The sequence below is a fragment of the Janthinobacterium sp. BHSEK genome, from assembly GCF_056174685.1.
On record NZ_JBWBYV010000044.1, the window covers coordinates 55,662 to 113,071 of the forward strand.

Annotated in this window: 47 protein-coding genes, 1 other RNA gene and 1 pseudogene (1 of these 49 only partly in view); 23 read left to right on the forward strand and 26 right to left on the reverse strand. The window is 64.4% G+C overall.

Going from position 1 to position 57,410, the window contains the following annotated elements; translation table 11 throughout:
- Positions 1 to 25 precede the first annotated feature (25 nt).
- Entirely contained in the window at positions 26 to 742 is a 717-nt protein-coding gene (locus AC0V2Y_RS15995; protein ID WP_475414742.1) for a TetR/AcrR family transcriptional regulator, read from the forward strand.
- Between the two features lie 23 nt (positions 743 to 765).
- Here AC0V2Y_RS15995 and AC0V2Y_RS16000 read toward each other — a convergent pair whose 3' ends face one another.
- The 4 genes from AC0V2Y_RS16000 to aceE form a co-directional block, all read right to left on the reverse strand.
- Entirely contained in the window at positions 766 to 1,935 is a 1,170-nt protein-coding gene (locus AC0V2Y_RS16000; protein WP_475414743.1) for a hypothetical protein, read from the reverse strand.
- A 612-nt stretch (positions 1,936 to 2,547) separates the two neighbouring features.
- Positions 2,548 to 4,326, reverse strand: a complete 1,779-nt coding sequence (gene lpdA / locus AC0V2Y_RS16005) for a dihydrolipoyl dehydrogenase (RefSeq protein WP_475414744.1) — start codon at positions 4,324 to 4,326, stop codon at positions 2,548 to 2,550.
- Between the two features lie 10 nt (positions 4,327 to 4,336).
- Positions 4,337 to 5,998, reverse strand: a complete 1,662-nt coding sequence (aceF, locus tag AC0V2Y_RS16010) for a dihydrolipoyllysine-residue acetyltransferase (protein WP_475414745.1) — start codon at positions 5,996 to 5,998, stop codon at positions 4,337 to 4,339.
- A gap of 94 nt (positions 5,999 to 6,092) precedes the next feature.
- Positions 6,093 to 8,789: a pyruvate dehydrogenase (acetyl-transferring), homodimeric type gene (gene aceE, locus AC0V2Y_RS16015; protein ID WP_099408847.1), complete on the reverse strand. Its 2,697-nt coding sequence runs from the start codon at positions 8,787 to 8,789 to the stop codon at positions 6,093 to 6,095.
- A gap of 535 nt (positions 8,790 to 9,324) precedes the next feature.
- Here aceE and folD point away from each other — a divergent pair.
- From folD to AC0V2Y_RS16040, 5 genes are all read left to right on the forward strand, one after another.
- Positions 9,325 to 10,170: a bifunctional methylenetetrahydrofolate dehydrogenase/methenyltetrahydrofolate cyclohydrolase FolD gene (gene folD, locus AC0V2Y_RS16020; RefSeq protein ID WP_070221908.1), complete on the forward strand. Its 846-nt coding sequence runs from the start codon at positions 9,325 to 9,327 to the stop codon at positions 10,168 to 10,170.
- Between the two features lie 120 nt (positions 10,171 to 10,290).
- The gene (locus AC0V2Y_RS16025; RefSeq protein WP_475414746.1) at positions 10,291 to 12,375 is read left to right on the forward strand and encodes a M3 family metallopeptidase; all 2,085 of its coding nucleotides are present in this window, start codon (positions 10,291 to 10,293) and stop codon (positions 12,373 to 12,375) included.
- Positions 12,376 to 12,383: 8 nt separating this feature from the next.
- The gene (locus AC0V2Y_RS16030; protein ID WP_475414747.1) at positions 12,384 to 12,821 is read left to right on the forward strand and encodes a DNA polymerase III subunit chi; all 438 of its coding nucleotides are present in this window, start codon (positions 12,384 to 12,386) and stop codon (positions 12,819 to 12,821) included.
- Positions 12,818 to 13,195: a hypothetical protein gene (locus AC0V2Y_RS16035; protein WP_475414748.1), complete on the forward strand. Its 378-nt coding sequence runs from the start codon at positions 12,818 to 12,820 to the stop codon at positions 13,193 to 13,195. The genes AC0V2Y_RS16030 and AC0V2Y_RS16035 overlap by 4 nt, the downstream gene beginning before the upstream one ends.
- Positions 13,196 to 13,475: 280 nt before the next feature.
- A complete protein-coding gene (locus AC0V2Y_RS16040; RefSeq protein ID WP_046686027.1) occupies positions 13,476 to 14,618 on the forward strand; it encodes a branched-chain amino acid ABC transporter substrate-binding protein in 1,143 nt (380 codons plus the stop codon).
- Here AC0V2Y_RS16040 and AC0V2Y_RS16045 read toward each other — a convergent pair.
- Positions 14,611 to 15,513 carry a LysR family transcriptional regulator gene (locus AC0V2Y_RS16045; RefSeq protein WP_475414749.1) on the reverse strand — a complete coding sequence of 301 codons (903 nt, stop codon included), beginning with the start codon at positions 15,511 to 15,513 and terminating at the stop codon, positions 14,611 to 14,613. The genes AC0V2Y_RS16040 and AC0V2Y_RS16045 overlap by 8 nt on opposite strands.
- 91 nt (positions 15,514 to 15,604) lie before the next feature.
- Here AC0V2Y_RS16045 and AC0V2Y_RS16050 point away from each other — a divergent pair, with 91 nt between their 5' ends.
- Entirely contained in the window at positions 15,605 to 16,618 is a 1,014-nt protein-coding gene (locus AC0V2Y_RS16050) for an NAD-dependent epimerase/dehydratase family protein (RefSeq protein ID WP_475414818.1), read from the forward strand.
- A gap of 21 nt (positions 16,619 to 16,639) precedes the next feature.
- Here AC0V2Y_RS16050 and AC0V2Y_RS16055 read toward each other — a convergent pair whose 3' ends face one another.
- Together AC0V2Y_RS16055 and ilvD are read right to left on the reverse strand one after the other, a co-directional pair.
- On the reverse strand, positions 16,640 to 16,951 hold the full coding sequence (locus tag AC0V2Y_RS16055) for a c-type cytochrome (protein ID WP_436478689.1): 312 nt from the start codon (positions 16,949 to 16,951) through the stop codon (positions 16,640 to 16,642).
- A gap of 220 nt (positions 16,952 to 17,171) precedes the next feature.
- Positions 17,172 to 19,043: a dihydroxy-acid dehydratase gene (gene ilvD, locus AC0V2Y_RS16060; RefSeq protein ID WP_475414750.1), complete on the reverse strand. Its 1,872-nt coding sequence runs from the start codon at positions 19,041 to 19,043 to the stop codon at positions 17,172 to 17,174.
- Positions 19,044 to 19,213: 170 nt separating this feature from the next.
- Between ilvD and AC0V2Y_RS16065 the strand changes: the two genes are divergently transcribed.
- The 3 genes from AC0V2Y_RS16065 to AC0V2Y_RS16075 all read left to right on the forward strand — a co-directional run bounded on the left by AC0V2Y_RS16065 (position 19,214) and on the right by AC0V2Y_RS16075 (position 22,682).
- Positions 19,214 to 20,125, forward strand: coding sequence for a LysR family transcriptional regulator (locus tag AC0V2Y_RS16065; RefSeq protein ID WP_475414751.1), 912 nt, complete (start codon positions 19,214 to 19,216; stop codon positions 20,123 to 20,125).
- 79 nt (positions 20,126 to 20,204) lie between these two features.
- On the forward strand, positions 20,205 to 21,035 hold the full coding sequence (gene lgt, locus AC0V2Y_RS16070) for a prolipoprotein diacylglyceryl transferase (RefSeq protein ID WP_077408057.1): 831 nt from the start codon (positions 20,205 to 20,207) through the stop codon (positions 21,033 to 21,035).
- A gap of 153 nt (positions 21,036 to 21,188) precedes the next feature.
- A complete protein-coding gene (locus AC0V2Y_RS16075; RefSeq protein WP_475414752.1) occupies positions 21,189 to 22,682 on the forward strand; it encodes a GGDEF domain-containing protein in 1,494 nt (497 codons plus the stop codon).
- Here the strand turns inward: AC0V2Y_RS16075 and AC0V2Y_RS16080 are convergent.
- The 5 genes from AC0V2Y_RS16080 to AC0V2Y_RS16100 form a co-directional block, all read right to left on the reverse strand.
- Positions 22,679 to 23,143, reverse strand: coding sequence for an EVE domain-containing protein (locus AC0V2Y_RS16080; RefSeq protein ID WP_475414753.1), 465 nt, complete (start codon positions 23,141 to 23,143; stop codon positions 22,679 to 22,681). The genes AC0V2Y_RS16075 and AC0V2Y_RS16080 overlap by 4 nt on opposite strands.
- A gap of 78 nt (positions 23,144 to 23,221) precedes the next feature.
- Positions 23,222 to 23,399: non-coding RNA, 6S RNA (gene ssrS / locus AC0V2Y_RS16085), on the reverse strand.
- 201 nt (positions 23,400 to 23,600) lie between these two features.
- Positions 23,601 to 23,912 (reverse strand): cell division protein ZapA, encoded by a 312-nt coding sequence (locus AC0V2Y_RS16090; protein WP_034747344.1) that lies wholly within the window; start codon positions 23,910 to 23,912, stop codon positions 23,601 to 23,603.
- Positions 23,912 to 24,175 (reverse strand): hypothetical protein, encoded by a 264-nt coding sequence (locus AC0V2Y_RS16095; protein ID WP_034747342.1) that lies wholly within the window; start codon positions 24,173 to 24,175, stop codon positions 23,912 to 23,914. The genes AC0V2Y_RS16090 and AC0V2Y_RS16095 overlap by 1 nt, the downstream gene beginning before the upstream one ends.
- Before the next feature lie 156 nt (positions 24,176 to 24,331).
- Positions 24,332 to 25,078 (reverse strand): hypothetical protein, encoded by a 747-nt coding sequence (locus AC0V2Y_RS16100; RefSeq protein WP_475414754.1) that lies wholly within the window; start codon positions 25,076 to 25,078, stop codon positions 24,332 to 24,334.
- 525 nt (positions 25,079 to 25,603) lie between these two features.
- Here AC0V2Y_RS16100 and groES point away from each other — a divergent pair.
- The 3 genes from groES (at position 25,604) to AC0V2Y_RS16115 (ending at position 28,286) form a co-directional block, all read left to right on the forward strand.
- Positions 25,604 to 25,894: a co-chaperone GroES gene (gene groES, locus AC0V2Y_RS16105; protein WP_010400979.1), complete on the forward strand. Its 291-nt coding sequence runs from the start codon at positions 25,604 to 25,606 to the stop codon at positions 25,892 to 25,894.
- A 50-nt stretch (positions 25,895 to 25,944) separates the two neighbouring features.
- On the forward strand, positions 25,945 to 27,594 hold the full coding sequence (gene groL / locus AC0V2Y_RS16110; protein ID WP_475414755.1) for a chaperonin GroEL: 1,650 nt from the start codon (positions 25,945 to 25,947) through the stop codon (positions 27,592 to 27,594).
- Positions 27,595 to 27,815: 221 nt separating this feature from the next.
- On the forward strand, positions 27,816 to 28,286 hold the full coding sequence (locus AC0V2Y_RS16115) for a hypothetical protein (protein WP_475414756.1): 471 nt from the start codon (positions 27,816 to 27,818) through the stop codon (positions 28,284 to 28,286).
- Here AC0V2Y_RS16115 and AC0V2Y_RS16120 read toward each other — a convergent pair whose 3' ends face one another.
- Positions 28,287 to 29,552, reverse strand: coding sequence for an MFS transporter (locus AC0V2Y_RS16120; RefSeq protein WP_475414757.1), 1,266 nt, complete (start codon positions 29,550 to 29,552; stop codon positions 28,287 to 28,289).
- A gap of 74 nt (positions 29,553 to 29,626) precedes the next feature.
- Between AC0V2Y_RS16120 and AC0V2Y_RS16125 the strand changes: the two genes are divergently transcribed.
- Positions 29,627 to 30,184, forward strand: coding sequence for an N-acetyltransferase family protein (locus AC0V2Y_RS16125; protein ID WP_475414758.1), 558 nt, complete (start codon positions 29,627 to 29,629; stop codon positions 30,182 to 30,184).
- 82 nt (positions 30,185 to 30,266) lie between these two features.
- Positions 30,267 to 31,841, forward strand: coding sequence for a POT-type proton-dependent oligopeptide transporter (locus AC0V2Y_RS16130; RefSeq protein ID WP_475418121.1), 1,575 nt, complete (start codon positions 30,267 to 30,269; stop codon positions 31,839 to 31,841).
- 111 nt (positions 31,842 to 31,952) lie between these two features.
- Here the strand turns inward: AC0V2Y_RS16130 and AC0V2Y_RS16135 are convergent, their stop codons facing one another.
- Positions 31,953 to 33,584 (reverse strand): alpha-D-glucose phosphate-specific phosphoglucomutase, encoded by a 1,632-nt coding sequence (locus AC0V2Y_RS16135; protein ID WP_475414760.1) that lies wholly within the window; start codon positions 33,582 to 33,584, stop codon positions 31,953 to 31,955.
- 169 nt (positions 33,585 to 33,753) lie between these two features.
- Between AC0V2Y_RS16135 and AC0V2Y_RS16140 the strand changes: the two genes are divergently transcribed.
- The 8 genes from AC0V2Y_RS16140 (at position 33,754) to AC0V2Y_RS16175 (ending at position 43,480) form a co-directional block, all read left to right on the forward strand.
- On the forward strand, positions 33,754 to 34,239 hold the full coding sequence (locus AC0V2Y_RS16140; protein WP_475414761.1) for a sigma-70 family RNA polymerase sigma factor: 486 nt from the start codon (positions 33,754 to 33,756) through the stop codon (positions 34,237 to 34,239).
- 8 nt (positions 34,240 to 34,247) lie between these two features.
- On the forward strand, positions 34,248 to 35,348 hold the full coding sequence (locus tag AC0V2Y_RS16145) for a FecR family protein (protein WP_475414762.1): 1,101 nt from the start codon (positions 34,248 to 34,250) through the stop codon (positions 35,346 to 35,348).
- A gap of 81 nt (positions 35,349 to 35,429) precedes the next feature.
- Positions 35,430 to 37,826, forward strand: a complete 2,397-nt coding sequence (locus tag AC0V2Y_RS16150; RefSeq protein WP_475414763.1) for a TonB-dependent siderophore receptor — start codon at positions 35,430 to 35,432, stop codon at positions 37,824 to 37,826.
- Positions 37,827 to 38,096: 270 nt separating this feature from the next.
- Positions 38,097 to 40,358 carry a TonB-dependent siderophore receptor gene (locus tag AC0V2Y_RS16155; protein ID WP_475414764.1) on the forward strand — a complete coding sequence of 754 codons (2,262 nt, stop codon included), beginning with the start codon at positions 38,097 to 38,099 and terminating at the stop codon, positions 40,356 to 40,358.
- Between the two features lie 50 nt (positions 40,359 to 40,408).
- The gene (locus tag AC0V2Y_RS16160; protein ID WP_475414765.1) at positions 40,409 to 41,155 is read left to right on the forward strand and encodes a DUF4198 domain-containing protein; all 747 of its coding nucleotides are present in this window, start codon (positions 40,409 to 40,411) and stop codon (positions 41,153 to 41,155) included.
- A 2-nt stretch (positions 41,156 to 41,157) separates the two neighbouring features.
- Positions 41,158 to 41,493: a DUF3649 domain-containing protein gene (locus AC0V2Y_RS16165; protein WP_475414766.1), complete on the forward strand. Its 336-nt coding sequence runs from the start codon at positions 41,158 to 41,160 to the stop codon at positions 41,491 to 41,493.
- On the forward strand, positions 41,490 to 43,112 hold the full coding sequence (locus AC0V2Y_RS16170; RefSeq protein WP_475414767.1) for a PepSY-associated TM helix domain-containing protein: 1,623 nt from the start codon (positions 41,490 to 41,492) through the stop codon (positions 43,110 to 43,112). Before AC0V2Y_RS16165 ends, AC0V2Y_RS16170 begins: the two co-directional genes overlap by 4 nt.
- Positions 43,112 to 43,480 (forward strand): DUF3325 domain-containing protein, encoded by a 369-nt coding sequence (locus AC0V2Y_RS16175; protein WP_475414819.1) that lies wholly within the window; start codon positions 43,112 to 43,114, stop codon positions 43,478 to 43,480. The genes AC0V2Y_RS16170 and AC0V2Y_RS16175 overlap by 1 nt, the downstream gene beginning before the upstream one ends.
- Here AC0V2Y_RS16175 and AC0V2Y_RS16180 read toward each other — a convergent pair.
- The 12 genes and pseudogenes from AC0V2Y_RS16180 to AC0V2Y_RS16235 all read right to left on the reverse strand — a co-directional run.
- On the reverse strand, positions 43,467 to 45,275 hold the full coding sequence (locus AC0V2Y_RS16180) for a putative bifunctional diguanylate cyclase/phosphodiesterase (RefSeq protein WP_475414768.1): 1,809 nt from the start codon (positions 45,273 to 45,275) through the stop codon (positions 43,467 to 43,469). The two genes, AC0V2Y_RS16175 and AC0V2Y_RS16180, sit on opposite strands and share 14 nt — an antisense overlap.
- A gap of 168 nt (positions 45,276 to 45,443) precedes the next feature.
- Positions 45,444 to 47,077 (reverse strand): annotated as a pseudogene (locus AC0V2Y_RS16185) (methyl-accepting chemotaxis protein).
- A gap of 225 nt (positions 47,078 to 47,302) precedes the next feature.
- On the reverse strand, positions 47,303 to 48,778 hold the full coding sequence (xylB, locus tag AC0V2Y_RS16190; RefSeq protein WP_475414769.1) for a xylulokinase: 1,476 nt from the start codon (positions 48,776 to 48,778) through the stop codon (positions 47,303 to 47,305).
- A gap of 32 nt (positions 48,779 to 48,810) precedes the next feature.
- Positions 48,811 to 49,689, reverse strand: coding sequence for an AraC family transcriptional regulator (locus AC0V2Y_RS16195; RefSeq protein WP_475414770.1), 879 nt, complete (start codon positions 49,687 to 49,689; stop codon positions 48,811 to 48,813).
- A gap of 36 nt (positions 49,690 to 49,725) precedes the next feature.
- On the reverse strand, positions 49,726 to 50,850 hold the full coding sequence (locus AC0V2Y_RS16200) for an ABC transporter ATP-binding protein (RefSeq protein WP_475414771.1): 1,125 nt from the start codon (positions 50,848 to 50,850) through the stop codon (positions 49,726 to 49,728).
- Positions 50,851 to 50,852: 2 nt separating this feature from the next.
- Positions 50,853 to 51,893, reverse strand: a complete 1,041-nt coding sequence (locus AC0V2Y_RS16205; RefSeq protein WP_475414772.1) for an NAD(P)-dependent alcohol dehydrogenase — start codon at positions 51,891 to 51,893, stop codon at positions 50,853 to 50,855.
- A gap of 12 nt (positions 51,894 to 51,905) precedes the next feature.
- Positions 51,906 to 52,733 (reverse strand): carbohydrate ABC transporter permease, encoded by an 828-nt coding sequence (locus tag AC0V2Y_RS16210; protein ID WP_475414773.1) that lies wholly within the window; start codon positions 52,731 to 52,733, stop codon positions 51,906 to 51,908.
- Positions 52,721 to 53,611 (reverse strand): carbohydrate ABC transporter permease, encoded by an 891-nt coding sequence (locus AC0V2Y_RS16215; protein ID WP_475414774.1) that lies wholly within the window; start codon positions 53,609 to 53,611, stop codon positions 52,721 to 52,723. The genes AC0V2Y_RS16210 and AC0V2Y_RS16215 overlap by 13 nt, the downstream gene beginning before the upstream one ends.
- Before the next feature lie 72 nt (positions 53,612 to 53,683).
- Complete coding sequence (locus AC0V2Y_RS16220; protein WP_475414820.1) at positions 53,684 to 54,928, reverse strand: ABC transporter substrate-binding protein; 1,245 nt, start codon at positions 54,926 to 54,928, stop codon at positions 53,684 to 53,686.
- Between the two features lie 172 nt (positions 54,929 to 55,100).
- Positions 55,101 to 55,631, reverse strand: coding sequence for a GNAT family N-acetyltransferase (locus AC0V2Y_RS16225; RefSeq protein WP_475414775.1), 531 nt, complete (start codon positions 55,629 to 55,631; stop codon positions 55,101 to 55,103).
- Complete coding sequence (locus tag AC0V2Y_RS16230; RefSeq protein ID WP_070289184.1) at positions 55,628 to 56,146, reverse strand: GNAT family N-acetyltransferase; 519 nt, start codon at positions 56,144 to 56,146, stop codon at positions 55,628 to 55,630. Before AC0V2Y_RS16230 ends, AC0V2Y_RS16225 begins: the two co-directional genes overlap by 4 nt.
- Positions 56,147 to 56,182: 36 nt before the next feature.
- On the reverse strand, positions 56,183 to 57,410 hold the 3' portion of the coding sequence (locus AC0V2Y_RS16235) for an amidohydrolase family protein (protein WP_475414776.1). Its footprint extends 47 nt past the window's final position; 1,228 of the gene's 1,275 nt are visible here — the last part of the coding sequence; its start codon lies off the right edge, out of view; its stop codon occupies positions 56,183 to 56,185.

Here is a 57,410-nt window from a genome sequence, read left to right on the forward strand (position 1 = left end):
TCCACCTTATAAAGAGACCCAGACCATGTCCGATCCCGGCCTCAACGATACCTTGCCTACCGATAAAGAATCCGCCGCCGCCCAGGAGCTTTCCTGCTGCGGCAAGCCGGCCGGCCGCCCGCGCGCGGCCGACATGGAAGCGCGCATGGAAAACCTGCTGCACACGGCCGGCTGCCTGTTTCTGGAAAAAGGATATGGGAAGGTCAGCCTGGAAATGATCGCCCGCGAAGCCCACGTGGCCGTGCGCACGATTTATGTGAAATTTGGCGGCAAGTCGGGCTTGTTCAATGCCGTGGTGGAATTACGCCGCGCCGCCTACTTCTCGACCATGCCGGCGCTGGAAACGGATATGCGGCCCCTGCCCGCCATTTTGAGCGAGTTCGGTCTGCTGTTCGTGCAACTGGTCACCATGCCGGCGGCGATCCGCCTGAATCGCATGGTCGTGGCCGAAGCGGCCACGCACCCGGAACTGGCGGAAACGTTTTACAAAGTGGGACCGGGACAGACGCGCGAGATGCTGACCAAGTTTTTCAGCCGTCCCGACATCGCGCCCCTGTTTCGCGCGGAACTGACGCCCTCCATGCTGGCGCTGCACCTGCTCAATTGCCTGCTGGGCGACCAGATGTCGCGCCTGCTGTTTCCGCCGCCAGCCCAACCCGATGTGGCGCAATTGCGCGCCAAGGTGGCGGTCAGTCTCGACCTGTTCCTGCACGGCACCCTGCGCCAGCCGCTGGCGGACTGACGCGGGACGGCTGGCCGCGGAAATCAGCCAGGACGGCTGCAGTCTTCCGGCAGCGCCGCTTCAGTCCGTTCATCGTTCAAGCCCAGCGCGCGCAGGAAAGGCTGGGCCGCCGACGCGCCATCAACGCCCAGTGCCGACTCGCTTCCATCGTAGCGGTCAGGACCATAACGCATCAGGTCAAACGAGGTTTCAAAGCGCTGCGCCAGGAAATACGTGCGGAAGTAATCGAAGGAAAACGCCACCTGGCCATCGGCCCGCAGCAGCAAGCCATGCGCATACAGCGGCGCCAGCCAATCGCCGGCCGCCATGTTCCAGCCCTTCACGCCGCAATAGTCGCTGGCAAAGCGCTCCAGTTCCGCCTCGTTGAGGAACACGCTCTTGGCTTCGAACATCACGAACGCCAGCTCGATCAGGAATTCACGCGCATCGGCAGCGACGCCGGCGTCCTCGCGCGGCTGCGCGCCCGCCTTGCCCAGCAAGCCATCGAAATAAGCGCGCTCGCCTGCCAGTTGCGGCAGCAAGGTGGCAAACACATACTCGGCATCCATCTGCCCCGTGTCCTGGCCATTCGGCGTGTACAGCACCGACAGGGCGAAGTTCTTGCTCACGTCGTCGAACTCGCGCAGGGATACCTTCCACTGCGTGCCGGCCCTGCCGCCATCGGCCTCGCCCGTGCCGAATTCAAGCACCGCATACGCCGCCATCTGGCCCTGTGCGCCGTACAGGCTGCCGGGATTGCTCTTGAACAGGATGCTTAGCGACTTCATCAGCGAACTGGCGTCGCCCGTATGCTGGTGGCCATGGAACACGGCGTGGATATTCTTGTAGCGCGCGCGCTGCTCGGCACTGGCGTGCTCATCGGCGGAGAAAAAGCTGAAGCCGGCATTGCCCAGCGTGGCGGCCGCGACACCCTGCTGGCGGCTGCCCGGCACCAGGTAGAAACGCGCGCCGGGCAAGCTGGCCGCCTGCAGCAAGGGCCGCAGGAAGTATTCGTAGACGTACACGGGCGTCGTGCCGGCACAGGCGTCCGGCGCCACCAGCTGCCCTGTGAAGAAAATCGCATCGATCCGCTTGCCCGCCGCCAGGATAGCGGCCACGTCCTGGTACAAGGCATGCAGCATCACGGCTTGCTCTTGCTCGTCGGCCCGGCGCAAACGGACGTCGGCAATATGAAGGGCGGTAAATTTTTTCATCGTTGCAAAACTTTCTTAGAGCCTATCCCAGTAGGGAGCGTCTTCTGCCGGCAGTTCATCAGGAGCGCGGACAAGGCATGGGGAGGACGCGAGGCGAGCCACGCGACGACTCCCCGCTTCCGAGGGGCGCCAGCAGGGGATGTATGCATCGACTGGGGCAGGCGCTTGGTACAGCGGAACTTGACCGACTCCCACGCTGGCAACATTCCTGCAAAAATCACACGTTTCTATTGAAGCGAAAGCAGAACACGGTGACAGACCTCCATTCTGCCACTTTTTCCACACGGCAATACTCACCAATTTTCACATGGGGCCGATGCGCCACGTTTTACCACGCTGCAGGTCAAGGGAAATAAAAAAACCCGCAATCGCTTGCGGGTTTCGAGTATGGACAGCTACAACATCAACGCTTGCGCGGCGGCGGCAAGTCCGTGCACACGCCCCTCGTACACTTCGGCGGCCATACCGATCGACTCGCCCAGGGTCGGGTGCGGGTGGATGGTCTTGCCGATGTCGGTGCCGTCGCCCCACCCCTTAATGGCCAGCGCGACTACGCTGCGGTTAAAAAAACCCGCAATCGCTTGCGGGTTTCGAGTATGGACAGCTACAACATCAACGCTTGCGCGGTGGCGGCAAGTCCGTGCACACGCCCTCGTACACTTCGGCAGCCATACCGATCGACTCGCCCAGGGTCGGGTGCGGGTGGATGGTCTTGCCGATGTCGGTGCCGTCGCAGCCCATTTCGATGGCCAGCGCGATTTCGCCGATCATGTCGCCCGCATGCGTGCCGACGATGGTGCCGCCGATGATGCGGTGGGTTTCCGCGTCGAACAGCAGCTTGGTGAAGCCTTCGGCGCGGCCATTGGCCACGGCGCGGCCCGAGGCGGCCCACGGGAAGTGGCCCTTCTCGACCTTGATGCCCTTGGCTTTCGCTTCGTCTTCCGTGATGCCGGCCCATGCCACTTCCGGGTCCGTGTAGGCGACCGACGGGATCACCTTGACGTCGAAGTGCGACTTCTGGCCGGCAGCCGCTTCCGCGGCCACGTGGGCTTCATGCACAGCCTTGTGCGCCAGCATCGGCTGGCCCACCAGGTCGCCGATGGCGAAGATGTTCGGCACGTTGGTGCGCATCTGGCTGTCGACGTTGATGAAGCCGCGGTCCGTCACTTGCACGCCGGCCTTGTCGGCCGCCAGCTTCTTGCCGTTCGGGCTGCGGCCCACGGCGACGAGCACCAGGTCGTAGACTTGCGGAGCCGGTGCCGTGGCGCCCGCTTCGGCCGCCTCGAACGTGACCTTGATGCCTTCCGGCAGCGCCTCGACAGCCACCGTCTTAGTCTTGGTCATGATGTTGTCGAAGCGCTTCTCGTTGAACTTCTGCCATACCTTGACGGCGTCGCGGTCCGCGCCCTGCATCAGGCCATCCATCATTTCGACCACGTCGATGCGCGCGCCGAAGGTCGAATAGACGGTCGCCATTTCCAGGCCGATGATGCCGCCGCCGATGACCAGCATGCGTTTCGGGATCTGGCGCAATTCCAGCGCGCCCGTCGAATCGACGATGCGCGGGTCTTCCGGCACGAAGGGCAGCTTCACCACGGACGAACCGGCGGCGATGATGGCTTGCTTGAACTGCACGACCTTTTTAGAACCGTCGCCTGCCGTCACTTCGATGTGATTCGCGGAGAGGAACTGGCCCACGCCCGTGACGACTTGCGTCTTGCGCGCCTTGGCCATGCCGGCCAGGCCGCCCGTCATGTTCGAGATCACGCCTTCCTTGTACTTGCGTACCTGGTCGATGTCGATGGTCGGCTTGGCAAACGTCACGCCCGTGTTGGACATGTGCGCCGTTTCGTCGATCACGGACGCCACGTGCAGCAGCGCCTTGGACGGGATGCAGCCCACGTTCAGGCACACGCCGCCCAGGGTGGCGTAGCGCTCGACGATGACGGTGCTCAGCCCCAGGTCGGCCGCGCGGAACGCTGCCGAATAGCCGCCAGGACCGCCGCCCAATACCATCATGTCGACGTCGATGTCGACCTGGCCGCTGTAATTGCCGGCCGGGATGGCGGCGGCAGGTGCAGAAGCCGCAGCGACTGCCGGAGCGGCTGCGGCAGGCGCAGGAACGGCCGCCTGTGCGGCAGCAGCCGCGCCTTCAACCGCTTCCACCACCAGCAGCGCGCTGCCTTCGGCGATCTTGTCGCCGACCTTGACCTTGACTTCCTTGACGACGCCGGCGTGGGTCGATGGAATCTCCATGCTGGCCTTGTCCGATTCGACCGTGATCAGGGACTGGTCCACCTTGATGGTGTCGCCCACCTTGACCATCAGTTCGATGACTTCGACTTCCTTGAAATCGCCGATATTCGGTACTTTTACCTCTACTGTGCTCATCAATCGCTCCTTACAGCAGAATTTTGCGCATGTCGGCCAGGACTTCGCCGAGGTACACGGAGAATCGCGCGCCCATCGCGCCATCGACCACGCGGTGGTCGTAGGACAGCGAAGTGCCCATCATCAGGCGTGGCTGGAAGGCCTTGCCATCCCATACCGGCTTGATCGAGGCTTTCGACAGACCCAGGATCGCCACTTCCGGCGCATTGACGATAGGCGTGAAGTGCGTGCCGCCGATGCCGCCCAGGGACGAGATCGTGAAGCTGGCGCCCTGCATGTCGGCCGGTTTCAGCTTGCCTTCGCGCGCCTGCAGCGACAATTCCGTCATTTCGCGGGCGATCTGCGAGACCGACTTCTGGTCCGCGCCCTTGATCACGGGTACCACCAGGCCGTTCGGCGTGTCGGCCGCGAAGCCGATGTTGTAGTACTGCTTGAGGATCAGGTTCTCGCCCTTGGCGTCGAGCGAGGCGTTAAACGCGGGGAATTTCTTCAGCGCGGCGACGGAGGCCTTGATGACGAAGGCCAGCATGGTCAGCTTGGCCGCATCCTTGTTCTTCGCATTGGCCGCGTTGGTGTCGACGCGGAACGCTTCCAGGTCCGTCACGTCCGCTTCGTCGAACTGCGTGACGTGCGGGATCATGACCCAGTTGCGGTGCAGGTTCGGGCCCGAGATTTTCTTGATGCGCGACAGCGGCAGCAATTCGGTCGTGCCGAATTTGCTGAAGTCCAGCGACGGCCATGGCAGCAGATCCAGACCCACGCCCGAACCGCCTTTGGCAGCGACTGGAGCATTTGGCGCGGCGACCGCGCCCGACATCACGCCCTTGACGAAGTTCTGCACGTCTTCCTGGGTGATGCGGCCCTTCGGACCGGAACCGCCGACCAGCGCCAGTTCCACGCCCAGTTCGCGCGCGAACTTGCGGATCGATGGCGACGCGTGCGCCAGCTTGCCGTTGACGGCAGGCGCGGCGGCTGGCGCGGCAGGAGCGGCAGCGGCGACCGGCGCCGAAGCGACGGCGGCGGCAGGTGCGGCGGCAGCTTGCGCGGCCGGTGCAGGCGCGGCGGCAGGAGCGGCAGCGCCACCGGTCGTTTCCACCACCAGCACCAGACTACCCTTGGCGACCTTGTCGCCGACCTTGACCTTCAATTCCTTGACGATACCGGCATGGCTCGATGGGATTTCCATGCTGGCCTTGTCCGATTCGACCGTCAGCAGCGACTGGTCGACCTTGATCGTGTCGCCGACCTTGACCATCAGTTCGATGACTTCGACTTCCTTGAAGTCGCCGATATCGGGCACGGTCACGTCGACCAGGGCCGGCGCGCCGGCAGGGGCGGCAGGCGCTGGCGCGGCCGCAGGAGCGGCGGCGGGGGAGGCTTCAGCGGCAGGCGCCGGGGCGGCAGCGGCGGCAGGCGCCGGGGCCGAGGCGTCGTCCGCCACTTCCAGCAGCAGGACCAGCGAACCTTCGGCGATCTTGTCGCCCACGTTGACTTTCAATTCCTTGACGACACCGGCGTGGCTCGATGGGATTTCCATGCTGGCCTTGTCCGATTCGACGGTGATGAGGGACTGGTCGACCTTGACCGTGTCGCCTGGCTTGACCATCAGTTCAATGATCTCGACTTCCTTGAAATCGCCGATATCCGGGACTTTGACTTCCACAATGCTCATAGCTTGCTCCGTTATTTTATTTGTCAGATGGACCCGCACACACGCCAGGGCGGCGCTTTCGCACCGCCCTGGCATCATCGGGTCCGCACAACGATTACTGGGTCACCGGATTCGGTTTGTTCGCGTCGATGCCGTACTTGGCGATCGCCTGCTCCACCACCGACACGTCGATCTTGCCTTCGTCAGCCAGCGATTTGAGCGCGGCCACGGTGACATAATAACGGTTCACTTCGAAGAACTCGCGCAGCTTGGCGCGGCTGTCCGAGCGGCCAAAGCCATCGGTACCGAGCACTTTGTAGGTGCGGCCCTTCGGCATGAAGGCGCGGATCTGTTCTGCAAATGCGCGCATGTAGTCGGTCGTGGCGACGATCGGGCCGTCCGTGTCCTGCATCAGCGACGTCACGTACGGCACGCGCTGCTGTTTCGACGGGTTGACCATGTTCCAGCGTTCGGCGTCCTGGCCATCGCGGGCCACCAGGGTCAGCGACGGCGCCGACCATACGTCCGCAGCCACGCCCCAGTCGTTTTCCAGCAATTCGGCGGCAAAGATCGATTCGCGCAGGATGGTGCCGCAACCGATCAACTGTACGCGCAGCTTGGCGTCAGCCTTGCCTTCCTGCAGCTTGTACATGCCTTTCAGGATGCCTTCTTCCTGGCCTGGCTTGATGCCTGGCTGGGCGTAGTTCTCGTTCATGATCGTGATGTAGTAGAACACATCTTCCTGGTTGGCGATCATGCGGCGCAGGCCGTCCTGGATGATGACGGCGACTTCATGGCTGAAGGTCGGGTCGTACGGCATGCAGGTCGGGATGGTCGCGGCGAAGATATGGCTGTGGCCATCTTCGTGCTGCAAGCCTTCGCCGTTCAGGGTCGTACGGCCAGCCGTGCCGCCCATCAGGAAGCCGCGGGCGCGCATGTCGGCCGAAGCCCATACCTGGTCGCCGATGCGCTGGAAGCCGAACATCGAGTAGAAGGTGTAGAACGGGATCATGATGCGGTCGTTGGTCGAGTACGACGTCGCCGCGGCGATCCACGAGCTCATGCCGCCCGCTTCGTTGATGCCCTCTTGCAGGATCTGGCCGGCCTTGTCTTCGCGGTAGTACATGACCTGGTCCTTGTCGACCGGCTCGTACAACTGGCCTTTCGGGTTGTAGATGCCGATCTGGCGGAACAGGCCTTCCATGCCGAAGGTACGCGACTCATCGACCAGGATAGGCACGACGCGCTGGCCCAGGTTCGGGTCTTTCAGCAGGGTCGAAATGACGCGCACGAAGGCTTGCGTGGTCGAGATTTCGCGGCCTTCCGGCGTCGCTTCCAGCACGTTCTTGAACGCGTCGAGGCCAGGCACGGGCAGGGTTTCTTCCGCCTTCTGGCGGCGCTGCGGCAGGTAGCCGCCCAGGGCCTTGCGGCGCTCGTGCAGGTAGACCATTTCCGGCGCGTCGTCGGCAGGCTTGAAGAACGGGATGTCGGCCAGCTTGTCGTCAGGGATAGGCAGCGAGAAGCGGTCGCGCATTTCGCGGATGGCTTCGTCGTCGAGTTTTTTCGTCTGGTGCGCCGTGTTGCGCGCTTCGCCGGACTTGCCCATGCCGTAGCCCTTGATGGTCTTCACCAGCAGGACGGTAGGCTGGCCCTTGTGTTCCTGGGCGATCTTGAAGGCCGCGTAGATCTTGTGCGGATCGTGGCCGCCACGGGTCAGGCGCCAGATGTCGTCGTCCGTCATGTTGGCAACCATTTCCAGCAGCTTCGGATGCTTGCCGAAGAAGTGCTTGCGCACGTAGGCGCCATCCTTGGCCTTGTAGTTCTGGTATTCGCCGTCGACGGTTTCCATCATCACGCGCTGCAGGATGCCTTCCTTGTCTTGCGCCAGCAGGGCGTCCCAGCCCGGGCCCCAGATGACCTTGACGACGTTCCAGCCCGCGCCACGGAATTCGCCTTCCAGTTCCTGGATGATCTTGGTGTTGCCACGTACCGGACCGTCCAGGCGCTGCAGGTTGCAGTTGACCACGATGACCAGGTTGTCGAGCATGTCGCGCGCGGCCAGGCCGATCGCGCCCAGGGATTCCGGCTCGTCCATCTCGCCATCGCCGCAGAAGGCCCAAATTTTACGGTTGTCGGTCTTGGCGATGCCGCGTGCGTGCAGGTATTTCAGGAAACGCGCCTGGTAGATCGCCATGTGCGGGCCCAGGCCCATCGACACGGTCGGGAACTGCCAGAAGTCAGGCATCAGCTTTGGATGCGGGTACGAGGACAGGCCCTTGCCGTCGACTTCCTTGCGGAAGTTCAGCATTTGCTCTTCCGTCAAGCGGCCTTCGAGGAAGGCGCGCGCGTAGACGCCGGGCGAGGAGTGGCCCTGGATGTACAGCAGGTCGCCGCCGTGGTCGGCCGTCGGCGCGTGCCAGAAGTGGTTGAAACCGATACCCAGCATGTTCGCCAGCGAAGCGAACGAGGACAAGTGGCCGCCCAGGTCGCCGTCGGCGCGGTTGGCCTTGACGACCATGGCCATGGCGTTCCAGCGCATCCACGAGCGCAGGCGCTCTTCGTATTCCAGGTTGCCGGGGCAGTGTGCTTCTTGCTTGGTGGGGATGGTATTGACGTAGGCGGTGGTGCTGGAGAACGGGATCTGGGCGCCACGGCGGCGGGCCAGGTCAACCATGCGCTCCATCAGGTAATGCGCGCGTTCCGGACCTTCGTTTTCCAGCACCGCTTCGAGCGCGTCCAGCCACTCCTTGGTTTCCTGCATATCCGGGTCGGTGCCGATCTGTGTCGTTACCTGGTTCAGTTGAGCTGACATCTGTTGAGTCTCCTTTGTGAACGCCCCACCCCGATTTTCCGGATCGCTGTCGGACGGTATTTCGCTGATTATTTACTATTAAGTCGGTTTAGTGTGGGGATTCTAACAGCGTATTTAGTATTTTTCAAATTACGATATAGCATTTCATATCATGAAATCGCCCTATGAAATTTATGCTGCACTGCCGCAAATTCTGTCCGGAAATTAGGGTGATCAAAGTGCCAAAAACTGCGCCAAAAGAAACGCAGGCCCTTGCGCTCCCTAGGCCACCAGCACACCAGCAAAACGCATTAACGCCCCAGTCGTCCGCACAGGCATACCGGGCCAAGCGGGCCTGAAAAATGTCGAGGGCAAGGCGCGGCGACGCAGACAGTACGCCAGTACGGCAAGGAGCTGCAACGCCGCCATCGGCATTTTCTCAGGCCCGCGCCTCCGGCCCGCTTTTTAACGTAACGGCTTGGCGCCAAAACCGCCCCTTTGCGCCGCCCGGCTTTATAATCTGTCTTTTCCCTCCTACATCTCTCAGCCCCCTACCATGCCAGCACAACTGATCGACGGAATCGCCCTCTCCCAAAAACTGCGCAGCGAGATCGCCACGCGCGCCGCCGCCCTCACGGCCAAGGGCACCCAGCCCGGCCTGGCCGTGATCCTCGTCGGCGAAGACCCGGCCAGCCAGGTGTACGTCCGCAACAAGGTCAAGGCGTGCGGCGACGTGGGTTTCCACTCGGTGCTGGAAAAATATGAAGCGGACCTGTCCGAAGCGGACTTGCTGGCACGCATCGCCAGCCTGAACGCGGATCCCGCCATCCACGGCATCCTCGTGCAGATGCCCTTGCCCAAGCACATCAACCCGCACAAGGTCATCGAAGCGATCGCCACGACGAAAGACGTGGATGGCTATTCCGTGCTGAGCGCCGGCGAACTGATGACGGGCTTGCCCGGCTTCCGTCCTTGCACGCCGTACGGCTGCATGAAACTGATCGAAAGCACGGGCGTCGACTTGCGCGGCAAGCACGCCGTCGTCATCGGCCGCAGCAACACGGTCGGCAAGCCGATGGCCCTGCTGCTCTTGCAAGCGAACGCTACCGTCACCATCTGCCATAGTGCGACCCCGGACCTGGGCCTGTACACGCGCCAGGCGGACGTGGTTGTGGCCGCCGTCGGCCGCCGCAACACCCTGACGGCCGACATGGTCAAGCCGGGCGCCATCGTCATCGACGTGGGCATGAACCGCGACGATGACGGCAAGCTGTGCGGCGATGTGGATTTTGCCGGAGTGAAAGAAATCGCCTCCCACATCACCCCAGTACCGGGTGGCGTGGGTCCGATGACGATCACGATGCTGTTGATGAATACGGTAGAGGCCGCCGAGCGCATCTAAGAGGAGCACCTGAGAAAACGTCCATGGCTGCGTTGCAGTGCCTCGCCGTACTATTCGTACTGCCTTCGGCACCGCGCCTTGCCCTGAACGTTTTTCAGGCGCTCCATATATGAAGACAGAATGGACGAACCGACGATGAATACCAATCCCCTGCTTGATTTTTCCGGCCTGCCACGCTTCGACGCGATTACGCACGAGCATGTCACGCCTGCCATCGATACCCTCCTGGAACAGGCACGCGCCACCGTGGCGCGGCTGGAAGCGCCCATGGAAGAAGTGAGCTGGGACAACTTCGTCGCGCCCCAGGACCAGATCGCCGAAACCCTGGGCCGCGCCTGGAGCATCGTCAACCATTTAAATAGCGTGATCGATACGCCGGAGCTGCGCGCCGCCTACAATGCCAACCTGCCTAAAGTGACGGAATTCTGGACCGAGCTGGGCCAGAACGAAATTCTCTTCGGCAAATACAAGCAATTGCAGGCCCGCGCCGATTTCGCCAGCCTGTCGCCGGCGCGCCGGCGCATCGTCGAGAATGCCGTGCGCGACTTCCGCCTGGGCGGCGCCGAGTTGCCAGAGGACAAAAAAGAGCGCTTTGGCGCCATCCAGGAAGAACACGCGGCCGTCGGTACGCGTTTTTCCGAAAACGTGCTCGACGCCACGAATGACTACAAGTTGCTGGTCGACAATGAAGCCGATCTCGCCGGCCTGCCCGACGACGTGAAGGCCGCCGCGCGCGCCGCCGCCGAAAAGGCGGGCAAGCAAGGCTATGAATTCTCGCTGCACTTCCCATCCTACTACCCGATCCTGCAATTTGCCGACAAGCGCGCGCTGCGCGAAACCATCTACCGCGCCAACGCCACCAAAGCCTCGGACCAGGGCGAGGTCTTCAGCAAGAAAGAGGACTGGGACAATACGCAGAACATCGTCACCTTGTTGCGGCTGCGCAACGAAGAGGCACAATTGCTCGGCTACGCCAATTTCGCCGAAGTGTCGCTGGTGTCCAAGATGGCGACCTCGCCCGCGCAAGTCATCACCTTCCTGGAAGACCTGGCCAAGCGCGCGCGCCCGTTCGCCGAGAAGGACCTGGCCGAACTGAAGCAATTCGCCCGCGAAGAACTGGGCCTGGATGAACTGCAGGCGTGGGACGTGCCGTACGCTTCGGAAAAGCTGCAGGAACGCCGCTACGCGTTCTCGGCCCAGGAAGTCAAACAATATTTCCCTGAACACAAGGTGATCGACGGCCTGTTCCGCCAGATCCAGAACCTGTTCGCGGTCGAGATCAAACTGGATACAGCGCCCGTCTGGCACCCGGACGTGCGCTTTTACCGCATCGAGCGCGACGGCCAGCTGGTCGGCCAGTTCTACCTGGACCTGTATGCGCGCGCGGGCAAGAGCGACGGTGCGTGGATGGACGATGCGCGCGGCCGCCGTGCCGATGCACAGCAAGTGCAGACGCCGATCGCCTATCTGACCTGCAATTTTACGCAGCCGGCCGTGCTCGACGGCAAGGCACAGCCTGCCCTGTTCACCCACGATGAAGTGATCACCCTGTTCCACGAGTTCGGCCACGGCCTGCACCATATGCTGACCGTCGTCGACGAACTGGGCGTGTCGGGCATCGCCGGCGTCGAATGGGATGCCGTGGAACTGCCGTCGCAATTCATGGAAAATTTCTGCTGGGAATGGGAAGTGCTCGAACACATGACGGCGCATGCCGTCACGGGCGAGCCGCTGCCCCGCGCGCTATACGACAAGATGCTGGCGGCCAAGAATTTCCAGTCCGGCTTGCAAACCCTGCGCCAGGTGGAATTTTCCCTGCTCGACATGCATCTGCACTATGACTACGATGCCGGCACGGGCCAGACCGTGCAGCAGCTGATCGACGGCGTGCGCGCCAGGTTCGCGCTGCTCATCCCGCCCCCGTTCAACCGCTTCCAGAATGCCTTCGGGCATATCTTCTCCGGCGGCTACGCGGCTGGCTACTACAGCTACAAATGGGCCGAGGTGCTGTCCGCCGACGCCTATGCGGCGTTTGAAGAAGCCCGAGCGCTGGGACCGGCCGCCACCACGGCGGCGGGCAAGCGCTACCTGCAGGAAATCCTGTCCGTCGGCGGCTCGCGCCCCGCACTGGAATCGTTCACGGCCTTCCGCGGCCGCGAACCGAGCATCGACGCCCTGCTGCGACACAGCGGCATGGCAGCGTGAAGGGCGACATGACGCGCGTCGACTTTCATACCAACGTGCCGGACAAGCTGGCCTACGCCTGCCGCCTGGCGCGCAAGGCGTATATGGCCGGCAACAAGGTCGTCGTGCTGGCGCAAGATAGCGCCCAGCTCGACGCCTTGAACAGCGCCATGTGGACCATTTCCGCCACGGATTTCCTGCCGCACGTGCTGGCCGGCGACCCGCTGGCCCCGCAAACGCCCATCATCCTGACCGATGACGCGGCGGCCGAGCTGCCGCACCACGACATCCTCGTCAACCTGTCGCAGTTGCCGCCCGCCAATTACGCTGATTTCCAGCGCGTGTTCGAGATCGTTTCCATGGATGAACAGGATGCGCAGGCGGGCCGCCAGCGCTTCCTGCACTACCGCCAGCAGGACGTGCAGCCGACGCATTTCGTGGCGGGTAACTCAGTGGACAAACCATGAGCCAGCAACCATTCGACCAGGGCATCCCCCTGCTGACGGAGGTGCTGCTGGGGCCGGAGGTGCCGCAGGTGGTTCCCGTCGCACCTGCTGCGCCTGCTTTCGAGGAAGCGCCAGCATTGCCGCCCAGCATGCCGCAACCCGACTGGGACGCCATCGAACAGCGGCTGACGCAGCGCATCCTGCATCAGGTGCAGGGCAAGATCGACCATCTGCTGGAAGAGCGCATCGCCCACGTCCTGCAGACGGCCCTGCAAAACGCCCTGATCGGCATGCGCGGCGCCCTGCGCGAAGACTTGCAGCAATCGCTGGAGCAGATCGTCGCGCATGCGGTGAGCCATGAACTGGGACATCTGCATCCACCCGCTCAGCCCTGAGCATGCTGCGCAATGTCGGGTTACGCGCTGCGCGCTAACCCGACCTACCCCGACCTGCCCGACCTACCCTATTCTTTCCTCCAACGCCATTCTTTGGTGCGCTCGCGCCTGCGAAATCGGTGCATCGCGCCTCACTTTGGTGATTGTTGCGACAAAATGTAAAAAGCCCGAAATGCGGCTTTGCGCCGCCTGTTTTTTGTTGTACCTTTCTTCACACGTACCGCCATTCGAAGCGGTTTTCACGAGACGCCGCCGTATCTTTATCCATTGGAGAATGTTTATGCTGCTCAAGACCAAAGTCCTTCCTCTCGCCCTCGCCCTCGCCTTTGCCGGCCATGCGGGCGCGCAGGAAATCATCAAGATCGGCCACGTCGCCCCGGTCTCTGGCGCCAGCTCCCACCTGGGCAAGGATAACGAGAACGCGGCCAAGATGGCGATCGAGGATTTGAATGCCAAAGGCTTCAAGATCGACGGCAAAGCCGTCAAATTCGTGCTGGTGCCCGAAGATGACGCGGCCGATCCCAAGCAGGGCACGGCCGTGGCGCAAAAGCTGGTCGACGCCAAGGTCAACGGCGTCGTCGGCCACCTGAACTCGGGCACGACGATTCCCGCCTCGCGCATCTACTTCAATGCCGGCATCCCGCAGATTTCGCCGGCCGCCACCAACCCGACCTACACCCAGCAGAAATTCAACACGGCCTTCCGGGTCGTGGCCAATGACAACAAGCTGGGGGGAACTTTGGGCGCGTATGCCGTGGGCAAGCTGCAGGCGAAGAAAATCGCCGTCATCGATGACCGCACGGCCTACGGCCAGGGCGTGGCGGAACAGTTCGTCAAGGGCGCCAAGAAGGCGGCACCAGGCGTGCAAATCGTCGGCAAGGAATTTACCAATGCCAACGCAACGGACTTCAATGCGATTTTGACCAGCATCAAGTCGAAAAATCCCGACCTGATCTTCTTTGGCGGCATGGATTCCGTGGGCGGCCCCATGCTGCGCCAGATGAAGGCGCTGGGCATCAAGGCCAAGTTCATGGGCGGCGACGGCCTGTGCACGGAACCGCTGGGCAAGCTGGCGGGCGACGCCGTGGGCGAAGACATGGTCACCTGCGCGGAAGCGGGTGGCGTGACGGGCGCGCAGCAAAAAGGCATGGACGATTTCCGCGCCCGCTACAAGCAGAAATACAATATGGAAGTGCAGCTGTACGCGCCATATGTCTACGATGCCGTGATGACCATGGCCACCGCCATGCAGGATGCGAAGTCGTCGAAACCGTCCGTCTACCTGCCCTTCCTGGCCAAGGTGCACTACCAGGGCGTGACGGGGCCGATCTCGTTCGATGCCAACGGCGACATCAAGGATGGCGCGCTGACCTTGTTCACCTACCGGGATGGTAAGAAAACCAAGATGGAAGTGGTCAAGTAAGCGGCTGTCCAGCCACGTAAGCCAGTAATCCTTCGGCCAGCGCGTCGAAGGTGGCGCGGCAGCGCAGGCTGCCGCGCAAGTCTTCATGCATGGTGACCCAGGTTTCCATCGGCAGCGAAAACGCTTGCGGCAGCACGCGCCGCAGGGCCGGATCGCGCGCCGCCAGCCCTGCCTGGCACACGCCGATGCCGGCACCCGCCCGTATCAGGGCCAGTTGCGCCAGGTCGCTGTCGCTGCGCCAGGCAAAGTTTTCCCGCGAAAATCCCTGAAAGGCCGCGCCCGCGTTGCGCACGAAGGGGCTCGCCTCGTCGTAGCCGATGACAGCGTGTTGCGCCAGATCAAGCAATCCCGCCGGCGTGCCATGGCGCGCCAGGTAATCGGCGTGCGCATGCAGGCCCAGTTCGATCTCGCCCACCTTGCGCGCCACCAGCTGCTCCTGGCGCGGACGCAGCATGCGCACGGCGATGTCCGCCTCGCGGCGCAGCAAATCCTGCACCTTGTTGCTCAATACCAATTCAATGACCAGGCCCGGATGGCGTTCGCGCAAGCGGGCCAGGACGGGCGGCAGCACTTCCACGCCCACCACTTCGCTGGCCGCAATGCGCACGATGCCGGCCACGCCCTGCCCCTGGCTGCTGGCCGCGCGCTCCATCAGGGCCGCCGTGTGCTCCATGGTTTCCGCATGGGGACGCAGCGCCAGGGCCACTTCCGTGGGCAGCAAGCCCAGCTGGGAACGCGTGAACAGGGTCGCGCCCAGCGCCTGTTCCAGCGCGGCGATATGCCGGCCGGCGGTGGGCTGCGTGATGCCCAGCGCGCGGGCGGCGCCGGACAGGGAGCCGTGCTTCAGCACGGCCAGCAAGGAGCGGTAGTATTCCCAGGCGATCGGAGTAGTCATACATAAATGTATAGCCTATGCTCGATGTTCGTCAATTCCCAACCAGCCTTGCGGGGCAGATACTGGCACCATCAACCACACGGAGGTCATGATGGAGAACACGAAAACAGTATTGGTACTGGGCGCGACAGGCGGCATCGGCGGCGAGATGGTGCGCCAGCTGCTGGCGGCGGGCTGGCAGGTACGCGCCCTGAAGCGGGGAGAAACGCCATCGCCACGCGGCGACGGCATTGAGTGGCTGCGCGGCGATGCGCTGTCGCGCGCGGACGTGCTGGCGGCCGCCAAAGGCTGCGCCGTCATCGTGCACGCCGTCAATCCGCCCGGCTACCGCCACTGGGGCCGGCTGGTGCTGCCCATGCTCGATAACACGATCGCCGCGGCGATGGCCGAAGGCGCCACCATCGTGCTGCCGGGCACCGTCTACAACTTCGGCCCGGACGCCTTTCCCGTGCTGTCGGAAGACGCGCCGCAACGTCCGCTCACGCGCAAGGGCGCCATCCGCGTGGAACTGGAAGCACGGCTGGAACGGGCCAGCACGCAAGGCGCGCGCGTGCTGATCGTGCGCGCGGGCGACTTCTTCGGCCCCCGCGCCGGCAATAACTGGTTTTCGCAGGGCCTCGTGAAACCGGGCCAGAGCGTGCGTAGCGTGCTGTACCCGGGCGCGCCCGGCGTGGGCCACCAGTGGTCCTACCTGCCCGACGTGGCGCGCACGATGCTGCAATTGCTGGCCGTACGCGCCACCTTGCCCCCGTTTGCGCGCTTTCACATGGCCGGCCACTGGGACCACGACGGCCGGCAAATGACGGGGGCGATCGCCCGCGTGGTGGAACAGGCGACAGGAACCGCGCCCGCCCTCCGGCGTTTTCCGTGGTGGCTGGTGGCGCTGGCGTCGCCGTTCGTGGCGACCCTGCGCGAAATGCGCGAGATGCGCTATCTGTGGCAAACGCCCTTGTCCATGGACAATGCGCGGCTGCTGGCCGTGCTGGGGCAGGAGCCGCATACGCCGCTCGACGAGGCCGTGCGGGCGACCTTGGCGGGCATGGGAAACCTGCAGAATTTGCAGGCAGCGGGCAAAAAAAATGCGCCGGGATTGCCGGCGCGCTAATTGCTGGTACTGCGGCACAGATTATTTCTGTGCCAGTACCCATTTAACCAGGGTGTGGGCTTCCGCATCGCTCACTTGCGGATTGGCTGGCATCGGGATCGCGCCCCAGGTGCCGGAACCGCCCTTCATGACTTTCGCCACGAGCTTGTTTTCCGCGTCTTTCTGACCGGCGTACTTGGCAGCCACGTCCTTGAACGCAGGGCCCACCAGTTTCGTGCTCACCGCGTGGCAAGCCATGCAGTTCTTTGCTTTCGCCAAGTCCGGATTGGCCAACGCTGCTTGCGATGCCAGAGCCGATACGGCCAATACACTCACCAACATAAAACGTTTCATTGTCTTTTCTCCAAAGTTACTTCCTGCGGCATTTTACTGTGTTTCCGCAGATGCACCACGAGCCCAGATCAAGCGTTTCAATGTAGTAACGCAATGTAGACGGGAGGCATGCCTATTCTGCCCCATCCGCGCGCGCATCGCCATGTTGTTTGTAAGGCGATGTAACGACGAACGGCCCCGCATCATCAAACGGGGCCGGCCGTCGCACTTATGCAACAAATCAGCGTTTCTGCTTCTTCAACTGCGACAGATCGCGCACGGCGCCCCGGTCGGCCGACGTCGTCAGCGCGGCATACGCCTGCAGCGCCTGCGACACGTAGCGCTCGCGGTCGACGGGCAGCCAGGCCGCGTCGCCCTTCGCTTCCATGGCGGCGCGGCGCGCGGCCAGTTCGGCATCCGTGATGCGCAGGTTGATGCGGCGCTCGGGGATGTCGATGTCGATGAAGTCGCCCTCTTCCACCAGGCCGATGGCGCCCCCTTCGGCCGCTTCCGGCGAGGCGTGGCCGATCACCAGACCCGAGGAGCCGCCCGAGAAGCGCCCGTCCGTGAACAGCGCGCACGCCTTGCCCAGGCCCTTCGACTTGATGTACGAGGTCGGATACAGCATTTCCTGCATGCCGGGGCCGCCTTTCGGGCCTTCGTAGCGGATGATGACGACGTCGCCTTCATGCACGGTATCGGCCAAAATCGCTTCAACAGCGGAATCCTGGCTTTCGAACACGCGTGCCTTGCCCGAGAATTTCAGGATGCTTTCGTCGACGCCCGCCGTCTTGACGATGCAGCCCTTTTCGGCCAGGTTGCCGTACAAGACGGCCAGGCCGCCATCCTGCGAATACGCATGGGCCTTGTCGCGGATGCAGCCCGTGCTGCGGTCCGTATCGACGGCGGCGAAGCGCTCCGACTGCGAAAACGCCGTCTGCGTCGGCACGCCGCCCGGCGCGGCGCGGAACAGTTCGTGCACGGCCGGATCGTCGGTGCACATGATGTCGTTCTGCGCGATGGCGTCGGCCAGGGTCGGCGCGTGGATCGTCGGTAAAGTGGTGTTGAGCAGGCCGGCGCGCGCCAGTTCGCCCAGGATGCCCACGATGCCGCCCGCGCGGTGCACGTCTTCGATATGGTATTTGTCCGTCATCGGCGCCACCTTGCACAGGCAAGGCACCTTGCGCGAGATGCGGTCGATGTCGGCCATCGTGAATTCCACCTCCGCCTCGTGCGCGGCGGCCAGCAAATGCAGCACGGTATTCGTCGAGCCGCCCATCGAGACGTCGAGCGCCATGGCGTTTTCAAACGCGGCCTTGGTGGCGATGGAGCGGGGCAGCACCGAATAATCATCCTGCTCGTAGTGGCGCTTGGCCAGTTCCACGATCAGACGGCCCGCGCGCAGGAACAGCTGCTGGCGGTCCGAGTGCGTGGCCAGGATGGTGCCGTTGCCGGGCAGGGCCAGGCCCAGCGCCTCGGTCAGACAGTTCATCGAGTTGGCCGTAAACATGCCGGAGCAGGAACCGCAGGTGGGGCAGGCCGAACGTTCGATCTCGGCCACGTCGGCGTCGGAGACGGTGCTGTCGCCCGCCTTGATCATGGCGTCGACCAGGTCCACCTTGATGATCTTCTGCGTGCCGTTGACGACCTTGACGACCTTGCCCGCTTCCATCGGCCCGCCGGAAATAAACACGACGGGGATGTTGATGCGCATGGCGGCCATCAGCATGCCCGGCGTGATCTTGTCGCAGTTCGAGATGCAGACCATGGCGTCGGCGCAATGGGCATTGACCATGTATTCGACGGAGTCGGCGATCAGGTCGCGCGAGGGCAGCGAATACAGCATGCCGCCGTGGCCCATGGCGATGCCGTCATCGACGGCGATGGTGTTGAATTCCTTGGCCACGCCGCCGGCCGCCTCGATCTCGCGCGCCACCATCTGCCCCAGGTCCTTCAGGTGCACGTGGCCGGGCACGAACTGGGTAAACGAGTTGACGACGGCGATGATCGGCTTGTCGAAGTCGCCATCCTTCATGCCGGTGGCGCGCCACAGGGCGCGGGCGCCAGCCATGTTGCGGCCGTGGGTGGTGGTGCGGGAGCGGTATTGCGGCATGATGGACCTTCCAAAAGTGTTGGTGCCTGACTGTGCGGATTTCCAGCAAAACCCTGCATGCAGTGGGGGTACGTCAGATTGCCTTGCGCGCGCGCCACTGTCAAATATATGATGCACGTGTCTGTGAGTCGCTTTTCATATCACAGCACTTATTCCACATGGAAACGCATATGAATCTTGAACTGCGCCAGCTGCGCTATTTCGTCACCGTCGCCGAGGAATTGCACTTTGGCCGCGCCGCCGCGCGCCTGCACATGACGCAGCCGCCCCTGTCGCAAACCATCATGGCCCTGGAAGAACAGCTGGGCGCCCCCCTGTTCGTGCGCACGCGCCGCGAAGTGCAGCTGACGCCGGCCGGCACGGCCCTGCTGCCCGAGGCGCGCCGGCTGCTGGCGCAGGCGCTCGATTTGCCCGCCTTGGTGCGGCGCGCCGCGCAGGGCGAGGCGGGACGATTGAGTCTGGCGTTCGTCTCCTCGGCCGACTACAGCGTGCTGCCGCCCCTGCTGCGCGCGTATCAAACTGCCTATCCGCAGGTGCAGATCCAGTTGCAGGAAGCCACCTCGGACCTGCAGCTGGACGAACTGCTGGCCGGGCGCACGGATGCGGGCCTGCTGATCCCGCCCCTGCCCGAGAAGGCGAAGGGGGAGCTCGATTACCTGCCCGTGCTGGCCGAGCCGCTGGTGCTGGCCGCGCCGTCCGGCCTCGCCATCCTGAACACGCCGGGCCCCGTGCGCCTGCGCGACCTGCCGCCCCTGCCCCTGATCATTTTTCCGCGCGCGATCTCGCCCGCCCTGCACGACGCCATCCTCGGCGTCTTCCGCGCGGCCGGCGTGACGCCCATGATCGGCCAGGAAGCGATCCAGATGCAAACCATCGTCAGCCTCGTCTCGGCTGGCATGGGCATCGCGCTTGTGCCACAATCGGTATCGAATCTGATGCGCCCGGGCGTAGAATACAGGCCGCTGCAGGACGCCACGCCGCTGGTGGAAACGGGCCTGGCCTGGCGCCGCGACAATCCGTCCGCCGTGCTGCAGGGTTTCCTGGCGCTGCTGCGCAAGCAGATCCGCGCGGCCGCCGATTAGATTAAGTGGCCGCTAAGGCAAAAAACGGCCAGCGCCCCCATACTACGCAACCTTGGCTTTAAACAAAGAAAGAAAACCCATGCTGATACACCCGATGCCCGACCCGATAGCCATCCAGATCGGCCCGCTCGCCGTGCACTGGTACGGCCTGATGTATGTGCTGGCCTTCGCCCTGTTCATTATCCTGGGCCGCGTGCGCATCAAGCAGCCGCATATCGCCGTGCTGGGCTGGAAGAAGGAGGACCTCGACGACATGCTGTTCTACGGCATGCTGGGCGTGGTGATCGGCGGTCGCCTGGGCGAAGTACTGTTCTACCGCCCCGAATACTTCCTGCACAATCCGCTCGAGATCTTCATGGTGTGGCATGGCGGCATGTCCTTCCACGGCGGCTTCCTCGGCGTCATCCTGGCCATGTACCTGTGGAGCCGCAAGGCGGGCCGCAACCTGTTCGACGTGCTCGACTTCATCGCGCCGCTGGTGCCGCTCGGCTACGCGGCCGGCCGCCTGGGCAACTTCATCAATGCCGAACTGCCGGGTCGCATCGCGCCGGACACCCTGCCGTGGGCCATGCAATGGCCGGGCATCCCGTATCCCGTGCACCCGTCGCCGATCTACCAGATGCTGGTCGACGGCATTTTGGTGTTCATCATCCTGTGGCTGTATGCGCGCAAGCAGCGTCCGCGCATGGCCGTGGGCGCCATGTTCACCCTGCTGTACGGCTGCGCGCGCTTCTTCACGGAATACTTCCGCACGCCGGACTGGGAAGTCGTGTGGCTGGGCGTGCCGATCACCTCGGGCCAGATGCTGTCCCTGCCGATGATCGTCGGCGCCATCGCGCTGCTCGTGTGGGCATATAAAAGCCAGGTGATGGGCACGCCGCCCACCAAGGCCCGCCCGGCCAACACGTAACACTGCAGCTCCTCCCCGATGGCGCGCCAGGCAGGCGCGCCATCCCCTCCTCCGGCAACACTTCCCTCGAAGCAACAAAATTTCCTTGTGGAATAGACTTGCTGTTGGCATCTGGGTATCATGTTTTCACGTGCAACAGGGGAGTGCCTTGCCATGCCGCCTGCCGGGCGAAAACTGACATGCTCGATGGCGCTGGGCGCCTGCTATGTGCTGGCACAGCTGGCCTTGACGGCCTGGGCGGGCACGCGCGCGCCCTGGGTGAGCTATACGTTCAGCATTGTCGCGCCCCTGCTGGCGCTGGCCGCCTGTTGCCGCTGCGCCTGCGTCAGTGCGGCGGGCGCAGCCAGGACAGGCTGGGCCCTGTTCGCCGTAGCCATGCTGTTCTGGAGCACGGGCATGATATTGTCGGCCTGGCAAGACCTGAGCGGGCAGGTGGCATCCGACGCCACGTATTTTTCCGATTTTGCCTATTTCATGTATGGCGCGCCCCTGCTGCTGGCCATGTCGTCCGTGACGCACGAGCATCCCTCGCGCACCCTGCAATGGCTGGACGCCGTGCAGGTGCTGCTGGCGGCCTACCTGGCCTATACGGCCATCTTTTCCGTGTCGCCATTCGACCAGCGTTCCATCGCGCCGATTCCCGCCAGCCTGCTGGTGCTGACCTACAACGTGGAAAACCTGGCCCTGGCCTGCTGCGCCTCGCTGCGTTTGCTGGCGCACCGCCGCGATGGCGAGCAGGGCCGCTTTTACCTGCTGCTGACGGTGTTTTTATGGTGCTACGGGGGCTGCGCGGCCATCTATAACTATCTGACCTTGCACGGCGTGACGACAGCATGGAGCGAGGTGCTGCCGGGCCTGCCGTTCCTGCTGCTGGCGATGCTGGCCGCGCGAGTCCGGATGACCGGAGCCGAAGCGCCGCCAGGCCAGCCTCCGCAGCGGCTGACCCTGCTGATCGACAATTTCAGTCCCATCTTCTTTACGGCCGCCCTGCTGGGCCTGGGCTTTGCCGTCATGCGCACGCATTTCTACCTGGCGGCGGCGTCGCTGTTCGTCGCGCTGCTGGTCCACGCGCTGCGCTCGGCCACCTTGCAAAGCCGCTACATGCAAAGCGAACTGGCCTTGCGCGCGGCGCTGGACAAGCTGGAAAAGCTGTCGCTGACGGATGGCTTGACGGGCATCGCCAACCGGCGCAGCTTCGACCAGACCTTGCAGCTCGAGTGGCAGCGCGCCGCGCGCAACGGGCAGCCGCTGGCGCTGCTGATCATCGATATCGATTTCTTCAAAAGCCTCAACGATACCTTCGGCCACCCGTATGGCGACGCCTGCCTGGTCAGCATCGCGGCGGCCCTGCATTCCGCGCTGCCGCGCGCCAGCGACCTGGCGGCCCGCTTCGGCGGCGAGGAATTTGCCGCCATCCTGCCCGCCACCGACCGCGCGGGGGCGCTGGCGGTGGCGCACAAGATGCAGGCAGCGATCGCCGCGGCCGCCATCGCCCAGGCGCCGTCGCGCGGCGGCCTGGTGACGGCCAGCATCGGCCTGGCGCTGCATGACGGAAATCAAACGCCGGAGCAGCTGTTGGCCGCCGCCGACCAGGCCCTGTACCGCGCCAAGCAGAATGGCCGCGACCGGGTCGAGGAGCGGGCCTAGGCCTTCAGCTTGCCGGTAATGACCTTCCATTGCGCCGGCGTCACGGGCGTGATCGACAGCCGGCTGCCCTTCTTGAGCAGCAGCATGTCTTCCAGCTCCGGCATCTGGCGCATTTCGGACAGGGGCAGCAGCGCCGTCTTCTTCACGCCGCGCACGTCGACGCTGATCCAGCGCGGCTGCTCCGGCGTGGCCTTGGCATCGAAATACTTGCCGCCCTCTTCAAACTGACTGTGATCGGGATACGCGCCGCTGGCCACTTCGGCCACGCCCGCCACGCCCGGCTGCGGGCAGCTGGAGTGATAAAACAGCACGCCGTCGCCCGGCCGCATGCCGTCGCGCATGAAGTTGCGCGCCTGGTAGTTGCGCACGCCAAACCACGGCATGGTGTGTCCGGGCGCCGCCATCAGGTCGTCGATGCTCACTTCATCGGGTTCGGATTTCATCAGCCAGTATTGTTTCATGCAGACTCCGTGTGAAAGCGACAGACGTAAAAAAACGGTTGCGCAGGATGCGGCAACCGTTTTCGGTGGTGATGCAAATTGGGCCCCGCCTGTGCCGCTATGCCGGCATCCCGAACCAAACGGTTCAAGGTGGTCACGTTAGTTCAATTTCGGGTTCGTCGAACGAGCGACGCTCACTCCCATCAAACAAAATTCGCAACCGATGCGCATAAATGGTTCAAGGAATATATGGCAATCGCGAACACCGCAGGGTAGACCCAAGTTTACTCCTTTGATCGCGCATCGCAAAGACAAATCGTAGCGTGTCCGCTTAAAATTCATTTAATAACACTGAACAAAACCGTAGCGAGCGGCGATGAATTGTGGCCAAGAAGCGCAGCTGTGCTTGCACGGGGCCGCCGAGGCAGCGAACATCGCAGGCCGCAAGTCGCGACGCGCAGTAGGTTTGGTTCGGTGTTTAAAAAAGGTTTTCCTGGGGCGTCAGTGCGCTGTCCAGTACCGTGTGCATGGCCGAGATCTTTTGCTTCACTTCCAGGATCGTCAGTTCCGACAGCGGACCTTGCGGCGATTTCACGGAAAGGAATTCCGCGGCCACGCCCAGGGCGGCCAGCACGGCGATGCGGTCGTTGCCCTTGACCTTGCCCGCGTCGCGGATGGCTTTCATTTTGCTATCGAGATAGATCGCCGCTTCGCGCAGCGCGCGCTCTTCGCCGTCGCGGCACACCATGCTGTAGGACTGGCCCATGATATTGACATCGACACGCGGCATTACGCTTCCTTCTCGTTCTCGGCAATATAGGCGCCCGCTTCCGAAGCGGCTTGCTCCAGGCCGGCTTGCACCAGTTCGGGAATTTTTTCCAGCAACGCTTCCACCCGCTCCTGCGCCTCGCGCATGCGTTGCACATACAGGGCGTTCTCGGCGGCCAGCGCGGCATTGTCCTTGCGCAATTGCGCGTTTTCACGGCGCAGCGCATGGGTCATTTCGGCCAGCAGGCCTATTTTGTCGGATAATTCGTTGAATTCGGAAATCATCCCGCCACTATAGGGCGGACGCTCCATGGGCGTCAATCGAATCACGCCGCTGTCACACATATTTACATCAATGCAGGTCAGTTGCCGTGAAATACACGCTTTTTCCGGTGCTTTTCGCCATCTGCACGCATCCGCCGGCGCCGCGATGGCAGCGTTTTACTCGTCGACGTAATCGGGTTCGATATCGAGACCGCCATAGCGGTTTTCGCAAGAGCGGCGCACCAGCGTCTGTTGTCCGCCCTTGCCGTCAAGCACCATCGTCAAGTCGCGGCAAGTACGGTGGTAGCTGCCAGGTTTGGCGTCCGTCCGCGAGGGCGTCAAGCGCACTGCCAGCGGCGCCGCATTGCCCAAGCCTTTGTTGCTCCACTGGCGCGTCTTGCCATCCTCTTCATCTTTCAAGGTGCGCACGGCGGCCGTCAGCAAGGCTTGTTTTTCCTTGGCATTCAGCTTGGCGATGGTCACGTCGGACAGGAAGGACGGATACACGACGGGCGCCGGATCCTTGCCCTGCACATCCCAACGGCCGCTGTTCTGCGAACAGGTGCGGCGGCTCAGGTCCTGCGACTTGTCGCCCGCCGTGACGACGAATTTCAGGTCGCGGCAGATGTGCGCCTTCAGGCTGTGTTCCGTCATGCCGGAGTTGCTGAAGTTATACGTGACCTTCACCCGCACACCGCTGTCGCCGCCGTTGTCCCACACATGGGCTTGCTGGTCGTCGTCGTCCTTGTTGAGGTCATTGAACAGCTCGTTGAGCAGCATTTCCTTTTCCAGCGGCGTCAAGGTGGCCACGGTGATCTCGTCGAGCATGGTGGGTGTTTGCGCGGCGGCATTGCCCAGGCAGGCGAGGCCGACGAGGGCGGCACCGAGCAGGCGCAGGGCGGGACGGGAAAGAGTCGATGGCATGGTGTGCTTTCTGGTACAGGGGGAATATTGATATGCAATTGCAATCATCTTATCAAAGTCCATAGCAAAACTCTGTTTCCCGTGCGTACAGGAACGCCCTTCGCCTGACGGGCATGCTAGAGTCGCGCCTGTTGCTGACGCCCGGGAACGAGGCTTGCGTTTGCGCAAACCCTGCGTAGATGCAGGCTGCGCAGAACGTCCAAGCTTATCTTCCCGGAGAATAAGCCCTTGAATAAGCCCCCTACCGTCCCTATAATTAGCACTCGTTAGTAGAGAGTGCTAACAAACTCTTTCGTAGCAATCCTCAGGACATGATGGTGCATGCCGGGCAACAGCAGGGAACGCTACGCGGCGGGCGACGCCGCGATGCCGCCACTGCCCAGCGCCGGCACGCACTCGATGCCATGGGGTTTGCTTGACCGTTGCGGGCTGCTTTCAACGGCGGTCACTGAAAGCACGCCTGGCGCTGTGCCAGGCATGTATTCATTTAGCAACACCTATCCATTGAACTTTAAGGAGTTTTGTATGAATCTGCGCCCATTGAACGATCGCGTCATCGTCAAACGCCTCGACCAGGAAACCAAGACTGCGTCCGGCCTCATCATTCCTGATGCAGCTGCTGAAAAACCGGATCAAGGCGAAGTCCTTGCCGTAGGCAATGGCAAGATTCTCGACGACGGCAAAGTCCGTCCTCTGGATGTCAAGGTAGGCGACCGCGTCCTGTTCGGCAAGTACGCCGGCCAAACCGTCAAAGTTGACGGCGATGAGCTGCTGGTCATGCGCGAAGAAGACATCATGGCGATCGTCGTCAAGTAATTGTTTCCACGTTGTAGACAGATACATCCCGAAACTCAGGAGAATTGAACATGGCAGCTAAAGAAGTAGTATTCGGCGACGCAGCGCGCGCCAAGATGGTCGAAGGCGTCAACATCCTCGCCAACGCAGTCAAAGTCACCTTGGGCCCGAAAGGCCGCAACGTCGTGCTGGAGCGCTCGTTCGGCGCCCCTACCGTCACCAAGGATGGTGTGTCGGTAGCGAAAGAAGTTGAACTCAAAGACAAGCTCATGAACATGGGCGCGCAAATGGTCAAGGAAGTTGCTTCCCGCACCAGCGACAACGCCGGCGACGGCACCACCACCGCGACCGTGCTGGCCCAAGCCATCGTGCGCGAAGGCATGAAGTTCGTTGCCGCCGGCATGAACCCGATGGACCTGAAGCGCGGTATCGACAAGGCTGTTGCAGCGACCGTCGAAGAACTGGCGAAAATCGCCCGTCCTTGCACCACGACCAAGGAAATCGCCCAAGTCGGTTCGATCTCGGCCAACTCGGATGCATCGATCGGCGAGCGTATCGCTGAAGCGATGGAAAAAGTCGGCAAAGAAGGCGTGATCACGGTTGAAGACGGCAAGTCGCTGAACGACGAGCTGGACATCGTTGAAGGCATGCAGTTCGACCGCGGCTACCTGTCGCCATACTTCATCAACAACCCAGAGAAGCAAGTTGCCGTCCTGGACAGCCCATTCGTCCTGCTGTGCGACAAGAAAATCTCGAACATCCGTGACCTGCTGCCGGTACTGGAACAAGTCGCCAAGGCTGGCCGTCCACTGCTGATCATCGCGGAAGACATCGAAGGCGAAGCGCTGGCTACCCTGGTGGTGAACAACATCCGCGGCATCCTGAAAACCTGCGCAGTGAAAGCACCTGGCTTCGGCGACCGCCGCAAAGCCATGCTGGAAGACATCGCTGTCCTGACGGGCGGCCAGGTGATCGCTGAAGAAGTCGGCCTGACCCTGGAAAAAGTGACCCTGGCCGAACTGGGCCAGGCGAAACGCATCGAAGTGGGCAAGGAAAACACCATCGTCATCGATGGCGCCGGCGAAGCTGCCTCGATCGAAGCACGCGTGAAACAAGTGCGTGTACAGATCGAAGAAGCGAGCTCGGACTACGACCGTGAAAAACTGCAAGAGCGCGTCGCCAAACTGGCTGGCGGCGTTGCCGTGATCAAGGTTGGCGCAGCCACCGAAGTCGAAATGAAAGAGAAGAAAGCCCGCGTTGAAGATGCACTGCACGCAACGCGCGCTGCCGTGGAAGAAGGCATCGTGCCAGGCGGCGGCGTAGCCCTGCTGCGCGCACGCGCCAACATCACGGTCAAGGGCGACAATGCTGACCAGGACGCTGGTATCAAGATCGTCCTGCGCGCGATGGAAGAGCCACTGCGCATGATCGTGCAAAACGCCGGCGAAGAAGCTTCGGTCGTCGTGGCAGCCGTACTGGCTGGCACGGGCAACTACGGCTACAACGCTGCCAACGGCACGTATGGCGACATGGTGGAAATGGGCGTTCTGGACCCAGCCAAAGTGACCCGTTCGGCGCTGCAAAACGCCGCTTCGATCGCTTCGCTGATGCTGACGACCGACTGCATGGTCTGCGAAATCGCTGACGACAAGGCAGCCGGCGGCATGGGCGGCGGCATGGGTGGTATGGGCGGCATGGGCGGCATGGACGGCATGATGTAATGTCCGGCGGCCTGTCGCGCAGGCGACGGCGCGACAGACCGCATACGCCGGGACAGGACAGGCAGACCAAAAGCTGCCAGCGCCTCCCGGCGGCCCCGAGAGCCATCTTCCACGGAAGGTGGCTTTTTTTTCGCCTGGCTTTTTAGAAATTTCAACGATTGCCCACCTGCACGTTTTGCTTTAGCATGGCCGCCATCGTCCCTCATTCTCACGCCACCATCATGCCGCCACGCGCCTCTTCTTCCAAAACCACCATCATCGCCGGCATCCTGGCCGGCTTGCTGGCCGCCGGGCTCGGCGCTTTCTACCTGCACCAGCAGGCCGCACCGCACGGCACCAATACCCCGGCCGCCAGCAGCCCGGCGCCGGAGCAGAGCGCGCGCGCCGTCGATGCGCTGATGGCATTGCCGGAGATCAAGGCCTGGTCGGCGCATATCGAAAAGGCGTCCGGCGGCCGCGCCCACGGCGCCGTGATGGAAACGTCGCCCGATGCGCGCCTCATCGATGGCAAGCCCTACTATGACCTGAACTTCGTGGAAAACACGCCGGACGCGGCGCACCGCTGGGAGAGTTTCGTCGTTTCCCAGGATGGCAAGCGCATCCTCGTCGACGACGTCGTCAGCGGTGAGCTGATCAGCCTGGAACAATGGCGCAAGGACAATGCGCCCATGCAGCGCATCGCCACCCAATAACTACCTGCGCGGGGCCCCCTGCGGCGCCGCGCCGCGCACGCGCGCCACCCACCACACCGTCCACAGCGACAAGCCCGCCGCCAGCCAGCCATTGATGCCGTAGCCGCTGATGTGGCCGGCCGCATCCGCCTGCAGTGTCAGGCCGCCCAGCCAGGCGCCCAGGCCGCTGCCAAAACTTTGCAGGGCTGAATTGGCGCTGAGAAACGCGCCCCGCTTGTGCGGTTCCGGTATCGTCGTCAGCAGCGCCTGCAGCGGTACCATACGGCCCGAGACGAGGGCCATAAAGAAGGGAAACGCCAGCATCAGCGCCAGCAGCGGCAGCTGGGGCAAGTGCGTCATGAACAGCAGCGGCGCGATCGACAGCAAGGACACCCAGCGGAACACCTGCTGCTTGCCGGCCCGGTCCGCCCAGCGGCCGATCAGGCGCGCCGTGAAGATCGTGGCGCAGCCGCCCGCCAGGTAGACCCAGGTGACGTCGGCCGGTGCCAGCCCCATATTGCCCACCAGCACGGGCGAAATGAAGGGAATGACCAGCATGCCGGCCGTCATATTGACAATGGACAAGGAAAACGCTTGCAGGTGGCGCCGGTCCCGGAACAGCGCCAGCAGGTTCGGCAGCACCTGGCGCAGCGGCGTGGGAGCGGCGCCCATGTGCGCCGTCAGCGATGGCAGCACGCGCGCCGCGCCCAGCCAGACCAGCAGCGACAGCACGACCAGCAGGAAAAACGGCGAAGCCCAGCCAAAGTGCGCGGCCAGCACCACGCCGATGGGCACGCCGCCCACGGCCGCCATGGCAAACGAGGTCATGACGACGCCCGTGGCCGCGCCGCGCCGCTCGGCGGGAATCACGTCGCCGATGATGGCCATGACGATGGCGCCCAGCACGCCGCCCGTCAGCCCTGCAAAGGCGCGCGACCACAGCAGCACATGGAAGTTCGGCGCCAGCGCGCAAGCGAGGTTCGACACGGTGAACAGGCAAAACATGGTCAACAGCAGCTTCTTGCGGTCGAAGCGGTCGATATACGTGGCCGCCAGCAAGCCGGACAGTCCCGCGCACCAGGCGTAGGCCGAGACGGCGCCCGAGACGGCAGCCGGGCCGATGTGGAAGGCCTGCATCAGCTGGGGTGCCAGCGGCATCATCACCATGAAATCCATGATGACGGTAAATTGCGTCAGCGCAAGTAGCCACAGCATCGCGCGCTCGCGCGCCGGCGTCAGAACCGCGCCAGCGGACATATCAGGGGAAGGGCTCGGTACAGGTTTCATGCGGCAGATCTTAAGGATGGCGGCGGTGGACGGCAAGGTTTACTTTCTGGTATCAAAGCCCGATACTCGCCCACATGCCCGCCATCACCATCCGCCCCCTCGCGCCAGACGACGCGCCCGCCTACCGCGCGCTGCGTCTGGCCGGCATCGCCGAACTGCCCGCCGCCTTCTGCACCACGTACGCGGCGGAAAGCGGCTTGCCGCTGGCACGGATAGCCGAGCGCTTGCACGCCACTCCATACCAAATAATATTTGGCGCTTTCGACAGGGAACAATTGATCGCCATGGCCGGCCTGCGCCGCGAACCGATCGCCGTCGTGCATGACAAGGCCAGCCTGTGGGGCGTGTATGTGGCGCCGCAGGCGCGCGGGCGCGGCGCGGGACGGCAGCTGGTGCAGGCCGCCATCGACCATGCCTGCGCCATTCCCGAACTGGGCCGCGTGCGCCTGGCCGTGGCGCAGGACAACCACGCGGCGTTGACCCTGTACCTGGGCTGCGGCTTTACCCTGGCGGACAGTCCCGCACCGGATGGCATGCTGCAAATGCAGCTGCTGCTGCCCCGCCCGGCCCGCGCAAGTGCCGAAAGTAATGTCTTTATGAAAATCAATACCTTACAAATCCCTGCGAAATAGCGGACAGGCCGTTTTTTCTGTTGCAAGCAAACGCGGCAGGCCTTAGCATCGCGGCTTACAAAAAAAACTTGGGGGAGAGCCAATGTCATCGGCCGAGACACAAACCGCCACGGGCAAAATGCCGCGGCAAATACCGTACATCATCGCCAACGAAGGCTGCGAACGCTTCAGCTTTTACGGCATGCGCAACATCCTGACGCCATTCCTCATCAGCACCCTGCTGCTGATGATCCCGATCGACCAGCGCACGGGCGAAGCCAAGCACGTGTTCCATACCTTCGTCATCGGCGTGTATTTCTTCCCGCTGCTGGGCGGCTGGCTGGCCGACCGCTTCTTCGGCAAGTACAACACCATCTTCTGGCTCAGCCTCGTGTATTGCGCCGGCCACGCCTGCCTGGCCCTGTTTGAAAACAGCGTCAACGGCTTCTATTTCGGCCTGTTCCTGATCGCCTTCGGCTCCGGCGGCATCAAGCCCCTGGTCGCCTCGTTCGTCGGCGACCAGTTCGACCAGACCAACAAGCACAAGGCCAAGCTGGTCTTCGACCTGTTCTACTGGATCATCAACTTCGGCTCGTTCTTCGCCTCGCTGCTGATGCCGCTGTTCCTGAAGAAGTATGGCCCATCGATCGCCTTCGGCATTCCCGGCCTGATGATGCTGGCCGCCACCATCGTCTTCTGGATGGGCGCCAAGAAATACGTGCACGTGCCGCCGGCGCCGCCGAATCCCGATTCATTCACCCGCGTGGCCCGCACGGCCCTGCTGGCGCGCGTCGACGGCGGCTCGCGTCCCGGCCTGTACGTGGCCTACGTCGGCGTGATCGGCGCCCTGTATGCGTTCTACAGCATTCCCGAATGGGGCTTCGTGATTTCCGCGTGTACGGCGCTGGTCCTGCTGCTGGCCTTCGGCAGCATCGGCACGGCCATGCAGCTGGAACGCGCGCGCGGCATCCACCCGGACGAAGCCGTCGAAGGCGTGCGCGCCGTGCTGCGCATCCTCGTCATCTTCGCCCTCGTCACGCCGTTCTTCTCGCTGTTCGACCAGAAGGCCTCGACGTGGATCGTGCAGGCGAACACCATGGAAAAACCGAGCTGGTTCCTGCCGGCGCAGATGCAGGCGCTGAACCCGATGCTGGTGATGCTGCTGATCCCGTTTAACAACCTGGTGCTGTACCCGATGCTCAACCGCTTCGGCCTGGAAGCGACGGCCCTGCGCCGCATGACGGCCGGTATCGGCTTTTCCTCGCTGGCGTGGATCGTCATCGGCTTGCTGCAGCTGGCTCTCGACAGCGGCAACGCCGTCTCCATCATGTGGCAGATCCTGCCGTATGCCCTGCTGACGTTCGGCGAAGTGCTGGTCTCGGCTACGGGCCTGGAGTTTGCCTACAGCCAGGCACCCGTGTCGATGAAGGGCGCCATCATGAGCTTCTGGAACCTGTCGACCACGGTGGGCAACCTGTGGGTGCTGATCGTCAACCGCAGCGTCATGAACGAAGGCGTGATCGGCAAGATCGCCGAAAGCGGCATCAGCGTGACGGCTTTCCAGATGTTCTTCTTCGCCGCCTTTGCCGCCGTCGCCATGCTGGCCTTCGGCCTGTATGCGAAGCGCTACAAGATGGTCGACAACTACCGCCAGGCGGCCATCCCGGGCAAGGCGTAATCATACAAGTAGGTCGGATTAGCCCAAAGGGCGTAATCCGACAACGCTGCTGACAATGTCGTCGGATTACGCGTGGCGATGCCACGCTAATCCGACCTATGCACCCTTTTTTTATGTCGTCACCGTGGGCGCGTCGCGCCCCGTGCGTGCGCGTATCTGCGCCACTTGCTCCGCCACGGCGATCAGCCCCGCCAGCGCCTCCTGGGTCGGGATGGCGTGCTGCGCGGGATCGGCTTCGTAGCGCTCCAGGTACAGGCGCAGGGTGGCGCCCTCGGTACCCGTGCCGGACAGGCGCAGCACGATGCGCGCGCCGTCCGTCATGACGATGCGGATGCCCTGCTGTGTCGCCACGGAGCCGTCGACGGGGTCCGTGTAGCTGAAATCGTCGGCCAGCGCCACCGTGCAGCCACCCAGCACCTGGCCCGGCAAGGCGGCCAGCCGGCCGCGCACGGCTTCCATCAACTGCTGCGCGCTGGCGCTGTCGATATCTTCGTAGTCGTGGCGCGAATAGTAATTGCGGCCATACGTGGCCCAGTGCGCGCGCACGATGTCTTCCACCGATTGCTTTTTTTCCGCCAGCAGGTTGAGCCAGAACAGCACGGCCCACAAGCCATCTTTTTCGCGCACGTGGTTCGAGCCCGTGCCGTAGCTTTCCTCGCCGCACAGGGTGGCCATGCCGGCGTCGAGCAGGGTGCCGAAGAATTTCCAGCCCGTCGGCGCCTCGTGGCAGGGAATGCCCAGCGCGCTGGCGACCCGGTCGGCCGCGCCCGAGGTGGGCATGGAGCGGGCGATGCCCTTCAAGCCCCCACGGTAGCCGGGCGCCACGGCGGCGTTGGCGGCCAGGATGGCCAGGCTGTCCGAGGGCGTGACGTCGAAGCGCCGGCCGACGATCATGTTGCGGTCGCCGTCGCCGTCCGAGGCGGCGCCGAAGTCGGGAGCATCGTCGCCGGCCATGCGCGCGATCAATTCCCGCGCGTTGACGGGATTCGGGTCCGGGTGGCCGCCGCCGAAGTCTTCCAGGGGCACGCCGTTGATGACGCTGCCCTTGGCCGCGCCCAGCATGCCTTCCAGGATGGCCGTCGCATACGGGCCGGAGACGGCGTGCATGCCGTCAAAGCAGATGCGCAGGCCGCCCGCGAACAGGGCGCGGATGGCGTCGAAGTCGAACAGCTGCTGCATCAGTTCCGCGTAGTCGAGCACCGGATCGATCACTTCGACCGTCATCTGCTCGATGCGCACGGTGCCCAAGGCGTCGAGGTCGATGTCGGCCGCGTCGCTGATGCGGTATGCGGCGATGGCTTGCGTGCAGGCGTAGATGGCTTCCGTGACCTTCTCGGGCGCCGGGCCGCCATTGGCGATGTTGTACTTGATGCCGAAATCGCCATCGGGGCCGCCCGGATTATGGCTGGCCGACAGGATGATGCCGCCGCTGGCGCCATGCTTGCGGATCACGCAGCTGACGGCCGGCGTCGACAAAATGCCGCCCTGCCCCAGCAGCACGCGCGCGTAGCCGTGCGCGGCCGCCATGCGCAGCACCGTCTGGATGGCTGCCCGGTTGTAGTAACGCCCGTCGCCGCCCAGCACCAGGGTCTGGCCGCGGCAGTCGCCCACGCTATCGAACACGCTCTGCACGAAGTTTTCCAGGTATTGCGGGACGCTGAAGGTCGCCACCTTCTTGCGCAAGCCCGAAGTGCCGGGCCGCTGGCCGGCTATCGGCGCCGTATTGATGATTTGAATAGCCATGTTGTCTCCCTATTAACTTCGCATGTTAACCGATGCAGGGCGCGGGGCAAAGCGTTGTACACCTGCCACGGTGCGCCAAGCCGCTTAGCGCGACATCCCGGCATGCCATATAATGAGAATCATTCTCATATGCGGCATTCCTTGGCTGCGGACTCATACATCGGACGCCGTGGTCGCACGCTATTACCAAGAACTGTTGAACTTTTGCTGGCGCAGCTTGCGCAACCGCGAAGCTGCCGCCGACATGGTGCAGGAAAGCTATGCGCGCGTGCTGGGCGAAACAGCCGTGCGCGAACCGCGCGCGCTGCTGTACCACACGGCGCGCAATCTGCTGATCGACAATCACCGCCGCGCCGCCTTGCGCCAGCACGAGGAGCTCGACGCCTTGCCCGAGGCCGCGCATCCGGCCGCGCCGCGCCATTTGCAGCCGGAACAGGCGTTGCAGGGCAGCCAGGACTGGCAAGCCTGCGTGGCCGCCATCGACGCCTTGCCGCCCCGCTGCCGCGACGCCTTCGTGCTGCACGTCTTCGAGGAATTGCCGCACGCGCAGATCGCCGCGCGCATGGGCATTTCCGTGAGCATGGTGGAAAAACATATCGCACGCGGCATGCTCAGTTGCCAGGCGCAGTTGCATTCTTTGCGGGAAGCCACATAATGGCGCCCATGACCGCCCTCCCGCCCCGCCACGCGTTCGGCCCCTCTGCCCAGGAGCAGGCGGACTTGCGCGAGTACGCCGACTTTGCCGCCACGCAAGATGGCGTGGCGCTGGCGGCCGCTACCTGGTTCAGCCGGCGCGGCAAGCTGGATGCACAGCAACAGGCCGAGTTTGCCGCCTGGCTGGCGGCCGACGCGCTGCACGCGCACGCGTATGCGCAACTGCAACACACGCACCGCGCAGCGCGCAAGATTCCTGCGCAGCTCGCCGCGCGCTGGGCACTGCCCCAGGCTGCGCCATCGTCCCACTCCCGCCGCCACTGGCTGCGCGCCCTGCCGTATGCGGCCGCCGCCATGCTGCTGCTGAGCGTGGGCGCGGGCGGCTACCAGTGGTGGTGGCAGCAAGCCGTTTTCAGCCAGTCGTATGCCACCATGCGCGGCCAGCGCATGGCCGTCGCGCTGCCCGACGGCAGCAACATGCAGCTCGATACGGCCACGCGGCTGCACGTCACCCTGTACCGCCAGCGCCGCGAAGTGCGCCTGGCGCAGGGCGAAGCGCTGTTCCAGGTGCAATCGAAGCAGGGCCAGCCTTTCGACGTGGTGAGCGGCCCCTTGAAAGTGACGGTGGTGGGCACGCAGTTTTCCGTGCGCAATACCCTCGAGCACGACGGCAAGCTGCGCGTGGCCGTACAGCATGGTCACGTGCGCGTGGCGGGCGCAGGACAAACCCTGGCCGACCTGCGGGCCGGCCAGGGCGTCAGCGCCGACGCCGGCGGCCGCCTGTCCGCCGTCGCCAGCCTGGCCCCCGGCAGCGTGGCGCCGTGGCGCGACGGCAGGATCACTTTCGACAACGTGCCGCTGGGCGCGGCACTGGCCGAATTCGAGCGCTATGGCGACACGGGCTTCGTCGTGCGCGATCCCGCCGTGGCCAGGCTGCGCATCGGCGGCAGCTTCAGCCTGACCCAGCTCGACCGCTTCGCCGCCGCCCTGCCGCAGCTGCTGCCCGTGCACGTCGTACGCGATGGTGCCGTCAGCGAGATCCGCATGGCGGCAAAAAAATGCCGGCGCAAGCCCCTGCGATGCGGCAGCCTGAAAAATAAATGCAAATAGTTCGCATTCGCAGGTGAGGGTTTTGCCCGCTGCCTCGTCTACCAAGTTAATCGACAACAAATTAACCTGGAGAAATGCAACATGTGGTCCCCCCGCCTCAATCTGACACCCGCCCCCCTCGCCTTGGCCGCCATGCTGGCCCTGGGCAGCATCTCCCTGGCACAGGCGCAAACGGCGCCCACCGTCACCCTGTCCATCGCCGCCCAGCCGCTGGGGCAAGCCCTGAATGAACTGGCGCGGCAAGCCAATTTGCAACTGCTGTTCGCGCCCGAACTCGTGGCCGGCAAGACGGCGCCCGCCGTCAGCGGCACGCTCGGCGTGGCCGACAGCCTGGAGCGCCTGCTGGCCGGCAGCGGCCTGGCCGCCAGCATCGACGGCAACAGCGTCATCATCCGTCCGGCGCCCCCCGCCACGGGCAAGGTGGCGACCCTGGCGGAAATTACCGTCAGCGCGCGCCAGGAGGCGACGCCAGACAGCGAGCTGACCAAGTCGTATGCGGCGCAGGCGGTGAGCATCGGCAAGGGCCGGCAAAGCCTGCGCGAGATTCCCCAGTCCATCTCCGTGCTGACGCGCCAGCAACTGAACGACCAGAATTTGCTGAGCCTGGACGACGCCATGCGCGGCGTGACGGGCATCACCGTCGAGGCCAGCAGCACGGGCGGCAACCACGGTAACTTTTATTCGCGCGGCTATGCGCTCGATGCGGTGCAGGTCGATGGCGTGATGACGCCCGCCAGCACGGGCAACGATCTGTCGGCCGGCTTCGGCCTGGCCATCTATGACCGCGTGGAAGTGCTGCGCGGACCGGCCGGCCTGTTCCAGGGCGCGGGCGACCCGGGCGGCACCATCAACCTGGTGCGCAAGCGCGCGCGCGACACTTTTGCCGCCAGCGGCGTGCTCAGCGCAGGTTCCTGGGACCGCTACTACGCGGAAGCGGACGTCACGGGCCCCCTGAGCGCGGACGGCAGGGTGCGCGGCCGCCTGGTGGCCGCCTACGAACACCGGCGCTCCTTCGTCGACCATGTGTATGCGGAAAAACCGCTGCTGTACGGCACCATCGCCATCGATGTGGCGCCGGGCACCGTGCTGACGGGCGGCATCACCCACCAGCAATACAGGGGCCGCCCCGCCTTCGGCTTGCCCGCGTATGAAGACGGGCGTTTGCTCGACGTGCCCCGCTCCACCTACCTCGACCCGGCCTGGAACCACATCACGGAAAAGGTCACGGAATACTTTGCCGAGCTCGAGCACAAACTGGACAACGGCGGCCAGTTCAAGGTCACCGCCCTACACCGCGAGCAGGATGAGCCGTCGCGCAGCTTCGGCTGGTCCGACTGTTCCGCCGATCCCGTCACGGGCGACAGCTGCCTGGTCAGCTGGAACTACCGCAGCCACTGGAAGACGCAGGGCCTGGACGCTTACCTGGCCACGCCGTTCCAGGCTTTTGGCCGCAGCCACGACCTGATCGTGGGCGCCGACTACCGCCAGGTGCACAAGAATTTCCGGTATGGCGGCGGAGACAATGCGCCGGTCAATATTTTTCATCCTGACAACAATATCGCGCAGCCCAGCTACACTTTTTCCAACGGCAATGACAACCGCACCAAGCAGTTCGGCCTGTACGCGCGCACCCGCCTGCAAGCGACGGACCGGCTGGCCGTCAACCTGGGCGGGCGCCTGACGCACTGGGACAACCACACCGTCAACCGCAACGCCTATTTCAACCAGTTCACCGATGTCAGCAACACGATCAAGGCCAAGTTCACGCCGTATGCGGGCCTGGTCTACGAGCTCGACAGGCAATTGTCGGCCTATGGCAGCTACACGCGCATCTTCACGCCCCAGTCCACCACGGACGCTGCCGGCCAGACCCTGAAGCCGCGCACGGGCCAGCAGTTCGAGCTGGGACTGAAGGCAGAACTGTTCGACAAGAACGTCAACGCGCACGCGGCCCTGTTCCGCATGGAAGATGAAAACCGCGTCATGCCCGACCCGGCCAACCCGCTGTTTTCCATCGGCGCGGGCAAGATGCGCAGCCAGGGCGTGGAAGCCGAACTGAGCGGCAGCCCCCTGCCGGGCTGGAACATCACGAGCGGCTATTCCTACACCAGCACGCGCACCCTGGAAGGCAGCGACGACCAGAAGGCGCAGCTGTACACCTTCATCGCTCCGCGCCACAACGTCAACCTGTGGACCAATTACCGGCTGGCCGGCGCGCTCGATAAAGTCAGCGTGGGCGGCGGCTTGCGCAGCGTCAGCAGCATGTATCGCCTGAACGGGCCCGTGAAATTCGAGCAGGGTCCCGTCACCACGGTGGGCTTGCAGGCAGGCTACCGCCTCAGTCCCAAACTGGAGCTGTCGCTGACGGTGAACAACCTGTTCGACAAAAAATACTACGCGCGCGTGTGGGCCGCCTATGGCTCCAACTTCTATGGCGAACCGCGCAACGCCATGCTGACCCTGCGCGGCCAGCTGTAAACGCCCCCGCTCCTGCACATACACGGCCGCCGCCAGCAATGGGGCGGCCGTGCGCGTTTACAACATCACACTCTTGCATGTCTCGCAACCCCGCACTATAATAAGAATAGTTCTCATTCACATTTAGACTCGCCGGAGTCCGCACGCAGTCGCCTGACTGCCGTAAGGCTGGATGACACGCTGCGCCAGCCAGGCTACACCGCCAAGCAAGCCTCCCATACCAAAAACGCCAGCCGCCCGACGGCGGGCATACGAGAAGAAGGATGTTTCATGGCGCGAGCACGTTCGCTGGCCGGCATGGTTGCCGGCCCGTTTTCCCCAACCGTTGGCAATACCGCCCTGCGTCCGCTGGCCGCCGCCGTGCAGACGGCATTGCTGGCGGCGGCGCTGGGCGCTGGCACGGCGCTGGCCGCCGATACGAGCGCCAAGCCGGAGGAAGCCACCCTGAGCGAGATCAAGGTGCAGGCCCAGCAAGACAAGGCGTCGACGGAGCACACGGGCTCCTACACCACCAGACAGATGGCCACGGGCACGCGCATGGGCCTGTCGATGCGCGAAACGCCGCAATCGATTTCCGTGGTGACGCGCCAGCGCATGGACGACATGGGATTGAACAGCCTGGCCGAGGTACTGGTGCAGTCGACGGGCGTGACGGTGCAGGAAAACGATAGCGAACGCACGAGTTTTTCCGCGCGCGGCTTTTCCATCGGCAATTATCAGATCGACGGCGTGGCCGTCAATTCCGGGTCGAATGCGCTGTTCGACACGGCCATCTATGACCGCATCGAAATCGTGCGCGGCGCCACGGGCCTGGTCAGCGGCAATGGCGACCCGTCGGCCACCATCAACATGCTGCACAAGCGCCCCGGCAAGGAATTTTCCGCCTCGGCCGGCCTGACCGTCGGTTCCTGGAGCAAGGTGCGGCTCGAAGGCGACATCAGCGCGCCGTTGAATGCGGACGGCAGCATCCGCGGGCGCGTCGTCGTGGCCGGCCAGAACCGCCATTCCTACATGGACCTGTACAAGGAACGCAAGCTGGCGGGCGCCGTCATCGTCGAGGCGGACCTGACGCCTGCAACGTTGCTCACGGCCGGCATCGACTACCAAAAGAACACGCCGAAAGGCACGAGCTGGGGCACCACGCCCCTGTTCTTCGCGGACGGCACGCCGGCCAACATGCCCCGCTCGTTCAACATGGCGGCCAAGTGGAGCAGCTGGGAGCGCGAGTTCCAGAACAGCTACATCTATCTCGAACACCGCTTCGCCAGCGACTGGAAGCTCAAGGCCGCCTACGGGCGCCTGGACAGCTCCTCGAACGGCAAGCTGTTCTACGGCGGCAGCGGCTATCCGAAACGCGACGGCAGCGGCCTGGAAGTCTGGAGCGGCGCCTTCCCCTACGAGGAAAAGCAGGACAACTTCGACCTGGCGGCCAATGGCAGCTTCCCCCTGTTCGGCCGCCGGCACGACCTGGTGCTGGGCGTGAACGGCTGGAAGCGAAAGGGCACGACGAATGAAACCTTGCTGCCCGATCCGCTGCCATTCGCCACGACCATCCCCGACTTCCGCAACTGGACGGGCGACGTGCCCGAGCCGGCGCTCACGCGCACGGGCGCGCGCGACGTCGCCACCACGAAACAGTCGGGCGCCTTCATCGCCACGCGCATCAACGTCACGGACAGCTTCAAGGTACTGGCCGGCGCGCGCGTGTCGAAGTGGGAGACGTATAACGACCGTTACGACACCCAGGGCCGTTTCGTCAAGCGCAGCTCCGCGTATAAAACGGACGATGTCGTCACGCCATACGCGGGCGTGGTGCTGGACGTGAGCAAGAGCACGTCGCTGTACGCCAGCTATACGGACCTGTTCAAGCCGCAAAACCTGAAGGACAAGCACAACGCCTTCCTCGACCCGATCACGGGCAGCAACGTGGAAGCGGGCGTGAAGAGCGAATTCCTCGACGGCGCCGTGAACGCCTCGTTCGCCGTGTATGAAGCGAAGCAGGACAACCTGGGCGAGGAAGACAAGTCGGTGCCGCCCACCTTCGTGCTGCCGGACGGCGGCCGTCCGTATATCTCGACGGGCAAGGGCACGAAAAGCCGCGGCTACGAGGCGGAGGTGTCGGGCAGCCCCTTGCGCGGCTGGCAGCTGTTCGCCGGCTACACGCACAGCAAATCGAAGACGGGCAAGGGCGTGGTGACCAACACCATCCAGCCGACCAACATGCTGCGCCTCTCGACCACCTACCGCCTGCCGGGCGAGCTGCAAAATCTCACCATCGGCGGCGGCTTGAACTGGCAGAACGAGATCTGGACGACGGCCACGCTGCCGAACAAAAGCAAGATCCGCGTCAGCCAGGGCAGCTACGTGCTGGCCAACCTGATGGCGCGCTACCAGATCAGCCCGAAACTGTCGGCCAGCCTGAACGTCAACAACCTGTTCGACAAGACGTATTTCCGCCGCGTGGGGTTCTATAACGGCGGCTATTACGGCGAGCCGCGCAACGTGGCGCTGAACCTGCGCTACCAGTACTGATGCACCGCCGGCCGCTTTTTCCACTCACATAACAAGATAAGGGTTACACCATGCACATCGCTTCCATCGCGCGCCCCGGCGCCCTCGCCACCGCCCTGCTGGGCGCGGCCATCGCCTGCGGCAGCGCCAGCGCGCACCAGATCTGGCTGCAGCAGGACGGCAAGGCGGCCAGCGTGTATTTCGGCGAATTCGGCGACAACCTGCGCGAAGCGTCGCCCGGCCTGCTGGACAAGTTCAGCATCCAGCGCGTGACGTGGATTTCGCCCGCCGGCAGCAAGCCGCTGCAGGCAAGCAAGACGGCCGGCGCCTTCCTCCTGAATGGCAAGGTGGCGGCCGGCGAAAGCATCATCGTCGAGGAAGACAACTACCCGTCGTGGGAAGAGAAAAAGGATGGCAAGGCCACGCGCACCGTGTGGATTCCTGCCGCGCGCCTGGTCGCCGACGGCAAGGCGCAAGCACAAGCGCTGACCCTGGACCTGGTGCCGACCGGCAAAGCTGGCCAGTTCCAGGTCAGCTACCAGGGCAAGCCGCTGGCGCAGGCCAAGGTCAACGCCGTGGTGCAATCTGGCTGGGGCAAGGAAGCGTGGAGCGATGCGCAAGGCCTGGTCAGTTTCCCGCTGCCGTGGCAGGGCACGTATGTGCTGGAAGTGCAGCACACGGACAAGACGCCCGGCCAGCGCGGCGCGCAAGCGTATGACAAGGCCATGTTCGTGACCACCCTGAGCCTGGTGCAGCCGCAAGGCGTGACGCCGCTGCCGGCCGGCCCGGCCCTGCCGCCCAGCAAGGAACACGACTGACCATGCAAGCGCCAGCCATCATTAAAATGCCGCGCCTGCGCCTGTCCGCCGGGGTCATGCACCGCCTCGGCGTGGCGTCGCGCAGCGTGGCGGCCATCGCTGGCGGCTACGTGCTGGCCGCGCTGGTCACCATGCTGCTGTCGGTGAGCCTGCCCATGGCCCGTTCCGAAGCCGTCATGACGGCCACCCTGCTGTCGTTTGCCATCTACACCTGCGCCGTGATGTGGGTCTTCGCCACGCGCAGCGCCCTGCGCGCGTGGCTTGGGCTCGCAATCCCCGCCGCCGTCATCGCCGCCATCCTGCAATCGATGGGCGCACTATCCTGGAGTCTCGCATGAAAGAAGGTTTCCGCCAGTCGATGGCATGGCTGCACACCTGGTCCGGCCTGCTCGTCTGCTGGATCTTGCTGCTGGTGTTTTGCGCCGGCACGGCCAGCTACTACCGCAATGAAATCACCCTGTGGATGCAGCCCGAACTGCACGGCGCAGCCGCCAGCGAGGTGACGACGGAAGCAGCGGCCACCGTCGCGCAACAGGCGATGGAAGAGCGGGCAGAAGGCGCCACGCGCTGGTTCATCAGCCTGCCCGGCGAGCGCAGCCCCGCCACGCAGCTGGGCTGGAGCAAACCGTCCAAGCCCGGCGAAAAGAAACGCGGCAGGCGCGGCAATTTTCATAGCGAAAAAGCCGATCCGGCCACTGGCCAGGTGCTGTCCAAGCCGCGCGAGACGCGGGGCGGCGAATTCCTCTACCGCCTGCATTTCGACCTGCACTACATGTCGGCCATCTGGGGCCGCTGGATCGTGGGTTTCTGCGCCATGTTCATGTTCGTCTCCATCATCAGCGGCATCGTCACGCACAAGCGCATCTTCAAGGATTTGTTTACCTTCCGGCCGAAAAAGGGCCAGCGCTCGTGGCTCGACGCGCACAATGTGACGGCCGTGCTGGCCCTGCCCTACCACATCATGATCACCTACACGGGCCTGGTCACGTTGATGTTCCTGTACATGCCGTCCGGCGTCACGGCCGCCTACAAGGGCGACCAGGACGCCTTCTTCGCCGAAGCCTTCCCGGGCCGCTCGGGCGACAGCAAGCCGGCCGGCGTGGCCGCGCCGCTGACGCCGCTCGCGCCGCTCGTGCGCCAGGCGGAACAGCAGTGGGGCGGCAAGGTCGAGCGCATCTCCGTCAACCATCCGGGCGACGCCAACGCCACCATCACCCTGACGCGCGCCGGCGGACGCGACATGTCGTCGAAGCAGCCGTCGATGGAATTCGATGGCGTATCCGGCAAGCTGCTGTCATCGGACGGCGAGGCGCAGCCCGGCGCCGCCGCCACGCAAGGCGTGATGGTCGGCCTGCACGTCGCGCATTTCGGCGGACCGCTGCTGCGCGCCCTGTTCTTCCTCTCCGGCCTGGCCGGCTGCGCCATGGTCGCCACGGGCGCCCTGCTGTGGGCCGTCAAGACGCGCCAGAAGCAGGCCAAGGCGCTGGCCGCCGGCAAGCGCGCCAGCTTCGGCCTGCGCCTGGTGGAAGCGCTCAACATCGGCGCCATCGCCGGCATCCCGATCGCCTTCGGCGCCTACTTCTGGGCCAACCGCCTGCTGCCGGTGGCGATGGAGGAACGCCCGAAAGAGGAAATCGCCTGCTTCTTCGGCGCCTGGGCCCTGGCCGCCATCATCGCCCAGCTGCGCCCGTCGCGCGCCATGTGGCGCCTGCAGCTGGCCGCCGGCGCCTTCCTGCTCGCGGCGCTGCCCGTGCTGAACGTCTTCACGACCCATTCGCACCTGGGCGTGACCCTGTTCCTGGGACGCGGCCCCGTGCCGGTGGCCGCCTTCGACCTGGTGGTGCTGGTGCTGGGCCTGGGCCTCGCGTACGCGGCGTTCAAATTGAAACCGCTGCCCGTGAAAGCCCCCAAACCAGCACCGGCCAAGCCGGCGCCGACGACGATGGAGGCCGCGTGATGGAACTATTAGCCAATTTCCTCGTCTTCGCGCTGTGCTACGCGGGCCTGTCCTCGCTGTGCCTGGCCATGGACCGCCACTACGCCGACCTGCACGGGCGCGGCGCCGAACCGCCCGCGCCGCTGCGCCGCCGCCTGCAGTGGACGGGCTGGCTGGCGCTGGCGGCGGCCCTGGCCTGGTCCATGCACATCGCCGGCGGCGGCTATGGCCTCGTCTACTGGGTCGGCAGCCTGACGGGCTGCGGTTTGCTGCTGATCTGGCTGCTGCCGTATGCGCCGCACCAGGCCATGCGCCTGGCGCGCGTCATCGGCGGCGCGGCCGTGCTGGCCGCCGCGCTGCTGGCGGCGCTGTCCGTCATGCCGGGCTAGGCGACTTGAGCAGCGCCTCGATACCCTCGGGCGCCATCGCGCGGCCGAGGAAATAGCCAAACGCCTCGTCGCAGCCCATCTCGGCCAGCAGTTCCAGCTGCTCGCCGCTTTCCACGCCGCCGGCGATGCTGCGCAGCCCCAAGGTGCGCGCCATCGCCACGATGGCGCGCACCATGGCGCCGTCGCCGCCCGGCTTGCCCAGGTCGTCGACGAAGCACTTTTCGATCTTCACGGCATCCGTGGGAAAGCGTTTCAGGTAAGTGAGCGACGCGTCGCCCGTGCCGAAATCGCTGATGGCGATCGCCATGCCCAGCTGGCGGAACTGGCGCAGTATCAATTCGCAGTTCTGGTTGCTGTCGATCAGGATGCCGGCGGCGATTTCCAGCTCGATGCAATGGCCCGGCACGCCGGCAGCCTCCAGCGCGGCGGCGAAATTGCGCGCGATATCGCGCTGGTAGAACTGGCGCGCCGACAGGCTGACGGACACCGTCAGCATCTGCCCCTGCGCGATCCACCTGCGCGCCTGTTCCACCGCCGTGGCCATCACCCACGCCCCCACCGGCAGGATCAGGGCGCTTTCCTCCAGCACCGGTAAAAAGTCGAGCGGCATCATCAAGCCCAGTTCCGGGTGCTTCCAGCGCAGCAGCGCCTTCACGCCCGTGATCCTGCGCGTCTTCAAATCCATGCGCGGCTGGTAGAACAGGGCGAATTCATCGCGTTCGAGCGCGTGGCGCAGGGCCGTCTCGAGGATGGTGCGCGAATACGACTGCGTCTGCATGCGCGCGGCGTAACGCAGGCAGGTGCCGGGCGCGTGGCGCTTGGCCGCATACATGGCCAGGTCGGCCTTTTCGATCAGCGCATTGACGTCGTCATCGTCGTCCGGATACAGGGCCACGCCCACGCTGGCCGCCACCGCCAGGCTGTACTCGCCGATGACGAAGGGCGCGGCGATGGCGGCGACGATCTTTTCGGCCACCCGCTCGGCATCGTGCGCCGTGCGCAGCTCCGTCAGCAGGATGATGAATTCGTCGCCGCCCTGGCGCGCCACCGTGTCGACCTTGCGCACGCACTGCTGCACCCGGCGCGCGAACTCCGTCAGCACCTGGTCGCCCACGTCGTGCCCCAGGCTGTCGTTGATGGATTTGAAGCGGTCGATGTCCACGAACAGCACGGCCAGCAAACCCTGGTGGCGGCGCGCGTAGGCGATGCCGTGCTCGAAGCGGATCTGGAAATGCAGGCGGTTCGGCAGCCCCGTCAGACCGTCGTGGTGGGCGATGAATTCCAGCTGCTGCTCGGCGCGCCGGCGGGCCGACACATCGTGCAGCAGCAGCACCGCGCCGCCCTGCGCCAGCGGCGCGCAGCTGTACTGCACGTCGATGCGCTTGCCGTCGAGATGGCGCAGCAGCACGGCGCCGCGCGCCACCTCCAGCACTTCCTGGCGCGCCACGCAGTCGCGCACCTGGCGCGCCGCATCGATGGGCGTGCCGTCATGGAACAGCGGCAGCAGCCCGGTCACGGGCTGGCCCAGGCCATCGTCGCCCAGCAAGCCGCCCATGGCGCTGGCGCGGGGATTCAGATACCGCACCACGCCGTCGTGGTCGGTGCCGATGACGGCCGCCGGCAGCGCATGCAGCAGCGCCAGCGCCTCTGCCATGCGCTGCGCCTGCGCCGCCTGCAGCACCGCGCCGGTCGCATGGCGCATGCGCCACATGCGCGCCGCCTGCCACTGGCAGGCCAGCAGCACGCTCAGCACCACGGCCAGGGCCATGCACAGCGCCAGCAGCAGCGCCGTCATGCGTCACCCGGCAGGCGGAAAGTACGGGACATGGTTTTCCTTTGCAACGCGCGCCAGGCATCCGGGCGCAGATACATGCGGAAAGGAAATAGTATAAGAATTTCGGGGCGATATTTGCCTGATCGGGTGCCGCTTGACTGGCATCAAGCGGCGCGGGACACGCCGGCTTCAGGCCAGCGACAGCGTGCGGGCCAGGGCGGCGCCAGCCGGTGCGCCCACGCCGGGCGTGCCGTGCAGTTTGAAGATGCTGACGGCGTCGGCCAGGCTGGCCGCCTGCTGCTGCAGCGCGTCCGCGGCGGCGGCGGCCTGCTCCACCAGGGCCGCGTTCTGCTGCGTCACGCCATCCATCTGGCTGATGGCGATGCTGATCTGCTCGATGCCGTCGCGCTGCTCCACGCTGGCCACGGCGATCTCGCCGATGATGGCGTTGACGCGCTGCACGCTGCTGACCACCTCATCCATCGTGCGCCCCGCCTGGCCGGCCAGCACGCTGCCCTCTTCCACCGTGCGCACGGATTCGCCGATCAACTGCTTGATTTCCATGGCCGCCGCGGCCGAGCGGAGCGGTGCGCCAGGCTGCGCACCTCGGTCGCCACGACGGCGAAACCGCGTCCCTGCTCGCCCGCGCGCGCCGCTTCCACGGCCGCATTCAGGGCCAGGATATTCGTCTGGAAAGCGATGCCGTCGATGACGGCGATGATGTCGACGATGCGCTTCGAGGAGGCATTGATATGGTTCATGGTCTGCACCACCTGCGCCACGGCCGCGCCGCCCCGCTGCGCCACGTCGGACGCGCCGCCGGCCAGCTGGCGCGCCTGGTCGGCGTTGTCGTTATTCTGCCGCACGGTGGACGTCAGCTCGATCATCGAGGCGGCCGTCTCTTCCAGCGAACTGGCCTGCTCCTCCGTGCGCGAGGACAGGTCCATATTGCCGCTGGCGATTTCGCCGGACGCCATGGCGATGGCGTCCGTGCCGGCCCGCACCCTGCCCACGATGTCGGCCAGGTTGCCGCTCATCACTTTTAAAGCCCGCAGCAGGTCGCCGATTTCATCGCGGCTGCCGCCGGCCACCACGGCGCGCAAGTCGCCGGCCGCCACTTGCTGGGCGATGCCGACGGCCACGCCCAGCGGCACCGTGATGCTGCGGATCAGCCACCACACGGTGACGCTGCCGACGACCAGCGTCACCAGCACCGTGGCCAGCATGACGATGCTGGCACTGCGGTGCGCGGCCGCGTCTTCCTCCTTCATCTGCGCCATCAGGCCGTGCGACTGCTTGCCGATGGCCGCGACGATGGCGTCGATCTGGCGCGTCGGTTCGCGGTCCATGCCCTTGACCAGCGCATCGACCGTGTGGGCGCTGTCGGCGCGCGCGCCGTCATACTGTTGCAGCGCCGCCAGGTAGCTCACGCCGAGCGCATCGTGCGCCTGCAGCGCGCGCTCCACGGGCGCCGTATCGAGTTGCAACGCGTGCATCATCGCCTGCAGGCTTTTCAATTCCTTGCGCGTCTGCGCGCCGCTGGCGACGAACGCTTCGCGGTAGCGCTGGAAGGCGGCCGCGTCGCCGCCGCGCAGCAGGATGTTTTTCCATTCCTGCACCTGGATCTTGAATTCCACCTGCGCGCTGCGCGCCGCGTCGACGGCTTCCGTCAGGGCCACGGAGCGCTGCATGGCGTCCGCGCCGCGCGCGCTGGCCGCGTCGAGCGCGCTCCAGCCGCGCGCGCCGACGAACACCAGCGCAAGAAAGAAGAAGGCGCCCAACAAACCCAGGCGGACGGAGATTTTCAGATTCGCAAGTTGCATGTGTTTCTCCCGGCGGCAAGAACAGGATGGCAACAAAGACGCCGCAAAATCTATCCAATTCTCACCAAACGAGGAAATCATGCGGCGCGCCCCGTGAAAAACCAAGCGGCGCTTTCGCTAAAGAAACACTTTCAACATAGAAACAACAAATTACACGGGAAGATTGACTGTCTGGCCATATCCCGCGCCTACAGCATGGCCGGGCAGGCAATCTTGCCGGCCCCGTCAGCGCGCCGCCGCCGCCGCGCCCGCGAATTCTTCGCGCAGCAGCGGATACAAACGCCGGTAGCGCGCCAGGCGCTCATCCAGCACGCTGGACGCCTGCGGCGCCACCGTTTCCTGCACGGCCGGGCGCGTGCACACCTGCGCGGGCGGCAAGCCCGTCACCGCCATCTGCGCCAGGCGCGCCGCGCCCAGGGTGCCGCCGGCCACGCCATGGTCGTGGCGCAGCACGCGCAAGCCCGAGGCATTCGCGCACAGCTGGGCCCAGAAGCGGCTGCGCGAGCCGCCGCCCACGAACGACGCTTCTTTCAGATGCGTGCCGGCGCTGCGCAGGGCCGCATTGCCGTCGGCCATGGCAAAGGCCACGCCTTCCATCACGCTGTAGGCCAGTTCCGCGCGCCCGTGCTCCGTCGACAAACCGAAAAACACGCCGCGCGCCGTGGCGTCGTTGTGCGGCGTGCGCTCGCCGCTCAGGTAGGGCAGGAAGACGGGCGCCGTGCGCGCCTCGACGTTTTCCGCCAGTGTCACCAATTCGCCGATGTCGTTCGATTGCGTCAGGCGCGCCACCCAACTGAGGCTGGACGCGGCGCTGAGGATCACGCTCATCTGGTGCCAGCGCTCGGGCAGGCAATGGCAGAACGCGTGCACGCCCTGGCCCGGATTGGGCGCGAAACCGTCGCTGCCGGCGAACAGCACGCCCGAGGTTCCCAGCGACAGCAGGCCGGCACCCGGCTCCACCACGCCCAGGCCCACGGCCGCCGCCGCGTTGTCGCCCGCGCCGCCGGCCAGCAGCACCGCATGCGCGATGCCCCATTCCTGGCACAGCGAGGGCCGCACCTGCGCGGCGGCGGCGCTGCCTTCGACCAGGCGCGGCATGTGTTCACGCGAGAGGCCGGTGGCGGCCAGCATGCGCTCGGACCAGTCGCGTTTGGCCACGTCCAGCCACAGGGTGCCGGAAGCGTCGGACATGTCGGACACGTACTCGCCCGTCAGGCGCAGGGCCACGTAATCCTTGGGCAGCAGGACCTTGGCCGTGGCGCGGAACAGCGACGGTTCGTATTTTTGCAGCCACAGCAGCTTGGGCGCCGTGAAACCGGGCATGGCCTGGTTGCCCGTGATGGCGCGCGACTCGGGCACCAGCGCCTCGAGCTCCACGCATTCGGCAAAGGCGCGCGTGTCGTTCCACAGGATGGCCGCGCGCAGCACGTGCTGCTGCTTGTCGAGCAGTGTGGCGCCATGCATCTGGCCCGACAGGGCGATGCCGCGCAAGCCGGAAAACGCCACCGGCTGCGCGGCGCGGATGGCGGCGATCACGTCCAGCGTGGCGTGCCACCAGTCTTCGGGATTCTGTTCCGACCAGCCGGGATGGGGACTGGAGACGCGCAGGGTCACGCCGCTGCTGGCGAGAATGGTCTGCGCGTCATCGGTGAGGATGGCCTTGACTTCGGAAGTGCCGATATCGATACCGAGATAAGTCACGATGGTTCCATAAAAAAAGTGAAAACGGACCGTCAGGAAAACGACGCTGGCATGTTCATTTGCCCGCAGGAGCGGAATTTCGACGGCGACATCTGCTTGTGGACCAAAAACTGGCGGTTGAAATTGGAGAGGTTGTTGAAACCCGTGCGGTAGCAGATATCGGTGACCTTCATGTCCGTGTTCCTCAGCAGCTCGCACGCGAGCGCGATGCGTTCCTGGTTGACGTATTGAATGAACGAGGTACCCGTATGCTTGCGGAAGAAACGCGTGAATTTCAAGGTGTTCATCTCCGCCACGTCGGCCACGTCCTGCTCGCAAAAATCCAGAGTGATGTTCTGCTTGATGTAGGTCAGCACCAGGTTGATGGTCGAGGACATATAGCGCCCCGCCTGCGCCAGGTAAGTCACGCTGGCCAGGGGCCGCCGCTCGCGGCACTCGCACAGCTCGCCGAACAGGCGCGTAAACAGCTCGACCCGGCGCAAGCCCTGCGCCGTCGTCAATTCCTTCATCAGCGGCACCAGGCGCAAGCCCAGCGCATCGGGAAATTGCAAGCCCCTGCCTGCCTCGCTCAGCAGGACTTTCAGGGGCGCCATTTCCGGGAACAGCAGCATGCAACGTTCGATGAAGTCGCTGGAAAACTGCAGCACCAGGTCGCGCTCGGGCAGGACCACGCCTTCCGGCAATTCGCTGACCCAGTTATGCGGCAGGTTTGGTCCTGTCAGGATCAGATTGCCCGCCCCGTAACTGCCGATATGGTCGCCGATAAAAAATTTGCCGTTTGAGGTGATGATGAAGTGCAGTTCGTACTCGGGATGAAAATGCCATTTCACCCCGGTATGCGGAAAGCCGTGCGCCCACGCGCGAAATGATTCGTGGATCGGTTTGTGGATCAGTTCCAGGTCAGGCGTCACGGCAGTTCCCCTTGCGCGGTCTCGTTGCCAGCTATTCTAACCACTTAGCTGAGCACTGAGCGCCAAGGCCAGTCCGCTGTCGGCGTCGAACAGGTGCATGTGCTCTTCATCGAAGGCCAGCGCCAGGCTCTGCCCCACCTGCGCCGCGCTGTTGGCCGCATTCGCCGGCAGCAGGGCGGACAAGGTCAAGGCGCCGCACTGAAAGCTGATCAGCGCTTCGGCGCCCAGCAGCTCGACCAGGTCGATGGCGCATGCCAGGCCATGCGTACCCGCCGGCTCGTCCGGCCGCGCCGCGCGCAAGTGGTTCGGACGCAGGCCGAAGACCACGCGCGTGCCGGCCGGCAAGGCCGCGAAGCGGGGGGAAATCAGCGGCCAGCGGTAGCCGGCGCACACGAGCAGCGTTTGCCCGCCCTCCTTCTCGATGACGCCGTCGATGAAGTTCATGGCAGGGGTGCCAATGAACCCTGCCGCGAACAGGGTGCGCGGATGGTTGTACAGTTCCGCCGGCGTGCCGATCTGCTCGATATGCCCGCCCTTCATCAGCACCACCCGGTCGGCCAGGGTCATGGCCTCGAGCTGGTCGTGCGTGACGTACAGGGTGGTGGTGCGCAGGCGGCGGTGCAATCGCTTGATGTCGGCGCGCAGCTGCGCGCGCAGCTTGGCGTCCAGGTTCGACAGCGGTTCATCGAACAGGAATACCTGCGGCGTCTTGATCATGGCGCGCGCAATGGCCGTGCGTTGCTGCTGGCCACCCGACATGGCGCGCGGCTTGCGCTCGAGCAGGCTGTCCAGACTGAGGATGGCGGCCACCTCGCGCACGCGGCGCTCAATCTCGTCGTTCGGCACCTTCAGGCGGCGCAAGCCGAAGGCGATATTGTCGTACACCGTCATGTGCGGATACAGCGCATAGTTCTGGAACACCATCGCCACATTGCGCGCGCGGGGCGGCAAATCGTTGACGACGGCGCCGCCGATCAACAGCTCGCCGCCGCTGATGTCTTCCAGGCCCGCGATCATACGCAGCAGGGTCGACTTGCCGCAGCCCGAAGGCCCCAGCAGGACGATGAATTCGCCGTCATCGATTTCCAGGTCGAACGGCTGCAGCACTGCCGTCTTCTGGTCATAAGTCTTGTGCAGCTGCCTGCAAGCGATATTTGCCATGCTTACGCTCCTGCCAGTTCGATCTGGATCTTGACGTCGCGCGGGTGGCCCTTGGCCGCTTCCTCGAACGCCTGCACGCCATCGGCAAAGCCGAAGGTGCGCGAAATGAAAGGCTTCACGTCGATCTTGCCGGAAGCGAGCAAGGCGATCGCGCGCGGGAAGATGTTCGCGTAGCGGAACACCGACTCGATACGCACTTCCTTGGCCTGGATGGCGACGATATCGAAGGGAACGTTGTCGGGCGGTATGCCGACCAGCACCAGGCAGCCGTTCGGGCACAGCAGGTCGACGATGTTATCGTAGGCGCGCATGCCGCCGCTGGCTTCGAAGACGATGTCGGCGCCCCAGCCATCGGTGGCCTCTCGCACCGTGTCCGCCAGGCTGGCCTGGCGCACGTCGACCGTGGTCACGGCCGGGTTATCGGCGAACAGGGCCAGTTTTTCCGGCACCAGGTCGGCCAGGATCACGCGCGAGCAGCCGCCCGCCAGCGCCGCCAGCGCATTCATGGCGCCGATGGTACCGGCGCCGATCACCACGGCCACGTCGCCTGGCTTGATGGCCGCCTTCGTGGCCGCCTGCAGGCCGATGGACAGCGGTTCGACGATGGCGCCTTCACCGAAGCTGACGTTGTCGGGCAGCTTGAAGGTAAAGGCAGCCGGATGCACGACATATGGCGTGAGACAACCGTGGATGGGCGGCGTGGCCCAAAAGCGCACGGCAGGATCGAGGTTGTACAGGCCGCGCATGGTGGCCGGCGAATCGAACTGCGGCACGCCCGGCTCCATGCAGACGCGGTCGCCCACCTTCAGGTGCGTCACTTCATCGCCCACTTCGGCCACCACGCCGGACGCTTCGTGACCGAGCACCATCGGCGCGTCGACGGCGTAGGGGCCGATCTTGCCATGCTTGAAGTAATGCACGTCGCTGCCGCAGATGCCCACGGTATGAATCTTGATTTTCACGTCGCGCGGGCCGACGACGAGTGGCACGTCGATGTCGCGCAAGGTGATTTTTTCCGCCTGTTCCAGTACGAGTGCTTGCATGATGATGTCCTTTTATTTGTGTTTGAGCATGGAGTTGAGCAGCCGTCCCAGGATGCCGACGAACAGCAGCGGCGGCAGCGCCAGCAGCACGGTGGAAGCGTTCACCACGCCCCACGGCACCTCCTGGCCCATCGAGGTAAATGCCGACGCCACGACGGGCAAGGTAATGCTTTTCGAGGAGGTGAGCGCCAGCGCGATCATCAGTTCATTCCAGACCAGCACGAAGCTGAAGACGATGCCGCCCATCAGTGTCTTCGAGGCCACCGGCAGGGCCACGTGCCAGAACACCTGGTAGGGGCCGTAGCCGTCCAGCGCCGCCGCTTCCTCGATCTCTTTCGGGATGCGGGCAAAGGCGGGAATCGACAGCCAGATGATGGTCGACAGGGTCACCAGCAGATACGTCACCACCATCGACAGGCGCGAGTCGTACAGGCCCAGGTCGATCCAGATCGAGATCAATGGAATGGCGACGGCCACGGGCGGCAAAAAACGCAGCGACAGCAGGAAGAACTGGATATCCTTCTTGGCAGGTATCGGATAGCGGGCGATCGCATACGCGGCCGGCACGCCCAGCACGGCGCCCAGCAGCACGGCCACGCCGACGATGACCACGCTGTTGCCCAGCCCCGTGAGCACTTCCGGGCTGGCCAGCACCTGCTGGTAGTTGGCCAGGGTCGGGCTGAAGAAAAAGCGCGGCACGGGCGTGACGATGTCCATCAGCTCCTTGAAGGAATTGAGCACGGCCCACAGGATGGGGAACAGCGCCACCAGGATAATCACGGTGGTGATGGCGGTGGTGGCGACGGCACCAAAGCCGCGAGAGAGCGTCAGTTTTCCCATTTGGCGACCCGCTTCCAGAGTAAGGTGAAGATGACGGTGGTGGCCAGCATCATCAGCACGGCCATGCTGGACGCGTACGACACCTTGCCCATCAGGCCGATGCCTTGCGCATATGCGTACATGTCCAGCGTTTCGGTGGAGATGCCGGGGCCGCCCTTGGTCATCACGTAGATCAGGTCGAACGAGCGCAGCGACTCGACCATCTTGATGAACACGAGACTCATGATCGGTACCTTCAGCATCGGCAGCGCGATGTAGGCATACACCTGGAGCGTGCTGGCGTAGTCGAGGCGCGCCGCTTCCAGCGGTTCGGCGGGCAGGGTTTCCAGCAGCTTCAGGATGACAGCGCCGAAGAACAGGCCCCACTGCCAGATATCGACCAGCGCCACCGCGTACAGGGCCGTGGCGGGGTCCGACAGCAGCGCCGTGCCGCCCAGGCCCACGCATTCGAGCAGCCAGTTCAAAATGCCCATCAGCGGCGAATACATGAACTTCCAGATGAAGGCGGCCGAGACGCGCGGCAGCAGCACCGGTACGATCAGCAGCAGCGCGATGACGTCACGCGTGCGGCCCTTGACTTTCTCGAACAGGAACACGGCCAGCAGCACGCCGAGGAGCAGCGATCCGGCCACGGTGACCACTTCCCAGATGGCCGACACCTGCACGGCATTGAGGAAGCGGCGGTCGCCGAACAGGCGGAGAAAATTGGCAAAGCCGACGTAGTCGCTGTCGCTGTAGCGCAGCACGCGGTTTTGCAGAGCCAGGTTGATGGCGGCGATACTGGGCACCAGGCCCAGTATCAGCAGGACCAGCAGCGGCAGCGTCAGAAAGACGGCCGGCAGCCAGGTGTGGCGTTTTTTATGGATGGAGTGCGACATAAGGATCAGCTTTCAGGCTCGTACGTTGGCGTCATTTTTCACCCCAAAGGCAAACTACTGGGGTAAAGGAACTTACTTACGCTTGCTGGCCCGCTGCATCACTTCCGTCGCATACTCGTTGGCCTCATCGAGCGCGCTTTGCACGTCGCCGCGCGTGCCCGTAAACACTTCTTCCAGCACCACGCCCAGGTTGTCGCCGATGTCCGGCCACTCGGGGCTGGGCCAGATGGTGACGCGCGAGACGGGCGTGGTCTCCGTCAGGCCCGCCTGGATCTGCGGCTTGACGTGCTTGCGGAAGTACTCGCTGGCGATGGTGCTGCTGCGGTTGTAGTCACTGAAGACCTTGTCCTTCAGGCGCGCCTGTTCCTGTTCCTTGCCCGTGGCGAAAGCGATGAACTTGCCGGCCGCCAGGCGCGTGCATTCATCCTTCGCGCCAGTGGCGGAGATGGCCAGGCCGTGGCCAAACGCGGCCGATGGCAATGGCGATGGCGGGCGCACATAGCCCACCTTGTCGACCACCGAGGATTTTTTAGGGTCTTCCATCCAATCGGCGAACGGCGTCGACTCGATCATGAAGGCCACCTTGCCCGACCTGAATGCTTCGAGCGCGTTGCTCCAGTCGTAGGTGGCACCGCCCGGCGGCGAGTACTTGAACAGCTCGCGGTACAGGGTCGTCGCCTTGACGGCCTGCGGCGAATTGAAGGCCGGCACGCCATTGTTTTCCCACTTGCCGCCGGCGGCCAGCATGAACGGCGCCCAGCGCCACACATTCATGCCCGAGCCGCGCTGGCCCCGCGCCGCCCAGCCATACACGTTCGGCGGGCTGTTGAGTTTTTTCACGGCGGCGACCAGTTCGTCGAGCGTCTTCGGCACGGCGATGCCGGCCTTTTCCAGCAGGTCGCGGCGGTAAAGCAGAAAGTCGCTGCCGCCGATCAGGGGCGCGAAATACGCCACGCCCTTGTACGCGGCGACGGCGCGGCGGCCCGGCAGGAAGTCGTCGTAGTCGGCATCCTTCGGCAGGTATTTGAGCAGGGGGACGACCCAGCCGGCCGTGGCGAATTCGGCCACGTTGGCTTCGTCGATGTAATAGATCTGGTAGGAGCCGGCCTTGGTGGAAGCGTCGAGCCTAGCCTTGGAGCGGCGGTCGTTTTCGCCGAAATAGCTGATCTGCACCTTGGTGCCGTTTTTCTTTTCATACTCGGCCAGGGTCTTTTCCATCACGGTCAGGCCCAGGCTCTTTTGCGCCAGCACCTTGAGGACGGGCACCGAGCAGCTTTGCGCCGATGCCGCCGGCATCGACGCGCAGGCGGCGGACATGACGCCGCCCCATGCAATAGCAGTAACGATCTTCATCACGAGTCTCCAGTTTTTATAGTCCGGCGGTCTTCCACCGGTATGCCAACTATAAAAACAAAGACTGCGCGCCACCACTACAAAAGCGGCCGGATTTTAAATACTATTTTTCAGTCTTTCGATATGCATTGTCCATTCAATCCAGACGAAAATCGCGGCGGTAGACGTTCGTATCCTTGCCGTCCGGCTGGCGGCGCGTAAAGCGCTCGAAGCGCAGTCCCAGCTTGTTGAGCAGATTGATCGACGCCTGGTTTTGCAGCGAGGTGATGCCGTACAGGGTGGGCAGGCGCAGCACGTGCTGCGCATGCCGCACGATGGCCGCCGTCGCTTCCCAGGCATAGCCCTGGCCCCAGTAGGCGGGACGCATGGCATAGCCGATATCGGGGCCGGGCAGGCTGTCGCGCCGCACCAGGCCGGCCATGCCCACGGGGGTGCCATCGCTGCGGCGCTCGACGATGTACAGCGAATAGCCATGCTCGCCGAACTGCGCCATCGGTCCCGACTCCAGCGCGGCGCGGGCCGCTTCCAGGGTGTGGATGTTGCGCTGGCCGATGTTGGCGATCCACGACGGGTCGTTGACCAGCTCCATGTAGAAGGCCGCATCGTCCAGCGTGGCCGTGCGCAGGCGCAGACGGGGCGTCTCCATCACAGTGACGGCGCCGCTCATGCCGGCCACTGCATCGGATCGGTCAGCAGCTGGTACATCACGTAGGCGTCGACATAGCCCAGCTGCGCGTGGCGGTAGGCCAGCGGCAGGGTGGCGACCACCGTGAAGCCCAGTTTTTTCCACAGCGTGACGGCGGCCAGGTTGGTGCTGACGACGAAGTTGAACTGCATCGCCAGGTAGCCCGCGCGGCGCGCTTCTTCCATGCAGTGCACGCCCATCAGGCGGCCCACGCCCACGCCTTGCGCGGCCGGGTCGACCATGAACGAGGCATTGGCCACGTGCGATCCATGGCCCGGCTGGTTCGCCACCAGCTTGTACATGCCCAGCAGGCGCTCGCTGCCCATCACGGCGACGAAGCTTTGCACGCCGGGACCGAACCAGTAGGCGTGACACTCTTCGCGCGAGGTATCAGCAGGGAAGGTATAGGTGTCGCCAGCGGCCACCAGGACCTGGAAGATGGCCCACATGGCGTCGAAATCGGCTTCGTTGGCCGGACGGATATCAATTTCTTTCAAGGCGGTGCTCCCAATGACAAGTGATGGCCGATTGTATCAGCGCCCCAGGCGGAAGTTCACACTGTCGGGCCGCCCCGGCAGGTGCAGGCGCGACGCGGCGCGGGGCGCCTCGCTGACGACTTTCCCGCGCCGCAGCACCAGGCGCCGCGCCGCGCGCAGGCGCAGCGCTTCCACGGTGCTGCCGCAATCGAGGATCAGCAAGTCCGCGTGGCAGCCGGGCGCGATGCCGTAGCCGTCCAGGCCCAGGATGCGCGCCGGCGTCTCCGTCACGGCCAGGAAGCACTCGTGCATCGCCTGCTGGCCCGTCATCTGCGCCACGTGCAGTCCCATGTGCGCCACTTCCAGCATGTCGCCGGAACCGAGGCTGTACCACGGGTCCATCACGCAATCGTGGCCGAAGGCGACGGGAATGCCGGCGGCCAGCATCTCGGGCACGCGCGTCATGCCGCGCCGCTTCGGATACGTATCGTGGCGCGCCTGCAGGGTGATGTTGATGAGGGGGTTGGCGATGGCCGCCACGCCCGCCTCGCGGATCAGGGGCAGCAGTTTGCTCACATAGTAATTGTCCATCGAGTGCATGGAGGTCAGGTGCGAGCCCGTCACCCTGCCCTGCATGCCAAGGCGCTGGCTGTGGAAGGCCAGGGTTTCGATGTGGCGCGACAGCGGATCGTCCGATTCATCGCAATGCATGTCGACCATCAGGCCACGCTCGCAGGCAAATTCGCACAGCAGACGGACGGATTCCGCGCCATCGGCCATGGTGCGCTCGAAATGCGGGATGCCGCCCACCACGTCGACGCCCATGGCGATTGCGCGTTTTAGATTATCGAAGGCGCCGGGACTGCGCAGGATGCCGTCCTGCGGAAAGGCCACCAGCTGCAGGTCGAGATACGGCGCCACTTGCCGCTTGACGTCGAGCAGCGCTTCGACGGCCAGCAGGCGCGGGTCGCAGATGTCCACGTGCGAGCGGATGGCCAGCAAGCCGCGCGCCACGGCCCAGTCGCAATACTGCAGGGCGCGTTCGACCAGCGCGTCCTGCGTCAGTTGCGGCTTCAGCTCGCCCCACAGGGCGATGCCTTCGAGCAGGGTGCCGGAGGCATTCACGCGCGGCAGGCCGTAGCTGAGCGTGGCGTCCATGTGGAAGTGGGCGTCGACGAAGGGCGGCGTGACGAGGTCGCCGGCGGCGTCGATCTCCTGCGCGCCCGTCACGGGCAAGGCGGGGCCGACAGCGGCGATGCGGCCGCCCTCGATGGCGATATCGATG

Coding starts and splice junctions, on each gene's coding strand:
- AC0V2Y_RS16000 (WP_475414743.1), bottom strand. CDS start 1,935: ATGAAAAAATTTACCGCCCTTCATATTGCCGACGTCCGTTTGCGCCGG.
- AC0V2Y_RS16025 (WP_475414746.1), top strand. CDS start 10,291: ATGGACGAACCGACGATGAATACCAATCCCCTGCTTGATTTTTCCGGC.
- AC0V2Y_RS16145 (WP_475414762.1), top strand. CDS start 34,248: ATGACCGCCCTCCCGCCCCGCCACGCGTTCGGCCCCTCTGCCCAGGAG.
- AC0V2Y_RS16075 (WP_475414752.1), top strand. CDS start 21,189: ATGCCGCCTGCCGGGCGAAAACTGACATGCTCGATGGCGCTGGGCGCC.
- groES (WP_010400979.1), top strand. CDS start 25,604: ATGAATCTGCGCCCATTGAACGATCGCGTCATCGTCAAACGCCTCGAC.
- AC0V2Y_RS16045 (WP_475414749.1), bottom strand. CDS start 15,513: ATGACTACTCCGATCGCCTGGGAATACTACCGCTCCTTGCTGGCCGTG.
- AC0V2Y_RS16220 (WP_475414820.1), bottom strand. CDS start 54,928: ATGTCCGCCGCCTGCGCGTCGATGCCGGCGGCATCGGCGCAAAGCTGC.
- AC0V2Y_RS16115 (WP_475414756.1), top strand. CDS start 27,816: ATGCCGCCACGCGCCTCTTCTTCCAAAACCACCATCATCGCCGGCATC.
- AC0V2Y_RS16035 (WP_475414748.1), top strand. CDS start 12,818: ATGAGCCAGCAACCATTCGACCAGGGCATCCCCCTGCTGACGGAGGTG.
- AC0V2Y_RS16030 (WP_475414747.1), top strand. CDS start 12,384: ATGACGCGCGTCGACTTTCATACCAACGTGCCGGACAAGCTGGCCTAC.
- AC0V2Y_RS16175 (WP_475414819.1), top strand. CDS start 43,112: ATGGAACTATTAGCCAATTTCCTCGTCTTCGCGCTGTGCTACGCGGGC.
- AC0V2Y_RS16065 (WP_475414751.1), top strand. CDS start 19,214: ATGAATCTTGAACTGCGCCAGCTGCGCTATTTCGTCACCGTCGCCGAG.
- AC0V2Y_RS16050 (WP_475414818.1), top strand. CDS start 15,605: ATGGAGAACACGAAAACAGTATTGGTACTGGGCGCGACAGGCGGCATC.
- groL (WP_475414755.1), top strand. CDS start 25,945: ATGGCAGCTAAAGAAGTAGTATTCGGCGACGCAGCGCGCGCCAAGATG.
- lpdA (WP_475414744.1), bottom strand. CDS start 4,326: ATGAGCACAGTAGAGGTAAAAGTACCGAATATCGGCGATTTCAAGGAA.
- AC0V2Y_RS16090 (WP_034747344.1), bottom strand. CDS start 23,912: ATGCCGCGTGTCGATGTCAATATCATGGGCCAGTCCTACAGCATGGTG.
- AC0V2Y_RS16155 (WP_475414764.1), top strand. CDS start 38,097: ATGGCGCGAGCACGTTCGCTGGCCGGCATGGTTGCCGGCCCGTTTTCC.
- AC0V2Y_RS16170 (WP_475414767.1), top strand. CDS start 41,490: ATGAAAGAAGGTTTCCGCCAGTCGATGGCATGGCTGCACACCTGGTCC.
- aceF (WP_475414745.1), bottom strand. CDS start 5,998: ATGAGCATTGTGGAAGTCAAAGTCCCGGATATCGGCGATTTCAAGGAA.
- AC0V2Y_RS16040 (WP_046686027.1), top strand. CDS start 13,476: ATGCTGCTCAAGACCAAAGTCCTTCCTCTCGCCCTCGCCCTCGCCTTT.
- AC0V2Y_RS16080 (WP_475414753.1), bottom strand. CDS start 23,143: ATGAAACAATACTGGCTGATGAAATCCGAACCCGATGAAGTGAGCATC.
- AC0V2Y_RS16120 (WP_475414757.1), bottom strand. CDS start 29,552: ATGAAACCTGTACCGAGCCCTTCCCCTGATATGTCCGCTGGCGCGGTT.
- AC0V2Y_RS16160 (WP_475414765.1), top strand. CDS start 40,409: ATGCACATCGCTTCCATCGCGCGCCCCGGCGCCCTCGCCACCGCCCTG.
- AC0V2Y_RS16055 (WP_436478689.1), bottom strand. CDS start 16,951: ATGAAACGTTTTATGTTGGTGAGTGTATTGGCCGTATCGGCTCTGGCA.
- folD (WP_070221908.1), top strand. CDS start 9,325: ATGCCAGCACAACTGATCGACGGAATCGCCCTCTCCCAAAAACTGCGC.
- AC0V2Y_RS16200 (WP_475414771.1), bottom strand. CDS start 50,850: ATGGCAAATATCGCTTGCAGGCAGCTGCACAAGACTTATGACCAGAAG.
- AC0V2Y_RS16210 (WP_475414773.1), bottom strand. CDS start 52,733: ATGGGAAAACTGACGCTCTCTCGCGGCTTTGGTGCCGTCGCCACCACC.
- AC0V2Y_RS16205 (WP_475414772.1), bottom strand. CDS start 51,893: ATGCAAGCACTCGTACTGGAACAGGCGGAAAAAATCACCTTGCGCGAC.
- AC0V2Y_RS16225 (WP_475414775.1), bottom strand. CDS start 55,631: ATGAGCGGCGCCGTCACTGTGATGGAGACGCCCCGTCTGCGCCTGCGC.
- AC0V2Y_RS16130 (WP_475418121.1), top strand. CDS start 30,267: ATGTCATCGGCCGAGACACAAACCGCCACGGGCAAAATGCCGCGGCAA.
- AC0V2Y_RS16135 (WP_475414760.1), bottom strand. CDS start 33,584: ATGGCTATTCAAATCATCAATACGGCGCCGATAGCCGGCCAGCGGCCC.
- AC0V2Y_RS16215 (WP_475414774.1), bottom strand. CDS start 53,611: ATGTCGCACTCCATCCATAAAAAACGCCACACCTGGCTGCCGGCCGTC.
- ilvD (WP_475414750.1), bottom strand. CDS start 19,043: ATGCCGCAATACCGCTCCCGCACCACCACCCACGGCCGCAACATGGCT.
- AC0V2Y_RS16100 (WP_475414754.1), bottom strand. CDS start 25,078: ATGCCATCGACTCTTTCCCGTCCCGCCCTGCGCCTGCTCGGTGCCGCC.
- AC0V2Y_RS16125 (WP_475414758.1), top strand. CDS start 29,627: ATGCCCGCCATCACCATCCGCCCCCTCGCGCCAGACGACGCGCCCGCC.
- AC0V2Y_RS16095 (WP_034747342.1), bottom strand. CDS start 24,175: ATGATTTCCGAATTCAACGAATTATCCGACAAAATAGGCCTGCTGGCC.
- AC0V2Y_RS16180 (WP_475414768.1), bottom strand. CDS start 45,275: ATGACGGCGCTGCTGCTGGCGCTGTGCATGGCCCTGGCCGTGGTGCTG.
- aceE (WP_099408847.1), bottom strand. CDS start 8,789: ATGTCAGCTCAACTGAACCAGGTAACGACACAGATCGGCACCGACCCG.
- lgt (WP_077408057.1), top strand. CDS start 20,205: ATGCTGATACACCCGATGCCCGACCCGATAGCCATCCAGATCGGCCCG.
- AC0V2Y_RS16150 (WP_475414763.1), top strand. CDS start 35,430: ATGTGGTCCCCCCGCCTCAATCTGACACCCGCCCCCCTCGCCTTGGCC.
- AC0V2Y_RS16165 (WP_475414766.1), top strand. CDS start 41,158: ATGCAAGCGCCAGCCATCATTAAAATGCCGCGCCTGCGCCTGTCCGCC.
- AC0V2Y_RS15995 (WP_475414742.1), top strand. CDS start 26: ATGTCCGATCCCGGCCTCAACGATACCTTGCCTACCGATAAAGAATCC.